We start from the raw sequence: 57298 nt of genomic DNA on the forward strand, positions 1-57298 counted from the left end.
CTGTGTGACATCGGCAGCCATCAGATTGAGCAGTTCCTTTTTTACACCGGCAACCGCGATGCAACCGTGATGGCAAGCCAGGTCCGGAACGTTAAACACCCGCAGTACCCCGCCTTTGAAGATTTTGGCGACGCAATGCTCAAAGGCGAAAACGGTGCCAGCGGCTACTTCCGCTGCGACTGGTTTACCCCGGACGGGCTGTCCACATGGGGTGACGGGCGACTGACGCTGCTCGGCACCGAGGGCTACATCGAAATCCGCAAATACGTCGATTTAACCCGCGGCGAGCAGGATGTGGTTTATCTCGTCAATAAAGAGGGGGAGTTCCGTTATCCGGTAGCAGGCCAGGTCGGATTCCCGTTCTTTGGCGAACTGATCCTCGACTGTCTCCATCGGACTGAAAATGCCATGACGCAGGCGCACGCTTTCAAGGCTGCGGAGCTGTGCGTGAAGGCTCAAATGCTCGCCAACGCGGCGGGTTAAGGGGAGCCGGAGATGACTATCCTGAATACCGCTATCATCGGCGGCGGGGCGATTCATGGCTGCCATGTCAATGCCCTGCGCCAGATATCCAACGTCGCGCTGCGTGCGCTGGTCGACATCGACAGCGTTAAAGGACTGGCGCTGGCGAAAGACTATCAATGCCGTTTTTATCAGGATTACCGGGAAATGCTGCTGGATGATGCCATCGACGTGGTACACATCTGTACGCCCCATTTCGAGCATAAAGAGATGATTCTGGCGGCACTTGCCGCCGGGAAGCATGTTTTCTGCGAAAAGCCGGTGGGCATGAACACCCGTGAACTCATTGATATCACCCGTGCAGCCGATCGGGCTCAGAGCCTGCTCGGCGTGTGCTATCAGAACCGGCTCAACCCCACCAGCCAGCGTATTCGGCAGGAGTTAGGCCATGGACAGCTGGGGAAAATGCTCAGCATCAGGGCAGTACTCACATGGTCACGCGCGGGCGCTTACTACACGCAAAGCCCCTGGCGCGGCCGGCTGGCAACAGAAGGCGGGAGTCTGCTGATCAACCAGGCAATCCATACGCTCGACCTGATGCAGTGGTTCGGTGAAGGCGTGACGCGAGTGAAAGGCGTGGTGGATAGCGGTGAGCTGGCAGACGTGACCGAAGGCGAAGACAGCGCAATGGCCACGCTACACTTCGCCAACGGCGCCCGCGGCCTGTTTTATGCCAGCAATTGCCACACCACGGACGCCCCTCTCCTGCTGGAGATCCACTGTGAACACGGCTCGCTGCTGCTGAATGACAACACTCTCTGGCGCGTCACACCGGGTGAGCGGTTAAAACTGGCAAGCGATGATTCCCCCGACGGCACGGTAAAAAGCTACTGGGGGCTGGGTCATCAGCAGGCGATCCACCGGTTTTATACTGCCGTTCATCATCCGGAAAACAGAGACTATATCGATATCCGTACCGCCGGAAAATCACTCACCCTTGTGGAGGCTATTTATCGGTCATCTCAAACAAAACAATGGATAAATATCAACAACCAGAACGTAATTTGAATTCCAGACGTTAATAAAAATACGCCCCGTAAAACGGGTTAATCATTACCCTACACTGGATATTATTATGGTCAAACCAACTGAACGTAGAGTTGGTTATGGCGTGGCGCTTGGCTACGGCATAACCGATCTGTTTGGCGGAGGCGCTTTCGCCATTATCGGCACCTGGCTGTTATTTTTTTACACGACCTATTGCGGGCTGTCTGTTATTGAAGCGGGCTCTATATTTGCTATCGCCCGCGTCATTGATGCGCTGTTAAGCCCGATCATGGGTTATATCACTGATAATTTTGCGGGTACCTGGCTCGGCCGTAAATTTGGCCGTCGCCGTTTCTTTTTATTACTGAGTTCCCCGTTAATGTTTTTGTATGCCCTGCTGTGGCTGACGGATATGGGGTACTGGTATTACCTGGGAACCTATCTCTCTATTGAACTGCTGTCGGCGATGGTGCTAGTGCCGTGGGAGACGCTGGCCGCAGAAATGACGAACCGCTATGAAGAGCGCAGCCGACTTTCAGGGGTGCGCATGATCTGCTCTCAGCTTGGGGGGTTTCTTGCCGTTTCCGTCCCCGGCGTCATTATGCAGTTCACCGGGAAAGACAATCCGTTTACCTATACGCTCACCGGCCTGATATTTTCCTGCGTTTTTTGCCTTGCGGTGTTTATTACGTGGTACACCACCTGGGAAGCGAAAGATGTGCATCAGGAGTCCGATTTTAAGATAGATAACCAGCGCAGCAGCGGGGTAGCCAATCATCTGAAATATCTGGTACTGGACCTCTTTTCGTCCTTTCGCATCCGCGCATTCCGCCTGCATATCATTATTTATATCTTCTCGTTTACTGCGATGGACGTCTTCGGCTCAGTCTTTACCTATTATGTCGTTTATTGTCTGAGCCAGGATGCGGCGGCCGTGTCGGGCTGGCTGAGCATTGCCGCCTTTGCCTCGGTACCAGGCACGTACGGATTTATGCTGCTTTTGAACCGGCTGAATATCACGCCGTCCGCCGCGCTACGCCTCTCCTATGGCTGTATCTTCGCCGTGCTGGTATTCCTGTTTACGGTCTACCTCACCAAAACGCAGGTGCCAACACTGCTGTTCTCGGGAGTCTTTATCCTGCTAGGTGCCGCCCGCTCTGGTCTTTATTACATCCCGTGGAATATCTACAGTTTCATCCCTGATATCGATGAGATTGTGACGCAGCAGCGCCGCGAAGGGATTTTTGCCGGGGTGATGGTATTGACCCGCAAAAGCACCGTGGCGATTGCCATTATGATCATCGGCCTGGTGCTGCAGGAGTCAGGGTTTGTGAAGGGCAGCGGCGCACAGCCTGAAAGCGCGCTGGGAGCCATTATCGGCCTGCTGATTTTCGCGACGGCGGCCCTTCTGGCCGTGAGCTTCTTCACGACCTACAAATTTAAACTGACCCGCGAGACGCACAAGCTGCTGCTGAAGGAGATTGCGCGCCGCAAGCTGGGCGGAGATTATCGCGACTGCGACGCCAACACCCGCGTGGTGATCAAACAGCTCACCGGCTATGAGTATGATCAGGTGTGGGGAGGGGATGCCACGCGCCGGGCGGCAGGAAACGCCAGTTTATCCGCAGTAAAATAGCCGTACGTACCGGACAGCGCTTCGCTGTCCGGCCGGTTTTATGCCAAAATGTGACCTCTGGCAGATTTACACGCCTTTACGCTATACTACCCGCTGAAATAATCAGCTCAACGCTACGAGCTGACGTTCTATGTGTCTTCACACAAATGTAATTAACTTCCCTTCCGAGGATCTGGCTGAAGCCGGATAAACTATGTTAAACAGTATTTTAGTGATACTTTGTCTCATTGCCGTCAGTGCATTTTTCTCGATATCCGAGATCTCGCTGGCCGCCTCCCGTAAAATCAAACTGAAACTGCTTGCTGACGAAGGCAACGTTAACGCATCACGCATACTCAAAATGCAGGAAAACCCGGGAATGTTTTTCACCGTGGTGCAGATTGGCCTGAACGCGGTCGCCATCCTGGGCGGTATCGTGGGGGATGCAGCATTTTCACCGGTGTTTCATGGCCTCTTCGCACGCTACTTTTCACCTGAACTCTCCGAGCAACTGAGTTTTATTCTCTCCTTCTCGCTGGTGACTGGCCTGTTCATCCTCTTCGCTGATCTGACCCCGAAACGCATCGGTATGATTGCGCCAGAAGCTGTGGCTTTGCGCATCATCAACCCGATGCGCTTCTGCCTGTTCCTGTTCCGTCCGCTGGTGTGGTTCTTCAACGGCCTGGCCAACAGCATTTTCCGCCTGTTTAAAATTCCGATGGTGCGAAAAGACGATATCACCTCTGATGATATCTATGCGGTCTTCGAAGCGGGTGCCCTGGCGGGCGTGCTGCGCAAGCAGGAGCACGAGTTGATTGAGAACGTGTTTGAGCTGGAATCCCGCACCGTACCGTCATCCATGACCGGACGTGAAAACGTGATTTGGTTCGACCTGCACGAAGACGAGCAGAGCCTGAAGCAAAAGGTGGCCGAGCACCCGCACTCCAAGTTCCTGGTCTGTAATGAAGATATCGACCACATCATCGGTTATGTGGACTCGAAAGACCTGCTGAACCGCGTGCTGGCTAACCAGAGCCTGGCGCTCAACAGCGGCGTTCAGATCCGCAATACCCTGATTGTTCCGGATACCCTCACCCTCTCTGAAGCGCTGGAAAGCTTCAAAACGGCCGGTGAAGATTTTGCCGTTATCATGAACGAATACGCGCTGGTGGTGGGCATCATCACCCTCAACGATGTGATGACCACGCTGATGGGCGACCTGGTTGGCCAGGGTCTGGAAGAGCAGATTGTTCAGCGTGATGAGAACTCATGGCTTATCGACGGCGGTACGCCGATTGACGATGTCATGCGCGTGCTGGATATCGACGAGTTCCCGCAGTCAGGTAATTACGAGACCATTGGCGGCTTTATGATGTTTATGCTGCGAAAAATCCCGAAACGTACCGACTCGGTGAAGTTCTCTGGCTACAAGTTTGAAGTGGTGGATATTGATAACTACCGCATCGACCAGTTGCTGGTGACGCGTATCGATAATAAACCGACCGTGCTGGTACCGCGGATGCCTGACGCAGAAGATAAAGTGTCGGCGTAAGGTCCATAAACATCAACGGCTCCCATCGGGAGCCGTTTTTTTATCAACTGCGTTTTTAACTACTGCATAGCACGTTGGTTAAGCCATCTCAGTTTGCAGACGCATAACCTGACGGTTGACTTCAGACATCACAGACAGGTGCTGCTTGTCCTTCACTTTTGGGATAAGGATCTTGCCCTTATCAAACTCAAAAGCGCCAACATCCTTGATATACAACCGTCCACGGAACAGGATCTTCACGTACTTCGCCACCTGAAGCGGGTTGTAGCGTTGGAAAATTTTCATTCTTGTATCTCCTGCGAATCATACGCTCTTGCGGTGCCACAATCGGCCCGACTGTCCTGAGCGCAAATTTTGTTGCCCAAAGACTATAGACCAGAACTACGGTGTTACCCAGTATGCATAAGTTTATTTACCGTTTGATTACAATTATTCAGAATAATCTTTGCAAAGCTTCACTCAAGGCAGTATAAGCCGTCGTTTTTTCATGGATATGTGCGTTCACCCGCAAACTGGCATCGGGATTGCGGGAAAACCACATTGATCGCACTTATGATTAAAAGCGTATGACCAAGTGGTCGGATCACCTGCAAACAATAAGGAAACACCATGACCCTACGTACTATCCTTGCAGCAGCCTGCCTGCTTCTGCCCCTGTGGGCTAGCGCTCACGCGATTGAAAAAGGACAACGAGTACCACCAGTCGGCATTGCTGACCGGGGAGAATTGATTCTCGACAATGATAAGTTTAGCTACAAAGCGTGGAATAGCGCGCAGCTCGCAGGCAAAGTGAGAGTTGTACAACATATTGCCGGTCGTACATCCGCAAAAGAGAAAAATGCCAACCTGGTGGAAGCGATCAAGGCCGCAAAATTCCCACACGACCGCTACCAGACCACCACGATTGTTAATACTGACGATGCCATTCCTGGCTCCGGAATGTTTGTGCGTTCAAGCCTTGAGAGCAATAAAAAACTCTATCCGTGGTCGCAGTTTATTGTCGACAGCAACGGCGTGACGCGTAAGGCGTGGCAGCTGGAGGAAGAGAGCTCTGCAATCATCGTGCTGGATAAAGACGGCCGCGTGCAGTGGGTGAAAGACGGGGCATTAACCCAGGAAGAGGTGCAGCAGGTTGTCGCCCTGCTGCACAAACTGCTGGCTCAATAAATAGAGACGCGGAAGCCGGGGTTAAGGAAGGATTCGCGCGGGGTGTAGTCCAGCGGCTTACCCTGCCAGTCATGAACATGTGCCCCGGCTGCCGTGGCGACCGCATGCCCTGCCGCGGTATCCCAGACGTTCGTTGGCCCAAAGCGAGGATAGAGCTGGGCATGGCCTTCCGCCACCAGACAGAATTTCAGTGATGAACCAATCGAGGTCGTCTGGTGTTCACCCAGCTGTTGCAGATATTCCTGCAGTTCGCTGTCGCTGTGCGACCGGCTGATCACCACCAGCGGTGGACGCGCATCGCGCACCTGAATCTGCTTACGCACGCCGCACTCTTCCTTCCACGCCTTACCGTCTGCAGCGCTGTACATGACCTTCATCACCGGCGCGTATACCACCCCAAGCACCGCTTTGCCTTTTTCAATCAGCGCGATGTTGACGGTGAACTCACCGTTACGCTTGATAAACTCTTTGGTGCCGTCGAGGGGGTCCACCAGCCAGTAACGCTGCCAGTGCTGACGCTCGTCCCAGCTCTGCGGCGCTTCTTCTGACAGGACCGGGATATCCGGCGTTAAGGCCTGCAGTCCTTGCAGGATCACCTTGTGAGCCGCGATATCCGCCGCGGTGACCGGAGAGTCATCTGCCTTGCTGACGACCTCCATCGGTTTTGCACCGTCATACACCTGCATGATGGCATCTCCCGCATCCCGTGCGAGCTGACAAATCTTATCTAACATTCTCCACCTCTTTGTTAACGCAGTGGGGTTAACTCTTTGTTTTAGTTATATCGTAATGGGAACAATTCCGCTATCTGTGAAGCAATTCTGGTTTCATGGCGCTTTTTTCTGTCAGGATTCACATTTATGTAAGCAACACGCTATAGATACATATTCTTTTGTGGCCTGGATCGAAAAAAGGACTCCTCTGATGATTAAGTTTAGCGCAACGCTCCTGGCGACGCTGATTGCAGTGAGCGTACAGGCGGCGACGGTAGACCTGCGAATTCTGGAAACTACCGACCTGCACAGCAACATGATGGACTTCGATTACTACAAAGATACCCCGACGGAAAAATTCGGACTGGTACGCACGGCAAGTTTGATCGCTGCCGCCCGCAATGAAGTTAAAAACAGCGTGCTGGTCGACAACGGCGATCTCATTCAGGGTAGCCCGCTCGGGGACTACATGGCGGCGAAGGGGCTGAAGAAAGGCGAGATCCATCCCGTTTATAAGGCGATGAATACGCTGGATTATGCCGTCGGCAACCTGGGCAACCACGAATTTAACTACGGCCTGAAGTACCTGCACGATGCGCTAGCTGGCGCGAAATTCCCGTACGTTAACGCCAATATCATCGACGTTAAGACGCAGAAGCCGCTCTTTACCCCCTATCTGATTAAAGAGACCGAGGTTGTCGATCAGGACGGTAAAAAACAGACGCTTAAAATCGGCTATATCGGCTTTGTGCCGCCGCAAATCATGACCTGGGATAAAGCCAACCTCGACGGTAAAGTGACCGTTAACGATATTACCGAAACTGCGCGCAAATACGTGCCGGAAATGCGCGAAAAAGGCGCAGATCTGGTGGTGGTGGTTGCGCACTCGGGACTCTCCGCCGATCCGTATCAGGCCATGGCGGAAAACTCCGTTTATTATCTGAGTGAAGTCCCGGGCGTCGATGCGATTCTGTTCGGCCACGCCCACGCGGTCTTCCCGGGTAAGGACTTTGCCAACATTAAGGGTGCAGACATCGAGAAAGGGACGCTCAATGGCGTGCCGTCGGTGATGCCGGGCATGTGGGGCGATCACCTTGGTGTGGTGGATCTGGTCCTCAATAACGACGGCGGCGACTGGAAGGTCACTCAGTCAAAAGCAGAGGCGCGCCCGATTTACGACGCTGCGGCTAAAAAATCACTCGCCGCCGAAGATAAAAAACTGGTCGACGTGCTGAAGCACGATCACGACGCCACCCGCGACTTCGTCAGCAAGCCCATCGGTAAATCCGCCGATAACATGTACAGCTACCTGGCGCTGGTGCAGGATGACCCGACTGTCCAGGTGGTTAACATGGCGCAAAAAGCCTATGTCGAACACGTTATTCAGGGCGACCCGGACCTGGCAAAACTGCCGGTGCTGTCGGCCGCAGCACCGTTCAAAGTGGGCGGGCGTAGGAATGACCCGGCAAGCTACGTTGAAGTCGAAAAGGGCCAGCTAACCTTCCGTAACGCCGCCGATCTCTACCTCTATCCGAACACCCTGGTGGTAGTGAAAGCGACGGGTAAAGAGGTGAAGGAATGGCTGGAGTGCTCCGCCGGGCAGTTTAACCAGATTGATCCGCACAGCAGCAAGCCGCAGTCGCTGATTAACTGGGATGGCTTCCGGACCTATAACTTTGACGTGATTGACGGCGTGGAGTATCAGATTGATGTTACCCAGCCTGCAAAATATGACGGCGAATGCCAGGTCATTAACCCGCAGGCCGAGCGCATCAAAAACCTGACCTTTAAGGGCAAAGCCATCGACCCGAATGCCACCTTCCTGGTGGTAACCAATAACTACCGCGCCTACGGCGGCAAGTTTGCCGGCACGGGAGATAGCCATATTGCCTTTGCCTCACCGGACGAGAACCGCTCGGTGCTGGCGGCGTGGATCAGCGCGGAGTCCAAAAAAGCGGGGGGCATTCATCCGGCAGTGGACAACAACTGGCGCCTGGCTCCCATTCACAGCGACACGCCGCTGGACATCCGTTTTGAAACTTCACCGTCCGATAAAGCGGCGGCATTTATTAACGATAAAGCCCACTATCCGATGAAGAAAGTTGCAACGGATGATATTGGCTTCGCCATTTATCAGGTGGATTTAAGCAAGTAACGCGGTGTGTGCCGGGTAGCGGCTTCGCCTTACCCGGCCTGCCTTTACGCCGCGCGTTCTTCCCGGTTCGCCATCACCTGCGGCGTATGCACTTCTATCCAGTCCGCCAGCGCGGCCACTTTCTCACTCACCTCTGTCCCTAACGGCGTCAGGCTATACTCAACGTGCGGTGGTACAACCGGATACGAGACGCGATTAACAAACCCGTCCTGTTCCAGCGCCTGTAGCGACTGAGCCAGCATCTTTTCGCTGACGCCCCCCATTTTTCGGCGCAGGTCGCTGAAACGGTGGGTTCCCTGCCGCAGGGCCACCAGAATCAGCACGCCCCAGCGGCTGGTGACATGTTTGAGAACCTCTCTGGAAGGACACTGTTCCGCGAAGAGGTTGCCATCGCGCATTTGTTCGCTGAGTGTCGGTATCGTTGTTTTCATACTTACCTTTATGTACGTACTTACTAAAAGTTAGCTATGGTGCTAGTGTGCCACAACACCAGACAAACACGAAGAGGATTCATCATGATCGCAATTACCGGCGCAACCGGCCAGCTTGGCCAGCTCGTTATCGAACAGCTGTTAAACACCGTACCGGCAAACCAGATTGTGGCGATTGTCCGCAATCCGGCAAAAGCTGAAGCCCTGAGCCAGCAGGGCATTACCGTTCGTCAGGGGGATTACGCTGACGAAAGCACAATGACCTCCGCGCTTAAGGGCGTAGAAAAGCTGCTGCTGATCTCCTCCAGCGAAGTGGGTCAGCGCGCCACCCAACATCAGAACGTCATTAATGCTGCCAAAGCCGCAGGCGTGAAATTCATCGCCTATACCAGCCTGCTGCATGCGGATAAATCGCCGCTGGGTCTGCACGTTGAACACGTCGCGACGGAGAAGGCGCTGGCGGAGTCCGGTATCCCTTACGCCCTGCTGCGTAACGGCTGGTACACCGAAAACTATCTGGCGAGCGCACCGCCCGCGCTGGAGCACGGCGTATTTATTGGCGCGGCCGGTGAAGGCAAAATCGCCTCTGCCACCCGTGCGGATTACGCGGCTGCCGCGGCAAAAGTCATCTCCGGAGACGGCCATGCAGGCAACGTATACGAGCTGGCCGGCGACCACGCCTGGACGCTGAGCGAACTGGCGGCCGAACTCAGCAAACAGAGCGGCAAAAACGTGGCGTATCAGAACATGAGCGAGGCGGATTTTGCCGCGGCGCTGAAGGGCGTTGGCCTGCCTGCCGGGCTGGCGGATATGCTGGCGGACTCCGATGTGGGCGCGTCTAAAGGCGGCCTGTTTGACGACAGCCATACGCTGAGCAAACTGATCGGGCGTCCAACCACACCGCTTTCAGAGAGCATTAAAGCCATCCTGTAAATGTTGCAAAATGGTTATTTTTTGTAGCATCCCCTCGGGTCATCTCTGATAATGGAGAGATGACTCATGAGGAGGTTCACCGTGCAGGGCGTACCGGAACAGTTCATTGATGAGAGAGACAGCGCGCGCTTTCGCCATCTGGCGCATTTGCCGGGCCTGGAGCTTTATCACGCGCATATTTCTGACTACGCCTTTGAGCCTCATACGCATGAAGCCTTCGGCATCGGCACCATTGAAACCGGTGCCGAACGCTTTCGCTATCGCGGTACCCAGCATCTCGCGGCGGAAAAATCCGTCGTGACCATGAACCCGGACGAGATCCACACCGGGGAGTCGGCGACGGATGGCGGCTGGCGCTACCGGATGGTTTACATTGAACCCGATCTGCTGGAAGAGGTAACCGGCCTTCGCCACTGGTGGTTTAGCGACGTAACCCGCCATGACCCGCTGCGCTCACAGCAAATCGGCAGGCTTATCTATGGCCTGTGGCATACGGACGACCCGCTGGCGCAAAAAGGCCTGCTGCTGGATCTGATCGAGACCTTCCAGCCGTTAGCCCGCCACGCGCCGGTTACCCGGGAAGGTGCACACCGGTTCGAACGGGTTCGTGAGTATATGCACGACAACTACATGCACGCCCTGACGCTGGACGAGCTGGCCGACGTGGTCTCACTGAGCCCCTACCATTTTCAGCGCCAGTTCAAGGCACATTTCCATGTCACTCCGCATCAGATGCTGATGGCTATCCGCCTGTGGCGCGCCAAAGCGTTTCTCACGCGCGGCATGCCCGCCGCCGAAGTCGCCGCCGCGACCGGGCTGACCGATCAGTCCCATTTGACTCGCGCCTTTACCCACCGCTATGGCATTACCCCCGTGCGCTACCAGAAGCAGGTCATTAAGCGCTGATGCGCAACCTCATACAATACGCGCGCCCTTCCCCCTCCTACACTGAACGCAGAATAAACCGATGTGGATGGAAAAATGATTAGTGGTGTGTTGTATGCCCTGCTTGCGGGTCTGATGTGGGGACTGATCTTTGTCGGCCCGCTGATCGTGCCGGAGTACCCGGCAATACTGCAGTCGACCGGACGTTATCTGGCACTGGGGCTGATTGCTCTCCCGCTGGCGTGGCTCGGTCGTGCACGTTTGCGTCAACTCGGCCGACAGGACTGGTTCACCGCGCTGGCGCTGACCATGATGGGCAACCTTATCTATTATGTTTGCCTGGCGAGCGCCATTCAGCGAACCGGTGCACCGGTATCTACCATGATTATCGGCACGCTGCCCGTGGTGATCCCGGTCTTCGCTAACCTGCTTTACAGCCACCGCGACGGGAAACTGGCGTGGTCAAAAATGGTACCAGCGTTGGGGTGTACCGCCGTGGGGCTGGTCTGCGTCAACATTGCCGAGCTGCAGCATGGGCTGGAGGACTTCTCGCTGTTGCGTTACGGTTCTGGCATCCTGCTGGCATTCGTTTCCGTGGTGTGCTGGGCGTGGTATGCCCTGCGCAACGCGCGCTGGCTGCGGGAAAACCCGGATAAACACCCGATGATGTGGGCGACGGCTCAGGCGTTGGTCACGCTCCCGGTTTCGCTTATAGGCTATGTGGGGGCCTGTCTCTGGTTAGGCCATCAGCAACCGGATTTCGCTCAACCGTTCGGGCCGAGACCGTGGGTCTTTGTCGGGCTGATGCTGGCGATTGCGGTGCTCTGCTCGTGGGTGGGCGCGCTGTGCTGGAATATCGCCAGCCAGAAGCTGCCGACGGTGATTTTAGGGCCGTTGATTGTATTCGAAACGCTGGCCGGGCTGCTTTACACCTTCCTGATGCGCCAGAGCGTACCGCCGCTGTTAACCGCCTGCGGGATTATATTGCTGGTCGTTGGGGTCGTGATGGCGGTGAGAGCAAAGCCGGAAAAACCGATGGTCGTTCCGGCTTCAGAGAGTTAAAACGTTTCCCAGTTCGCTTCAGACGTCGCCGCAACAGGTTTAGCCGCTGGAGTGTAGCTTTTCACCGGCGCGGCGTTGACCACCGGGTTGCGGGTAATTTTAAACACCGCCACCGCTTCGTTCAGGCGTGCCGCCTGATCTTCCAGCGCGGCCGCCGCTGCCGCAGACTCCTCTACCAGCGAGGCGTTCTGCTGGGTCACGCGATCCATCTCGGCCACCGCCTGACCTACCTGATCGATACCGCGGCTCTGCTCGTCAGAGGCAGAGGCAATCTCGCCCATGATGTCGGTCACGCGGGTGACCGCATTCACGATCTCCGCCATCGTCGCCCCGGCTTCGTTTACCAGCTGTGAGCCGGCATTCACGCGCTCGCCGGAATCGTCGATCAGCGCTTTAATCTCTTTTGCCGCCTGAGCGCTACGCTGGGCAAGGGTACGCACCTCACCTGCGACCACCGCAAAGCCACGGCCCTGCTCGCCTGCACGCGCGGCTTCCACCGCCGCGTTCAGCGCCAGGATGTTGGTCTGGAAGGCAATGCCGTCGATTACGTTGGTAATTTGCGCAATTTTGCTGGAACTGGTCGCAATGTCGTCCATGGTGCGCACCACACCCTCCACCACATTACCGCCCTTCTTCGCGGTTGAGGAGGCATCGAGCGCCAGACGGGAAGCCTGACGTGCGTTATCGGCGTTTTGTTTTACCGTGGCGGTCAGTTGTTCCATGCTGGCAGCCGTCTCTTCCAGAGAGGCAGCCTGCTGCTCGGTACGGGAAGAGAGGTCGTTGCTGCCCGCAGAGATTTCCCCTGCACCGGTGTAAATGGTGTCTGCGCCTTCACGCACCACGCCCACCGTGTTTGCCAGCGAGGTTTGCATCTCCTGAACGTTGCGCGCCAGGATTGCCATTTCATTCTTACCCTCTGCCTGAATCGGCTGGGTCAAATCCCCTGCGGCAATGGCGCGGATATGGCCAATCACATCCTGCAGCGGCAGCAGCAGAACGCGGCGCATCGCAATCCAGCTGGAAACGATCACGGCAATCACCAGCAGCATGACCGCGGAGAGGATCCACAGGATACGTTTATAATCGTTTTCGTTGTCTTTAATCCCTCTGTCCGTGAGGACGGCCTGAGCTTCACGCCATTCACGGTACACGTTCTGCATCGCGGTCTGTTTCTGCTCCGCATTCTGCTTGAACATATCTTCCAGATTGCCCTGGCCCAGCAGGACGTTCATTTGCGTCAGCGTGGCGGAGTAAATACGGTACTGCTCTTCCAGACGGTTAGCCAGATTCTCGTCCAGACCCGGAGTATTAGGCAACGCGTAGTATTTATCGTAATGGGACTGCGCATCCGCCAGCAGGTTCTTCGCCGTGTTCACCAGTTCATTCAACTGGCCGCCGTTAATCTGAGACGCCATGCTGCTTTGCAGACGCAGCATGCCGCGGTTCAGGGTCACGCGGGCCTGGTTGAGGCTGATCCATGCATCGGTAAACTCGGCGACATTCTGGCTTGAGAGCTGCGAGACGGTGAAGTTATCTTTGTCGTTATTCAGCGCGTTGATAAAAATGCCGGCGGAAATGACTTGCATGATGCCGAGCACAAGCAGCACCGAAATAAGAAGGGTAATGACTTTTATACGTTTAAACATGCGTTGCCTTTTTTATATGCAGGTTTGTCTGACGTGGATATATCGGCACGCACGGCGAGTTGTTTACTGTTTCCCCACGTTAAAAAACTTTCTAAAGTAATTTCCTGCATTCATTCAGCAAGTTAAAAGTCATTATTTTTTTGTGATCTGGTTCTCACTTTTCCCCTTCCCTCTAAAGGGTTATAGCATCGCCTTAAAGATGCATTTAAAATGCACCTTATATTATTGATGACGAGGTAACTGCTATGGCCTTCCGCGACCAACCCCTTGGCGAGCTGGCGCTCTCCATCCCGCGCGCGTCCGCGCTGTTTCGTAAATACGATATGGATTACTGCTGTGGCGGTAAGCAAACCCTGGCACGTGCCGCCTCGCGTAAAGAGCTGGATGTGGGGCTCATTGAAGCGGAGCTGGCGCAACTGGCTGAGCAGCCTATTGAGAAAGACTGGCGCACTGCAGCCCTTGCCGACATCATCGACCATATCATCGTGCGTTTTCACGACCGTCACCGTGAACAGCTGCCTGAACTGATCCTGCAGGCGACAAAAGTGGAGCGCGTTCACGCCGACAAACCTTCCGTACCACGCGGTCTGGCGAAATACCTGACCCTGCTTCACGAAGAGCTTTCCAGCCACATGATGAAAGAGGAGCAAATCCTCTTCCCGATGATCAAACAGGGTATGGGCAGCCAGGCGATGGGGCCCATCAGCGTTATGGAAAGCGAACATGATGATGCAGGCGAACTGCTGGAAGTGATTAAACACACTACCCATAACGTTACACCGCCACCAGAGGCGTGCACCACGTGGAAAGCGATGTACAACGGCATTAACGAGATGATCGACGACCTGATGGAACACATCAGTCTTGAGAATAACGTCCTGTTCCCGCGTGCCCTCGCAGGTGAATAAAAAAAGGCGCCCGAGAGCGCCTTCCTGAGGTTATCATTCGGCCACAGCATCTGTGGCCTTTTTTATTAACGCATGCCTGCCATACGTTTCTTACCGATAAATAGCCATCCCAGCCCCAGCGCGATGAACCACAGCGGCGTGACGATTAACGCCTGACGGGTATCGTCTTCCAGCGTCAGCAGAACCAGCACGAAGACGAAGAACGCCATGCACACCCAGCACATCAGCTTGCCCAGCGGCATTTTGTAGATCGATTTTTCATGCAGGTGCGGACGCTGTTTGCGGTACACCAGGTAAGAACACAGGATGATGGTCCAGACGAACATGAACAGGATCGCAGAGACCGTGGTGATCATGGTAAACGCACCGATCACACTCGGGTTCACGTAGAGCATCACCACACCGCCCAGCAGGCAGATACAGGAGAAGGTCAGCCCTTTCGCCGGCACCGCACGCTTAGACAGTTTGGCAAACGCGCGTGGCGCAACCCCTTCCTGTGCCAGACCAAACAGCATACGGCTGGTAGAGAACACCCCACTGTTGGCTGAAGAGGCCGCGGAGGTCAGCACCACGAAGTTAATCAGGCTTGCGGCCGCAGGCAATCCAACCAGTACAAACAGCTCAACGAACGGGCTCTTGGTCGGTACAACGGAGCTCCACGGCGTCACGGACATGATGATAATCAGCGCGAACACGTAGAACATAATGATACGAATCGGGATGGAGTTAATCGCGCGCGGCAGGGATTTCTCCGGATCTTTAGTTTCCGCCGCCGTGGTACCGACCAGCTCAATCCCCACAAAGGCAAACACCGCAATCTGGAAACCGGCAAAGAAGCCGCTGATGCCTTTCGGGAACCAGCCGCCGTCATTCCACAGATGCGCGAACGAAGCCTGAACGCCGGTTGGAGACTGGAAGTGCGTCAGTACCATCACCAGGCCGACAACAATCAGGGCGATAATCGCCACGATTTTGATCATCGCAAACCAGAACTCCATCTCACCGAACATTTTAACGGTGGCGAGGTTAAGGCTCAGCAGCAGAACAATCACCGCCAGCGAGGCCACCCAGTCCGATAATCCCGGGAACCAGAATTGCGCGTAGGCCGTGATGGCGACCACATCCGCCATGCCGGTCACCACCCAGCAGAACCAGTAGGTCCAGCCAGTGAAGTAGCCCGCCCAGGGGCCAAGCAGGTCGGAAGCGAAATCGCTAAAGGATTTGTATTCGAGGTTCGAGAGCAGCAATTCACCCATTGCACGCATCACGAAGAAGAGCATAAAACCGATGATCATATAAACGAAAATGATCGACGGCCCGGCAAGACTGATGGTTTTACCTGACCCCATAAACAGCCCGGTACCGATGGCACCCCCGATGGCAATGAGCTGAATATGACGGTTTGTGAGATTGCGCCGTAGCGACTGTTCAGACGACGCCTCTTCGTCGGCGACGACTTTAACCTGATCTACCATGTGATATTTTCCTGTTTATGCCTGTCTGTGTTGTTAAGGCTCTTCTGGCCTTTAAATACGTCAAAAAAATAACGGTCCCCATGAAAGGACTCATCGATATTAGGTAAGAATCGGCGGGATGAATACTATGATTTGGATATTATGTTAATAATATGTTTAAAGTGAGTGTCATATCACTCATACAACGCGAAACAGCTCACAAAAATACACGCAACAGTTTCGTTTGCAAGATAAAATGTTGATTCCGTCGTAACTGTAGGTTTTATCACTATATTCCTCTCCCCTGAAGGAGAGAGGAAATAAGAAAAGCTGATTACAGAATTTCCAGCAGCTCGACTTCAAACACCAGGGTGCTGAATGGCGGGATGGACGCACCAGCGCCACGCTCGCCGTACGCCAGGTTGTGCGGGATAGTCAGTTCCCATTTGGAACCCACTGGCATCAGGGTCAGCGCTTCGATCCAGCCCGCGATAACGCCGTTAACCGGGAATTCAGCCGGTTCGCCACGTGCTACAGAGCTGTCGAACACCGTACCGTCGATCAGTTTACCGGTGTAGTGCACGCGAACGTGGTCAGTACGCGCCGGGATTGCACCGTCGCCCTGGTTGATCACGCGGAACTGCAGGCCAGACTCGGTGCTGTTCACGCCTTCACGCTCACGGTTCTCTTCCAGATATTTCACGCCTTCTGCAGCCATCTCTTCGAAACGCGCGCGACGCACGGCGTCAGCACGTTCGTGGATTTCACGCAGCGCACGGTGCACGACATCAACCGGAACTGCCGGGTTGTTGCCTTCCAGCGCATCAGCGATACCCGCCACCAGCGCTTCGGGTAACAGACCTTCCAGGCCGGATTCGCTCAGCTGCTGTCCTACCTGCAAGCCGATACCGTAACTTGCCTGCGCTTCGATAGTGTCAAAAGTCGGGGTGGTCATGGGTTTTCCTTCCATCACATTTAAAGTAGCGGGCAGCATATCAGCCATGCCCTTATGGGTAAAACTTTGTCTGAAGTTAAGGTGACAAACCGCGACGAAACAGAAACAATAGAGAGAACCAGGATTAATCCCGAACGAATGTCACGGATGTCGGGTTTGCTACGCCGTTCAGGCAGTTAGCAAACTATACTTCGGAGCACAGGATAAAAAAGACGCGGAGCAGGAGGAGAGCCATGCCCGGGCGATTTGAACTGAAACCTACCCTGGCGAAAATCTGGCAGGCGCCGGACAATTTTCGCATCATGGACCCGCTGCCGCCTCTGCATCGCAGAGGGATCATCATTGGCGCGCTGATGGTGATCGTGGGCTTCCTGCTTCCTTCCGGTGGCGATGACGCCGACACCGCGACGGTGACCCGCAATGCCCAGCTGGATATTCAGTCGCAAACGCGACCGCAGCCGGACACACAGCCTGTGCAGACGCAACTGGTCACCCCGTCGAACGATCCGGGACAGGTTGCGCCTGTTGAACCGGAACCCATTCAGGATGAACAGCCACAGGAACAGGCAGCGGCCCCGGCAGAGCCACAGGCTCAGCAGCCAACCGGCATTGAGCAGCAGTGGCGTTCCTATCGCGTAGAGCCGGGTAAAACCCTTGCGCAGCTGTTCCGCGACCACAATCTGCCGCCAACCGATGTGTATGCCATGGCGCAGGTGGAAGGCGCGGGCAAGCCGCTCAGTAATTTGCAGAACGGCCAGCTGGTGCAGATACGTCAGAATGCCAGCGGTGTCGTCACCGGGCTCACGATTGATACGGGAAATGGCCAGCAGGTGCTGTTTACCCGCCAGCCTGACGGTAGTTTTATCAGAGCACGTTAATGTTCAGGCCGGGTAAGGCGAGCCAGCCCCCCGGCAATGCCCTTCTTAGTGACTCCGCTTATTGACCCACCAGATCCCCGAGCAGACCAGCACCAGCGCAATCGCATATTTGATGTCCAGAATGTTTTCACCGAGGAAAATGGCAGACAGCACCGTCCCGGCAACGGGGATCACAAAGTTGAACGGGGCAATCATACTTACGCGGTTCACTTTCAGCAGCGCGCTCCAGAGGGCGAACGCTACCGAAGAGAGTAACGTCAGATACCCCAGCACCGCGACGGCCGTCATGCTATGCACTTCCAGCGTCCCTCCCGTGAGATAGCCACCCGCCACCAGCGCCGCGCCGCCGATAGCCAGCTGCCAGCCGGTCATTACTGTCGGGTCGACGGTCTGGGAGATGCGTTTTCCGTAAAGCGTGGCGGCAGAAAGGATAAAGGCTGCCAGCACCACAAACCCGTCTCCCTTCCAGACGAAGCTGAATTCGCTTAACCCGCCGTGGAAGTTAACCAGCATCACTCCGGCAAAGCCCAGAATACAGCCAAGCGTTTTGTTATAGCTGAGCTTGTCGTTGTGGTAGATGAAGTGCGCCAGCAGCACGCTGAAGAAAGTGCCGGTGGCGTTCATGATCGAGCCGTTCACACCTGTCGTGTAGGCCAGTCCGATATAAAAGAAGGTGTACTGAATGCTCGTCTGCGTCAGTCCCAGGACGGTCAATTGCCCAAACTGCCCGGGCGTGAACCTGCCGATGGGCTTGCGCTGTGCTAACGCAAAGAGAAGCAGCAGCACACCCGCAAACAGAAAACGGTAACCGGCGAACACGACCTTTGAGGGAATATCATCGGTGGCAATCTGGAAGAGTTCATAACCGCTTTTTATGGCCGGGTAAGAGCTACCCCAAAGCAGACAGCAGAGCGTGGCGCAGGCATAGGCCACCTTTCGACGGGCAAATACGGGCGTGGGCAGAGCGGTTTCCATGTCGAATCTCATAAATAAAATTACGTTTCATTTTATTATCAGAGAATGCGCCAGGAATAGCGACCCTACAAGCACTAAAGCGCGAGTCTGGTCCCTTAAAAAGCAAAACGCCGGCACAAGGCCGGCGCTTCGACGTGAGCAGAGTAAAATTACTCAGCTACAACGTTAACAACCAGTTTAGCGAACACTTCGCTGTGAACCTGGAAGTCCACTTCGTGCTCACCAGTGGTACGCAGAACACCGTTCGGCAGACGAACTTCGCTCTTAGCCACTTTAACGCCAGCTGCAGTTACTGCATCAGCGATATCGCGGGTACCGATGGAACCGAACAGTTTACCTTCGTCGCCAGCTTTGGAAACGATGGTAACAGTGCCCAGTGCGTTGATTGACTCAGCGCGAGCATTAGCAGCCGCCAGAACGTCAGCCAGTTTGGCTTCCAGTTCAGCGCGACGTGCTTCGAAAAACTCTACGTTTTTCTTGGTAGCTGGAACAGCTTTACCCTGTGGAACCAGGAAGTTACGAGCGTAGCCCGCTTTAACGTTTACCTGATCACCCAGGCTGCCCAGGTTTGCTACTTTATCAAGCAGAATAACTTGCATTACCTTATCCTCTTAAAGTCGTATTAATGGACCGTGCCCGATTACTGATGACGATCAGTGTACGGCAGCAGGGACAGGTAGCGAGCGCGTTTGATAGCGCGAGCCAGCTGACGCTGGTATTTTGCACGAGTACCGGTGATACGGCTTGGGACAATCTTACCGCTTTCGGTGATGTAGTTTTTCAGCGTTGCGATATCTTTATAGTCGATCTCTTGAACGCCTTCCGCGGTGAAACGGCAGAACTTGCGACGACGGAAATAACGTGCCATATGGCTAGTCTCCAGAATCTATCAAATCAATCTGCTCGGCATGCAGAACCATTTTGCTCAGGCCGTTCTTTGCCTTGTGGCAAGAAATGAACCCCTGAACGATTACTGCGCTACCGACCGTTAAACTGTGAGTAATGGCCTGGTTTTCGTGTCCGCTAATAATAACGGGCATTTGGCACCACGCCTGCCGGTGAAAGCCGGCTTCCTCTTGCACAGAACGATGCTCAAGCACGAACTGGCAATGCGGAATTCCTGATGGACTGACCTTACGAAGGGGGGTCCTGCACACGGTACCGGACAACACCAGACGGTTGGTCATCAGAAATTACTCTTCAGAATCCCCAGCATCAGAATCATCTGCGGTTTCGTTTGCGAAATCATCGCGACGCTCACGGCGCTCGTCTTTCGCTTTAACCATCGGAGATGCTTCGGTCACTGCGTTTTTGGTACGCATAACCATGCTGCGGATAACGGCATCGTTGAAGCGGAAGGTAGTTTCCAGCTCATCGATCACTTCCTGCGGCGCTTCAACGTTCATCAGAACGTAGTGTGCTTTGTGCAGTTTGTTAATCGGGTAAGCCAGCTGACGGCGGCCCCAGTCTTCCAGACGGTGGATCGTACCTTCTGCACCAGTGATGGCAGCAGAGTAGCGCTCGATCATGCCCGGAACCTGTTCGCTCTGGTCAGGATGGACCATAAAAACGATTTCGTAATGACGCATCGAATTGCTCCTTACGGATTATTCAGCCTCCTGTCTGGGTCAGCCGAGGCCCGGGGAGGCAAGGAACGTGTTAAAGGTCGGCTGAAAAATTGACGCGTCATAATACTTGCGCGCCCCTGGAAACTCAAGCTGATTGCACAAATAATTCGCACAAAGCGTAAAGCTGGTCTAAGTGGGTGATTTAAAATTAATCACATCAGGAAGCGTTGTTTTTTTGAACAACAGCATCAGAAATGGTCACGCATCCCCGCCGGATAAGTGATTACACTTTAATCAGAGACCTTATTTATAAAAGGAGAGCAACACCCCCTTTCACAGCACGCAGTCGTGGAGCGCATATCATGAAAAAAATCGCATTTGCCGTAATGGCTGCACTTTTGCTCAGTGCAAACGCGATGGCAGCCATCAAGATAGACGGCCGGCAGGCCCAAAACATGGATGATGTGCAGAGCTTAGGCGTAATCTACATCAATCATAATCTCGCCACTGAAAGTGAAGCAGATCAGGCACTCAATCAAGAGACCGATGCTCAGGGTGCACAATATTATCACGTCATACTGATGCGTGAGCCCGGCAGCAACGGCAATATGCACGCCAGTGCAGATATCTACCGATAACGCTTTAACGCTAGCACCAGGAAAGCCAACAAAGAGAACATAGCCATAGTTTAACTTGCCCCCCTGCCCGGGGGCTTTTTTTTTGCTAATGGCTCTGAAATACCACCGGTTACAACTGTTTTTCGGTATTCCAGAGCACTTATTCACTTCTGCCCGTAATAGGCGTTGGGCCCATGTTTACGCATGAAATGTTTATTCATAAGGTAATCATCAATGCCCTGAAGCTGCGGATTGATGCCGCGGGCGATCCACGCCATTCGCGCCACTTCCTCCATCACCACCGCGTTATGCACGGCATCGTGAGCGTCTATTCCCCACGAGAATGGACCGTGCTGATACACCACAATACCCGGCGTATGCAGCGGCTCACGCTCAGCCAGCGTGTCGATAATGACGCGACCGGTGTTGAGTTCATACTCCCCTTCCACTTCGGCCTGCGTTAATGCCCGCGTGCAGGGAATATCGCCAAAGAAGTAGTCTGCATGCGTGGTGCCAAGAGCCGGAATGGGCAGCCCTGCCTGCGCCCAGGCCGTGGCATGGGTCGAGTGTGTATGTACAACGCCGCCCAGGGAGGGATAACGCTGATACAGTGCCAGATGGGTGGCGGTATCAGAAGAAGGCCGCCACTTTCCGTCAACCACGTCGCCATGAAGATCCACAACCACCATGTCGTCGGCGGTCATGGATTCATAGGGCACACCGCTGGGCTTAATCACGACCCGCCCCTGCTCACGGTCGATGGCGCTGACGTTACCCCAGGTAAACGTCACCAGACCGTAGCGAGGTAGATCCATATTGGCCTCAAAGACCTGCTGCTTAAGCTTATGCATGCTCAGCCTCCAGCAACCCAGCCCGCGCCATACGTTCACGGACCCAGTCCCGCGCCTTCGCCACTTCGGCTGCCGGGTCGTCCGACGTTTCACTCCACATCTCAATCAGGTAAGGCCCGCAATACCCTGTCTGTTTGAGCGTCTGGAAGCACCGTTCGAAATCCACCACCCCGGTGCCGAACGGAACATTTTTGAATACACCAGGCCGGGTATCTTTGACATGAACCGCCACGATATGACCAATACCCGCCTGCAGTTCCATCTGCACGTCGTTATCCCAGGCTGACAGATTGCCGATATCAGGGTAGAGCTGGAACCACGGATTATTCAGGTAGTGCGCGTAACCCAGCGCCTTGCTGATGGAGTTCATTAACGGATAATCCATGATCTCCATCGCCAGCGTCACCTGAGCACGGCTGGCCATGTCGACGCTCTCTTTCAGGCCGTCACGAAAACGACGGCGCGTTTCATTGTTGGCGTCCTGATAGTAAACGTCATACCCCGCCAGCTGGATCACACGGATGCCGACATCCTGGGCAAAGCGAATGGCTTTACGCATGATCTCCAGCCCCTGAGCACGCACAGCATCATCTTCACTGCCAAGCGGAAAACGACGGTGGGCGCTGAGGCACAGGGAAGGCACACGTACCCCCGTTTCAGCGATGGCGCTTACCAGTGCCAGACGCTGTTCGCGGCTCCAGTCCAGGCGAGACAGGCGTTCGTCTGTCTCATCCACTGACATTTCGACAAAATCGAAACCGAGTTGTTTCGCCAGTTGCAGCCGCTCCAGCCAGCACTCCCCCGCAGGGAGTGCCTTTTCATAGATGCCGAGCGGGACTTGTTTAGACAACATACCCGCTCCTTAGCCCCAAAGCTGAGCGATTGAGCGTTTGAACTGACGCGCGGCTTCTACCGGAGAGGCGGCATCACGGATGCTACGGCCTGCGATAAAGACATGAATTGGGATACCTTTGAACAGCGGCAGATCTTCCAGCGCCAGGCCTCCGGTCACGGTCACTTTGAAGCCCATATCGGCCAGACGCTTAATCGCGCTGATATCCGCTTCCCCCCACGCTACCCCAGCGGCCTGCGCATCACGGCTACGGTGATAAACCACCTGTTGAATGCCCGCGTCACGCCACTCCTGCGCCTGCTCCCAGGTCCAGAACCCGGTCAGCTCAATCTGCACATCACCGTTGAACTCTTTTGCCACATCCAGCGCACCTTTAGCCGTGTTGATATCCGCACAGCAAATAACGGTGACCCAGTCAGCATTGGCTTCAAAACACATACGGGAAAGAATTTTGCCCGCATCGGCAATCTTGGCATCCGCCAGCACGATTTTATGCGGATACAGCGCCTTCAGGTCGCGGACGGCGCGAACGCCTTCGCCCACGCACAGAATGGTACCGACTTCGATGATGTCCACTTCTTCCGCAATCAGGCGGGTGGTTTCGTAAGCGTGAGACAGAGTCTGGTTATCCAGCGCGACCTGCAACATTGGTAATGACATTTTCAATTCCCTCTTAAACTGCCGCCGCAGTGGCGTTATCAATTAAATCCAGCACATCCTGCTCGGTGCGGCAGGCGCGTAAACGGTCGAAGTTGGCCTCATCATCAAACAGATTAACGATCTGCATAATGCCCACCTCCTGGTGGGTGTTGGCATCAACAGCCGCCATGGTGATGAGGATGTCGACCGGGTCGTTATCTTCGTGGTTGAAAGCCAGTGGTGTTTTCAGCGTAACCAGCGCAAAGCCGGTTTTTTTAACGCCCTCTTCCGGGCGGCCGTGCGGCATCGCCAGCCCTGGTGCAATCACGAAGTAAGGGCCGTGCTCTGCAACACCATCCAGAATGGCCTGGTAATAACGCGGCTCGACAACATCGGCTTTTACCAGCAGATCTACGCTAAGTTTCACCGCTTCCTGCCAGGTGCTGGCGTCGGCCTGTAAAAGGATGGAGCTATTCTCTGCCAGCGAATCACGTAGTTTCATGTTGCGTCCTTACTTCACATCTTGTGGGAAATGCGCGTTGATCACTTCCAGCAGCTTTGGCCCAAAGTCGGCTGGCGACAGCATGTTGCGCACGCCTACCACATATTTGTTGCCTGTCACGGTGATCTCACCGGCGATGTGGGTAGAGGCGATGATGATGTCCGCGCCGTTCAGTTCACTTTTGTATTCGCCCACTGCGCAGCTGTTCACCGTGTGGTCGATGTTTGACTGGGTTAAAAACTGGTCCACTTTCATCTTCATGATCATGGAACTCCCTTGCCCATTGCCACACACAGCCAGGATACGTACGGTCATAATCGAAACTCCTTAATGAGCAGAAACTTCTGCTGTTTGTTTTTCTGCATCTTCTTCAGCCCGCAGAGAGCGACCAGCGAAGAACATATAAGCCAGAGCAATGAGGATGATGACAGCCATAAAGATCAGGCCAACAGAGGCGAAGCCCTGCATCATCGGTGGTGCCAGAATTGACCAGTCGGCCATGCCCATCCAGGCGCTCATACCGGTGAGCTTGACCGCCCACACACACCCGAAGATTTCCACCATCCCCATCACCAGGCAGATCTTGAGCGCCGCGCGCCAGCCACCAAAGTGGTTCGCAAAGACGCCGATGGTGGCGTTGGAGAAGAACATCGGGATAAAGCCAGGAATGATCAGAATGGAAGAGCCGCAACCCACCAGGATACCCACCGCAATCAGCTGGCCGATGGTGCCCCACATGAAGCCCCAGACCACCGCGTTTGGCGCGAAGCTGTAGATAGCCGCGCAGTCAATCGCCAGTACCGCACCTGGAATCAGACGCTGAGAGATACCGTTGAAGGCTTCGGACAGCTCGGCAACGAACATACGCACGCCCTGGGTGATAATGAAAATCGCCACCGCGAAGGAGAAACCGGTCTGCAGGATATAGACAGTCCAGTGGGTTTTACCCGCCATCGCCTGTACGACGTCAATGCCAAAGGAGAGCAGAATGGCACCGAAGAAGAGGGTCATCACAATCGCCGTAGAAACGATATTGTCGTGGAAAATATTCAGCCAGCCCGGCAGTTTAAGATCTTCGACGCTCTCTTCTTTTTTACCCAGATACGGCGCGACTTTATAGGCAATCCAGGAGGCAAACTGCTGCTGGTGGCCGATGGAGAAGCCGCAACCGTCGGTGACGTCCTGCGTGGGCTTGTACATCATGTTGGAGGTGATACCCCAGTAGAGCGAGACCAGCACCGCGGTGCAGATAATGGTCGTCCACATTGGGTAGCCGAAGATAAAGAAGGAAACCGCAATCAGCCCTGCCTGCTGGAACATGATATGGCCAGTCAGCATGATGGTGCGAATACCGGTAATGCGGCGCAACAGAACGTAAATGATGTTCAGCGCCAGCGCGAGCAGAACCGCATACCCTACCCAACTGTAGGCATCGCCCATGCGATCGATGGTGGCCATCATCGAGGCGTAGGTGTCAGAGATAGCGCCGTTGATGCCATAGACTTCCGACATTTTGGCCACCACCGGCTTGAAGGTGCCGGTCAAAATGCCTGAACCCGCCTGCAACAGCATGAAACCGATGATGGTTTTAATGGTGCCTTTAATAATAACGCTGACGCTTTTGCGCAGCAGGATATAGCCAAGGCACGTCACGATGCCCAACAACAGCGGGGCATTAGTCATTACCTGATTAAAGAACACGGTAAAGACGTTGTAGAGGATCTCCATAACTCTCTCCAGAAATGAGAACACGAGGGGCAATCCCTGTGCGGTTGGTGACAACACTCTATTAATCACAAATAATCATCACAAGATTAAATCTGATTATTTGTGACGCATCACGCAAATTATTTCCCTGGTGTTAGTAATGATTTTCACTCCGGCATGCCACATAGAATTATTTCAATATAATTCATGCAATTAATGATTAATACGGTAAAAGATAACAAGAAGCGAGAAGAGCATCCGTGACGTCAGGCAGATAAAATTACACATTTTGATCGTTGCAATGCGCGTAAAATGGTGACAGCATTAATCACAACAAATCACCAATTGATTACTTTTGATTAAACCAGGAGTCAAAACGATGAGTAAAGTGAACACCATTACCCGTGAATCATGGATTCTGAGCACTTTCCCGGAATGGGGTAGCTGGCTGAATGAAGAGATTGAGCAGGAACAGGTTGCTCCTGGTACCTTTGCAATGTGGTGGCTGGGGTGCACGGGGATCTGGCTGAAATCAGAAGGTGGCGCGAATATTTGCGTCGATTTCTGGTGCGGCACCGGCAAACAGAGTCACGGTAACCCGCTGATGAAAAAAGGCCATCAGATGCAACGCATGGCGGGCGTGGAAAAACTTCAGCCAAACCTGCGTACCACACCGTTTGTTCTTGATCCGTTCGCCATTCGCCAGATCGATGCCGTTCTCTCTACGCACGATCATAACGATCATATTGATGTCAACGTGGCGGCAGCGGTCATGCAAAACTGTGCCGATGACGTACCGTTCATCGGGCCGCAAACCTGCGTGGATTTATGGATCGGCTGGGGCGTACCGAAAGAGCGCTGCATCGTCATGAAACCGGGCGATGTGGTCAAAATTAAAGACGTTGAGATCCACGCGCTGGATGCCTTTGACCGCACTGCACTGATTACCCTTCCGGCCGATCAGAAAGCCGCAGGCGTACTGCCAGACGGTATGGACGAACGTGCGGTGAACTACCTGTTTAAAACGCCCGGCGGTTCCCTGTACCACAGCGGTGACTCTCACTACTCAAACTACTATGCAAAGCACGGCAATGAGCATCAGATTGATGTGGCGCTCGGCTCATACGGTGAGAACCCACGCGGCATTACAGACAAAATGACCAGCGCCGATATGCTGCGCATGGCGGAAGCGCTGAACACCAAAGTAGTGATCCCTTTCCACCACGATATCTGGTCAAACTTCCAGGCCGACCCACAGGAGATACGCGTACTGTGGGAAATGAAAAAAGACCGCCTGAAGTATGGCTTTAAGCCGTTCATCTGGCAGGTAGGAGGCAAGTTCACCTGGCCGCTGGACAAAGACAATCTCGAGTATCACTACCCACGTGGCTTTGATGATTGCTTTACTCTTGAGCCAGACCTGCCGTTCAAGTCATTCCTCTGATTATTAAGGCCCATCGCCAGACCCGAGTGTCTGGCGGTTTCATATTTCTTTTAGTAATTTCACGCTATTTCAAATATCATCTTTTAAAATCAATTCTTATCGGAATAGCTCATGACGGAAGCGCAACGGCATCAAATATTACTGGAACTCCTGGCGCAAACAGGGTTTGTCACCGTTGAGAAAGTGATCGAACGTTTAGGGATTTCCCCGGCAACAGCGCGGCGGGATATTAATAAGCTGGATGAAAGCGGTAAGCTGAAAAAAGTCCGCAACGGTGCGGAAGCGATTAGCCAGCAGCGTCCACGCTGGACGCCGATGAACATTCATCAGGCGCAAAATCATGATGAAAAAGTCCGTATTGCCAGAGCGGCATCGCAGCTGGTGAACCCCGGCGAGAGCGTGGTGATCAACTGCGGCTCCACGGCGTTTCTGTTAGGTCGGGAGATGTGCGGAAAGCCGGTACAAATCATCACGAACTATTTGCCGCTCGCCAACTATCTTATCGATCAGGAGCATGAGAGCGTGGTGATCATGGGCGGCCAGTATAACAAGAGCCAGTCCATCACACTCAGCCCGCAGGACAGCGAAAACAGTCTTTATGCCGGACACTGGATGTTTACCAGTGGCAAAGGCCTGACCGCGGATGGCCTCTACAAAACCGATATGTTGACCGCCATGGCAGAACAAAACATGCTTAACGTGGTGGGCAAGCTCGTTGTGCTGGTCGACAGCAGTAAAGTGGGCGAACGCGCAGGAATGCTGTTCAGCCGTGCTGAACAGATAGACATGGTGATCACCGGCAAAGGTGCCAACCCTGAGATCCTCCAGAAACTGAAAGATCAGGGTGTCAACGTCCTGTGCGTTTAAAGGTGCTGGCGGAAGAAGTCCACCGTGGCGTCCAGCGCCGTTGGCGTAATGCGGTGGCGAACGCCCGCTTCCCACAGGCAGGTCAGGTTGCCATCCAGCCCCTCGTGCTGTAGCGCCTGCTGAAGCCGGAACGTTTCTCCGGGTGGAACCACATCGTCCGCATCACCATGCCACAACAGCAAAGGACGATCGGCCAGACGCGGTAACGCCCGGGTAACCTCCCACTCTGCAAGCGCCGCCTCAACCTCTGTGAGTGCCTGAGGTGGAAAAAGCGTCTTCGCCAGTGAGGTAAAGTAGCCCGAGCCCATCAGACAAGCCACTGACTTCACTTCTGGATGGTGCGTCATGATCCCCAGCGCCGCCATCCCGCCCATCGATGCCCCAGCCACGGCCAGCCGATTATCAGCCACCAGCCCTGCCTGGTAAAGCGCATCGCGCAGCCCGGCAAACTCGGTCAGGCTACCATGCAAAATGTGCCAGAACTGCCCAAGTCGCGCCTGTTCGTTGCCGGTAAAACGTGCGCCGTGGTCAGGTGCATCCGGCATGACCACACGAAAACCGGCCTGGGCGAGTGCCACCGCAAAATAGCTGTAGACCAGCTTCGATGAGGTAAATCCATGATAAAACACTATAACAGGCAGTGGTTCCTCACGTTTTCCGGCGGGTGTTGCGTGTAATATTTCACGATCACCCAGATGGCGTATTTCAATTTCAATCATTGTCGACCCTGTAATGATGAATGATTCATAATGTTGAGAACTGGGTTACGATTTCACGCTATTTTCATTCGAAAATTACGCCCCAGCTAACACTTCGGGAACATTCCCCCAAAACTAAATTCACAGACAACTACACTATGGCTATCAGGAAACGAGATATGGTTATGCGCAGGTTTGCTGCTTTATTGCTGATGTTACTGCTCAGTGGCTGTAGCGCGCTGCAGGGAACGCCACAACCCGCTCCCCCGGTGGCCGATCACCCGCAGGAAATCCGTCGTAATCAGACGGAAGGATTACAGCGTATGGGTACCGTCTCTGCGCTGGTTCGCGGCTCCCCGGATGACGCGGAAGAAGCAATAAAGGCACAAGCCGTCGCCGCCAAAGCAGATTATTACGTCATCATTATGATCGACGAAACCATCATTACGGGACAGTGGTACTCACAGGCCATTCTGTATCGTCAATGATCGTCTTCATTTGAACGACATTTACACTGCTTTGCGTCCATAGACACTTTCCTGTCCACAATAAACTCCATGCCCGCAACAATGGAAGTGAGTTTATTCGCGAAGGATTGCCCGGCGGATACCGGAGACATGTGAAATGGAGCTGACGATGAAACGAACTCTTGCTTTGACCACACTGTTGCTCTCAGCAGGTCTTGTGAGCACAACCGCGCAGTCAGCTGAATTTGCCAGTGCTGATTGTGTGACTGGCCTGAATGAAATTGGCCAGATCTCCGTGAATAATATCTCGGGGAGCCCGCAGGACGTTGAACGTGTCGTTGCATTAAAGGCCGATGAGCAGGGTGCTTCATGGTATCGCATTATCCAGATGCAGGAAGATCAGTACATCGATCACTGGCGGGTACAGGCCATTCTCTACGCGTAATCTCCCCTCCGATAAAAGCCACTTACTCTTAGTGGCTTTTCGTTTTTGCAAATTTTTTATCTTTTAGCAAACCAATTAAAAACAATTAAATAACATTTTGTTACACTAAAACAGTAAACGTTATCTCTGCTGTGCCGTTGAAAAGCCATACCTTTTCAATGATGAGCAATTTATGATCAACTTTTTCCGTCGTGCAGGTCTGGGTGCAAAGCTGTCGCTGCTTACCGGTGCCAGTGTCGCCATCCTGTTTCTGTTTTTCACTTTTCTGCTCAGCCAAAAAGCCAGCCAGCAGCTTGAAGCCCTCGCGATAGAAGACCTGCATAATCAGTCCACCGGCATGGTCGATATGGTGCAGATGTTTAACACCAGCCTGAGTGAAGAGGTCGAGAGTTATACCCGGCTGTTTACCACCTTTTTGCCCCAGCCACTGAGCGTTGATAACACTCAACCCCAGACGATTAACGGGATTAACGTTCCGCTCCTGAAAGGAGGGGAAACCGGACTGCATGAAAACAATACCCTTTCAGACGATTTTCTGAGCCGGACAGGGGCAATTTCTACCCTGTTTGTGCGTAGCGGTAACGACTTTGTGCGCGTCGCCACATCGCTGCGCAAAGAGAACGGCGAGCGGGCAATGGGCACCGTTCTGGATACCACCAGCCCGGCTTTTGCTGCCGTCACCCGGGGCGAGGTTTATCGCGGTCTGGCGCTGCTGTTCGGCAAGCGCTACATCACCCAATACCAGCCGGTTAAAAACGCGGACGGCCAGGTCATTGCAATCATCTTTGTTGGTGTGGACATCACTCACTCCTGGAACGTCATGCGCGAGAAAATCCTCAACCGTCGACTGGGCGAGAGCGGTCACTTCTTTGTTCTGGATCGCAGCCACGGCAAAACGCGCGGGCAGTATCTGTTCCACACCAGCGCGGAGGGAAAAGTACCGGAGTGGGATAGCGCTATCCAGCAACAGCTGTTGAGTGATAAATCCGGCACGCTGGAGCGCGTCAGTGCCGATGGTCGCACGCTGACCATGGCGTATACGCCGCTGCCAGGCTGGAACTGGGCCATTGTCGGCGAAGTGGATAAATCGGTACTGCTCTCAAGCGTGACCGCCATGCGCGACCGCTTCCTGCTGGCAGGGGTGGTGCTGTCAGTGCTCTTCGCGGGACTGTTTGTGGTCATTATACGACGCATACTGACACGCCCATTGCGCAATGTGATCCACCTGGCCCGACAGTATGCCGCAGGCGATCTGCGCTCCAGCCTGCCCGTGACCCGCCAGGATGAGGTCGGTCAGCTCATCGATGCCATTAACGGTATTGGAGGGGGACTGCAGAAAATTGTTCTTCAGGTGCGCGAGGCCGCAGCGGAGATCCATATGGGCACCAACGCGCTGGCATCCGATAGCGAAGAAATCTCCGGGCAGATTAACAAGCAGGCCAGCAGTGTAGAAGAGACGTCTGCCAGCATGGAGCAACTGGCCGCGACCGTGCAGCAAAATGCCGCCAACATGGAGCAAACGCAGCAGCTGGTAGGCGAAACGTCGCGCGCGGTACACCAGGGTGGCGAGACGGTCACCCACGCTGTCGCTACCATGGATGATATTCGCGAAGCATCAAAGCGAATCGAAGACATCACGCGCGTGATTGAATCTATCGCTTTTCAGACCAACATTCTGGCGCTTAACGCAGCGGTTGAAGCAGCCCGCGCAGGCGAGCACGGAAAAGGTTTTGCGGTGGTGGCGCAGGAGGTGCGCGCGCTGGCAGGACGCAGCGCCAACGCGGTGAAGGAAATTGAACAGCTCATCGGTGATACGCTCAGAAAAGTCAGCGAAGGCCATGCGCTGTCTGAACAAACGCGTCTGGCGATGGATTCCATCATCGTGCACATCGATAATATCAACAAGTTGGTCACGGAGATTAACCATGCGTCCCGCGAGCAATCCGCGGGAATAGGCCAGGTTAATCTGGCCATGACCCACATTGGCGAAGCGTCGCACATCAACGCCGACCGCGTCTTACGCAGCGAACAAACCGCACACACGCTGCGTGAGAAAGGCTCACACCTCACCCAACTGGTGAGCCTGTTCCAGCTAAAGAGTTAGCCAACCCTGCCCGTGGCACGCAACAGCAGGTCATTTTGCACCTGCTCGCTCATCAGCGTACCGCCACGGGTATCAAGCATCATGCGGCACCACGCCTGCGCCACGGGTGGCGATGCGTGACGCAGCATCTGACTTCCGGCCCCCAGCAGGAAAAGCTGTTGCGTGATCTCCCGTCCCTGCGCCTCCTGCGGTTTTCGCAGTTTTTGCTGAAGCTGACGCCAGCTGCGATCGAAGTGCCTGTCCTGCCCTTTTACCTGGGCAAAATCATCCACAAGCAGGTCGAGAATGCCGGATTGCTTCGTCAGTACACGCAGAACGTCCAGGCACATAATATTGCCGGATCCTTCCCAGATGCTGTTCACGGGCATCTCACGGTACAAACGGGGAAGCTCACTCTCCTCGCAGTAGCCTGTGCCGCCGAGCACTTCCATGGCTTCCGCCACAAACGGGATACCCGCTTTGCAGACGCTGTATTTCGCCGCGGGGGTGAAAAGGCGCGCCCAGGCGGCCTCCTGAGGATCGGCACGCCTGTCCCACGCCCGGGCCAGACGAAACAACAGTGCCGTCTGGCCCTCCAGCATCAGCGCCATGCGGCTCAGCACATCGCGCATGAGCGGCTGGTCGATAAGGTTTTTACCAAACGTCTGGCGTTGATGCGCATGGTAAAGCGCCACGGATAAAGCCCGACGCATCAGCCCATGGCTGCCCAGCGCGCAGTCAAACCGCGTCAGGCCGCCCATTCGGAGGATCTGGCGTACCCCTTCTCCCTCCTCCCCCAGCAGCCAGCCGGACGCATCCAGGAATTCCGCTTCGCTGCTGGCGTTAGAGCGGTTGCCGAGCTTCTCTTTCAGCCGCTCCAGACGTACGGCATTGCGTTGCCCGTCAGGCAAAAAGCGTGGAACAAAAAAGCAGGACAGCCCCCCTTTCGCCTGGGCCAGCACCAGATGCGCATCGCTTTGCGGCACAGAGAAAAACCATTTATGCCCGATAAGCCGGTAGCTGCCGTCACTGCACTTTTCCGCTTTGGTGGTATTGCTGAGTACGTCCGAGCCGCCCTGTTTTTCTGTCATCCCCATGCCAATCAGCAGGCCACGCTTTTGCGCCCCTGGGGCAAGATGAGGATCGTAACGATCGCTCATTAACGGCGTGATCCAGTCACGGAATGGCTCGGGCAGCGCCTGTTGCAGCAGCGGTGTAGCAGCAAAGGTCATGGTAACAGGGCAAAGCGTGCCCGCTTCTACCTGAGCGTGCAGGACAAAACGTGCAGCTCTGGCGACAAACGCGCCTTTGCGCGCCTCCTCTTCCCACGCCAGGTTATGGACACGGTTGGCGCAAAGTCCTTGCATTAAGAGGTGCCATGCGGGATGAAAGCGAACGTCATCCAGTCGCTCCCCTGTGGCGTCATAGCGTAATAACTCCGGCGGATTAACGTTCGCCAGCCTGCCCAGCTCCAGCGATTCCGCGGTTCCTAACTGCTGGCCGATGCTGGCAAGAAGCTCGATATCCCACTCGGCGCCTTCGCGAACAACCGCGTCACGCAGAGCGCAATCAGAGAGGAAAAGGTTGCTGTTTGAGAGCGGTGCAGGTTGATTAAAAACGGTATGGGTCTGCCAGTGCATGCTGTCTCCCTCCTTCAGTGGCAATGAAGATAAGTATGGACAGGCCACGTGCACGCTGCATGGGAGTGAGGTCACACGATGACGATCCCGCTGATATCATTCGTGAAATAGCTCACAGAACATAAGAATAAACTATTTCGCGCATTCGCTTTTGTTGAATAATTTATTCTTACCCCCTTTCAGTGAGGAACGTTATGCAACCGGACGCGCACAAGCGTGCATTAATTGCAGGCTCCATTGGTAACTTTATCGAGTGGTATGAGTTTGCGGTCTATGGTTTTCTGGCGACCGTAATTGCGAAGAACTTCTTCCAGCTTGAGGGGGACGCGGGGCTGACCAGCCTGATCCTTACCTACGCTTCCTTTGCCATCGCCTTCTTCTTCCGCCCGCTGGGCGCGGTGGTGTTTGGCAGAATAGGTGACCGGATAGGCCGAAAACCGACGCTGATTATTGTACTGGTGCTGATGACGCTGGCCACCGCCGCAATCGGTATTGTGCCGGTCTATGCCAGCATCGGTATTGCCGCCCCGCTGATTATCACGCTGCTGCGCATCCTGCAGGGATTGTTCGCCGGTGGTGAGTATGGCGGCGCCGTCTCGCTGATGACGGAGTTTGCCCCACGCGGCAAGCGGGGCCTCTACGGTGCATGGCAGTCATTTACCGTCGCGCTGGGCCTGTTAGCAGGCGCTGGCATTGTCGCACTGCTCTCCGCCCTTTTGACACCGGAAGCCCTGCATGACTGGGGCTGGCGCATCCCGTTCTTCCTGGCATTACCGATGGGCGTGGTGGCGCTGTGGCTGCGGGTGAGTATGGAAGAGACGCCAAGCTTTGTGCAGCAGCAGGAAAAGCCGGTTGCCGCTCAGGCTGATACCGTCGCCACGCTCAACGCCATTGCGATGGGCATTGGCCGGGTGATGGTCTGGTCAGCCGCGGGTTATACCTATCTGGTGATTATGCCCACCTATCTGCAGTCGGCGCTGCATACCGGGTTTAATCAGGCGCTGTTGATTGCGGTGATTTCGAATATCGGTTTTGCGCTGACGATTATTCCGTCCGGGATCCTGAGCGACAAAATCGGACGCCGCACGGTGATGATCGTCGCCACCACGTTGCTGCTGCTCCTTGCCCTGCCGCTGCTGAAGGTTTTACAGGCGGAGTCCAGCACGCTGGCAATCAAAGCGCTGGTGGTGCTGATTGCGGGTGGTCTGGTGGGGATGCTGGCAGGCCCCGGGCCGGCGATGCTCTCAGAGATGTTCCCGACGCGCGTACGGTATACCGGGCTTGGGCTGGCTTATTCCCTGTCGAACGCCCTTTTCTCGGGCTGCGCGGGGCTGATTATTACCGGGCTGATTAAAGAGACGGGCAACCTGGATATTCCGGCTTATTACGTCATGGCAACGGCGGTAGTGAGTATCTTCGCGCTGATGACGCTCAGGAAGGATGACCATTTGCGGTCACTGGAGGAGTGAGTTTTTCACCGTCTGGTGACTCTCCCACAGAAAATACGAAAGGCCGTCCTCAGGACGGCCTTGCTGTTTATTCCCCGCGCTGACGTACCGCTTCAAACAGGCAGATACCTGTTGCCACGGAGACGTTCAGAGACGACACGCTGCCCGCCATTGGAATGCTGATCAGCTCATCGCAATGCTCACGGGTCAGACGGCGCATACCTTCGCCCTCAGCACCCATCACCAGGGCCAGACGGCCGGTCATCTTGCTCTGATACAGAGTATGATCCGCTTCACCCGCGGTACCGACGATCCAGATATTCTCTTCCTGCAGCATACGCATGGTGCGCGCCAGGTTGGTGACGCGGATCAGCGGTACGTTTTCCGCTGCGCCACAGGCCACTTTCTTCGCCGTCGCGTTAAGCTGTGCAGAGCGATCCCTCGGCACGATAACCGCATGAACACCTGCCGCATCTGCGCTTCGCAGACATGCGCCAAGGTTGTGCGGGTCGGTCACGCCGTCAAGGATCAGGAAGAATGGATTTTCCAGCCCGGCGATAAGATCCGGCAGATCGTTTTCCTGATACTGACGACCTGGCTTAACGCGGGCAATAATGCCCTGGTGAACGGCACCTTCACTTTTCTCATCCAGGAACTGGCGGTTCGCCAGCTGGATCACGACACCTTGTGCTTCCAGGGCGTGGATCAGCGGCATCAGACGTTTGTCTTCACGCCCTTTCAGAATAAACACTTCCTGAAAACGCTCCGGTGCGCGCTCCAGCAGGGCCTGCACCGCGTGGATGCCGTAAATCATTTCACTCATTGATGGTTCTCGTTCTGTCTTTTCTTTTCCCTCTCTCCGCAGGAGAGAGGGTCAGGTTGAGGGGGAGAATTACTCCGCCTGCTGTTTCTTCGCTGCGCGCTTTGCCCTGGTGGCAGCCGCAATTTTCTGCGTTTTGGTGGACGGCTTTTTCGCCTTCCGGGCCTCTTTCTTTGCGGCCTTCGGCTTCTGTTTCTTCTCACCGCGGAACGCGCTGTCTGGCTCGAAGTTTACCTTCTTACCCGCCTGACGACGTTTGCCACCGCTGTTGCCGTTGCCCCCTTTTTTCGTCTTTTCACGCGCCGTTTTACCCACATTACGCGGGGCACGCTCGCTGGAGATCAGGCTAAAGTCAATTTTACGGTCGTCCATATTAACGGCTTCGACCTTCACTTCCACGCGATCGCCAAGACGATAGGTCTGGCCGCCAGATTCGCCAATCAGGCGCTGCCCGACCTGGTCGAAACGGTAATAGTCGTTATCCAGGCTGGAGACATGCACCAGACCGTCGATAAACAGTTCATCCAGACGGACGAAGAAACCAAAACCGGTGACGCTGGCAATCACGCCTTTAAAGACGTTACCTACCTGGTCCAGCATAAAGTCACACTTCAGCCAGTCTGCCACGTCGCGCGTCGCTTCATCTGCACGACGTTCGGCCATGGAACAGTGCTGACCGAGTTGCAGCATCTCTTCCATTGAATAATGGTAGCCACCGGTTTCGGTCGTATTACCTTTATGACCCTGCTCCTGCGCCAGCAGATACTTGATCGCGCGGTGCAGGGAAAGGTCCGGATAACGACGGATCGGCGAGGTAAAGTGGGCGTAAGACTGCAGCGCCAGACCGAAGTGACCGCGGTTTTCCGGATCGTAAATCGCCTGCTTCATGGAACGCAGCAACATGGTCTGCAGCATTTCCGCATCCGGGCGATCGCCAATCGACTCCAGCAATTCAGCGTAATCACGCGGCTCTGGCTTGTTACCGCCAGGCAGTTCCAGACCCAGTTCAGCCAGCACGGAGCGGAACGCAGTGATGGCTTCGGTCGACGGTTTATCGTGAATACGGAACAGCGCAGGTTCTTTGGCTTTCTCAACGAAACGTGCCGCCGAGATGTTTGCCAGAATCATACACTCTTCAATCAGCTTATGGGCATCGTTACGCTGGGTCTGCTCAATACGTTCAATGCGGCGTTCAGCGTTAAAGATGAACTTCGCCTCTTCGCTCTCAAACGAGATCCCGCCGCGCTCTTCACGCGCCTGATCCAGCGTTTTGTAGAGGTTATGCAGCTCTTCGATGTGTTTCACCAGCGGCGCATACTGCTCACGCAGATCCTGATCGCCCTGCAGCATATGCCAGACCTTGGTGTAGGTCAGGCGTGCATGGGAGCTCATTACCGCTTCGTAGAATTTATAACCCGTTAAGCGCCCTTTGGTGGAGATGGTCATCTCGCAGACCATACACAGGCGGTCAACCTGCGGGTTCAGGGAGCACAGGCCGTTAGACAAGACTTCCGGCAGCATCGGAATTACCTGCGACGGGAAGTAGACCGACGTTCCACGGCTGCGCGCTTCGTTATCCAGCGGAGTATGCGGGCGCACGTAATAGCTTACGTCAGCAATGGCAACCCACAGACGCCAGCCGCCGCCGCGTTTTTTCTCGCAATAAACGGCATCATCGAAGTCGCGGGCATCTTCACCATCAATAGTCACCAGCGGCAGATCGCGCAGATCCACGCGGCCCACCTTGGACTCTTCCGGCACGTCTTCTTTCAGGCCGACAACCTGCTCTTCAACCGCTTTCGGCCAGACGTAAGGAATTTCATGAGTACGCAGCGCCATATCAACGGCCATGCCGGTGCCCATGTTATCGCCCAACACTTCGACGATTTTCCCGACCGCCTTGGTGCGGCGGGTAGGACGCTGGGTGAGTTCAACCACCACCACAAAGCCCATACGGGCGCCCATCACCTCTTCAGGCGGGATCAGGATATCGAAGCTCAGGCGGCTGTCGTCCGGCACCACAAAGCCCACGCCTGCGTCGGTAAAGTAGCGGCCAACAATCTGGCTGGTTTTAGGGACCAGGACACGCACCACGCGCGCTTCGCGGCGACCTTTACGGTCCGCGCCCAGCGGTTGCGCCAGGATCTGGTCACCGTGAATGCACATCTTCATCTGCTCAGAGGAAAGATAAAGATCGTCTTTACGGCCTTCTACGCGCAGGAAGCCATAGCCATCACGGTGGCCGATGACGGTGCCTTTCAGCAGGTCAAGACGTTCGGGAAGCGCGTAGCACTGACGGCGGGTAAAGACCAGTTGCCCGTCGCGCTCCATCGCGCGCAGGCGGCGGCGAAGGGCTTCAATTTGCTCTTCACCTTCAATGTTTAATTCAACGGCAAGTTCTTCACGATTGGCGGGTTTTTCGCGTTTTGTTAAGTGTTCAATGATGAACTCGCGGCTGGGGATAGGATTCGCGTATTTTTCGGCTTCGCGTTCCTGGAAAGGATCATGTGACATATCGGTTCCTCCGTTGTCAGCTCCGGTGGAAATTTTCTTCATTCCACCAGCAATAATTTATAAAGTGGTTGATTCTCTTCAACCAAATCGGCCAGCGTGTAGTTATCCAGTTCCTTGAGAAAACTTTGCACGGCCAGAGAAAGTGCCTGTTTAAGGCGACAAGCGGGCGTAATGTGGCAGAACGCGCTGCTGCAGTTCACCAGAGACAATGGCTCCAGTTCACGTACCACATCCCCAACACGAATACTCTGCGCCGGTTTACCGAGACGGATCCCACCATTCTTCCCGCGGACGGCAGCAACGTATCCGGCACGACTAAGTTGATTGATTATTTTGACCATATGATTACGGGACACACCGTATACCTCTGTAACCTCAGAGATACTGGTCATTTTCCCATCGGGTAACGACGCCATGTAAATCAGCGCGCGTAAGCCGTAATCGGTGAAACTTGTTAACTGCACATCAACCTCAGGAAAAAGGGAAAACGCGGATAAACCGCACAGATATTCATTAATGATGATAAACCAGCCAGATAGTAAGCGGCTAATTTATTTGACAGACGGGGCGAAAAAGCGGAGATCGAGGAGCGTTCGCCGGATGGCGCGACGCGTATCCAGCCTGCGGGTTGTCCCGCAGGCCAGCAGTCACGAAGATTATGCGTCGAACGGGTCGCGCAGGATCATCGTTTCAGTACGATCAGGGCCGGTAGAGATAATGTCGATCGGCACTTCGGTCAGTTCTTCAATACGCTTGATGTAATTCAGCGCTGCCTGCGGCAGACCGCTACGCTCTTTCACACCGAACGTCGTTTCAGACCAGCCTGGCATGGTTTCGTAGATTGGCTCGATGCCTTTCCAGTCATCCGCAGCCAGCGGAGTGGTGGTCACTTCGCGACCATCAGGCATACGGTAGCCTACGCAGAGTTTCACCTCTTTCAGACCGTCCAGCACGTCCAGTTTGGTCAGGCAGAAACCAGACAGGGAGTTAATCTGTACTGCGCGACGCACGGCTACCACGTCCAGCCAGCCGGTACGACGACGACGACCGGTGGTCGCGCCAAACTCGTTACCCTGCTTGCACAGGAACTCGCCGGTTTCATCAAACAGCTCAGTCGGGAATGGACCCGCACCCACGCGAGTGGAGTAAGCTTTGATGATGCCCAGAACGTAATCCACATAACGTGGACCCAGACCAGAACCGGTCGCAACGCCACCCGCGGTGGTGTTAGAGGAGGTGACGTACGGATAGGTACCGTGGTCGATGTCCAGCAGCGTACCCTGCGCACCTTCGAACATGACGAAATCGCCACGCTTGCGCGCCTGGTCCAGCAGATCGGACACATCAACAACCATACCGGTCAGAATGTCAGCAATCGCCATGACGTCATCCAGCACTTTCTGGTAGTCAACAGCGTCAGCTTTATAGAAGTTCACCAGCTGGAAGTTGTGATATTCCATCACTTCTTTCAGTTTTTCAGCGAACGTCTCTTTATCAAACAGATCGCCCACGCGCAGACCGCGACGAGCAACTTTGTCTTCATAAGCCGGGCCGATACCACGACCGGTCGTGCCGATCGCTTTCGCGCCACGCGCTTTTTCACGCGCTACGTCCAGCGCCACGTGATAATCAAGGATCAGCGGGCAGGCTTCGGAGAGCAGCAGACGCTCGCGAACGGGGATACCACGGTCTTCCAGACCTTTCATCTCTTTCATCAGAGCAGCCGGAGACAGCACAACGCCGTTACCGATGATGCTGGTGACGTTTTCGCGAAGAATGCCTGATGGAATAAGATGGAGGACGGTTTTTTCACCGTTGATTACGAGAGTATGGCCTGCGTTGTGACCGCCCTGGTAGCGTACAACATATTTAGCCCGTTCAGTCAGAAGATCAACAATCTTCCCTTTACCTTCGTCACCCCATTGGGTGCCCAGTACGACGACGTTGTTACCCATTTTTTTCAAAATCACCGTTTGCTTAAAAATGGATTCTACCATCGCTTTTTCAGATATACAGCACTTTTTGACCTCAAAATACGCCAAACCAGATTACTTTTTGATCAGCCAATCGTTTTCCTCAACATGTAGTAGATAACGATGCCGGCAACCACAAGTCCGCCCCCAAATCGGCGCAAAATATTATCCGGCAACTGGCTCAGAGAGGCTATCATCCGACGCCATGCACGCGGATAAAGCATCGGTCCAAGGCCTTCCAGCACCAGAACCAGAGCCAGCGCAAGCCAAATCGTTGAATTCATTTTTCATCCTTATAAAAGAAAACCACCGCTCCGTTGAGAGCGGTGGTTTGAATACTCAAACTGGCCTGAGTTTATCGCGTTGCGTTAGCCGGCGTCTTCATGTAACGGAAGAAATCGCTGTCCGGGCTGAGCACCATCACATCCTGGTTGCTCTGGAAGCTGTTCTCGTAAGCACGCAGGCTACGGATAAAGGCGTAGAAGTCGGGATCCTGGCTGAAGGCATCGGCAAACAGTTTTGCCGCTTCGGCATCCCCTTCACCGCGCAGAATACGGCCCTGACGCTCAGATTCTGCCAGCGTCTTGGTCACTTCGTAATCCGCTGCCGCACGCAGTTTCTCCGCCTCTTCCTGACCTTGTGAACGATGACGACGGGCTACCGCTTCACGCTCGGCGCGCATACGGTTGTAAATCGCCTCGGACACTTCCGCTGGCAGGTTGATCTGCTTGATACGGACATCGACCACTTCGATACCCAGAGCAGCCATACTGTTCGGGTTGATCACCGGCACTTTGCCGTTGGTTTCAGCCTGAACGCGTTCTGCCGCTTTGGCAATGGCATCATCCGCTGCCGGGGTGGTGACTTCGTCTTCGGTTCCTGCAGAACCGGAGTTCAGCGCATCACGCACTTCCAGCGTCAGACGACCACGGGAGTCGGTAACAATGTCTTTCACATCCAGACGACCAATCTCAGAGCGCAGACGGTCAGAGAACTTACGTTTCAACAGCACTTCCGCCTGAGAAACGTCGCCACCGCCCGTTGCCAGGTAGTAGCGGCTGAAATCACTGATACGCCATTTGATGTAGGAATCAACGATCAGGTCTTTCTTCTCTTTGGTCACGAAACGGTCGGCCTGGTTATCCATGGTCTGGATACGGGCGTCGAGCGTTTTCACCGATTCAATCAGTGGCATTTTAAAGTGCAGGCCCGGCTCAAACACCAGCGGCTTGTTCTCGCTGTCGCGCAGAACTTTACCAAAACGCAGGGTAATTCCACGCTCGCCCTCTTTCACCACAAAGATAGAGGTATAAAGCACGACCAATACGATGATGATGATCGCAATAACTGACTTACGCATCCTTATTCCCCCTGACGCTGGTAGTCGTTACGCTGCGCGTTAGCACGGCGTTGGTCCATAATGTCACCATCGTTCGAAGAAGGCGTGGTTGTGGCGCTTGAGCTACCGGATGCCGCAGGTGGCAGACGCAGCAGGTTGTTGGCACCGCTGGTATCCGCCTTTGCCGCCGGCGCCGAACCGCCTTTCAGCATCTGATCCAACGGCAGTACCATCAGGTTTCCACCTTTGCTGTCGTTAACCAGTACCTTACGCGTATGGCTCAGCACTTTTTCCATGGTCTCAATATAAAGACGTTCACGGGTAATCTCCGGAGCCGCTTTATATTCTGGCAAAATCTTCGCGAAACGCGCCACTTCACCCTGAGCTTCCAGGACGGTCTGGGTTTTATACGCACGCGCTTCTTCAAGAATACGCTGCGCCTGACCGTTAGCACGTGGCTGAACTTCGTTGGTGTACGCTTCCGCTTCACGGATGTACTGTTGTTCGTTTTCACGGGCGGCAATCGCGTCATCAAACGCGGCCTTCACCTCTTCCGGCGGACGAGCAGCCTGGAAGTTGACGTCCAGCAGGGTGATACCCATGTTGTACGGGCGAATGGTCTCTTCCAGCTCACGCTGGGTATCGCTACGAATAACGGTACGACCTTCGGTCAGAATGCGGTCCATGGTGTATTTACCGATCACACCGCGCAGCGCACTGTCTGTGGCCTGGCGCAGACTGTCATCTGCACTGGTCACGCTAAACAGGTAGTGCTGCGGATCGGTGACGCGGTACTGGACGTTCATCTCAACGCGCACAACGTTCTCGTCGGAGGTCAGCATCACGCCGGACGCCGCCAGTTCACGGACAGACTCCACGTTCACCGCGGTCACGTCGTCAATGAAAGTCGGTTTCCAGTTCAGACCTGGCTCAACCAGATGGCTGAACTTCCCGAAACGGGTGACCACACCGCGTTCCGCTTCTTTAATGGTGTAGAACCCACTGGCAGCCCAGATGATCACCACGGCAGCGGCAACAATGCCCACCACGCGGCCCCCTAACTGCGGGCGCGGCCCCTGAGTGGAACCTCCACCAGAGCCAGAACCTTTACCTCCGCCAAGGCCACCAAGCTTCTTGCTTAGCTTGCGGAAGATATCATCCAGATCCGGTGGCCCCTGCTCGCGACCACCTTTGTTGCCATTTCCCCCAGAGTTGCCGCCTTGATTATTGCTGCTTCCCCACGGGTCGCGGTCTTGTCCGTTATTACCGGGCTGATTCCACGCCATGTATATGCTCCATATTTGTTATGCAAGGGCGAATTATTCAGGCATCCCCTTTCTGATCAGACGATATAGTCGACCAGCGCAGGTTCTTGTTTACAGAGGCGACGCCAGTCAACGATCGGCAAACGCACCTGCATCCCCACGCTGCCGTCATCCTCCATCCACTCTTTTTCTATCGCCTGAAGCTGATAAAACCGGCTGCGCAGCCTGCCTTCCTGTGGCGGCAATCGCAGCGTGTGCTGGGCTACCTCACCGGAAAGACGTTCTGTCAAAGCCTGGAAAAGCAGTGGCACACCAATACCGGTCTGAGCGGAAAGCCAGACCCGAATCGGTTTGTTCTCTTCATCTCGGTCGATACGCGGCTCAAAATCCTCCAGCATATCGATCTTGTTCATCACCAACAGCGTTGGGATGTCGTCGGCGTCGATCTCGTCGAGCACCACGTTTACCGCGTCGATGTTCTCCTGCAAGCGAACGTCTGCAGCATCAATGACGTGCAGCAGCAGGGTCGCCTGACGCGTCTCCTGCAGGGTGGCTTTAAACGCAGCCACCAGGTCATGCGGCAGGTGACGGATAAACCCTACGGTATCCGCCAGCACCGTTTCACCGACGTCGGCGACGTCAATACGACGCAATGTGGGGTCCAGGGTCGCAAACAGCTGGTCTGCGGCATAAACCTGGGCCTCAGTAATCTGGTTAAACAGGGTGGATTTACCGGCGTTGGTATACCCCACCAGCGACACCGTCGGGATGTCAGCTTTCGATCGCGCCCGACGTCCTTGCTCACGCTGTTTTTCAACGCGTTCCAGACGTGAAAGGATCTGGGTAATACGGCCACGCAACAGACGGCGGTCGGTTTCAAGCTGGGTCTCACCCGGACCGCGCAAACCAATCCCGCCCTTTTGTCTTTCAAGGTGGGTCCAGCCACGCACAAGCCGCGTTGCCAGATGGCGCAACTGCGCCAGCTCAACCTGCAGCTTACCTTCGTGAGTACGCGCACGTTGAGCGAAAATATCTAAAATCAAACCCGTGCGATCGATAACACGGCATTCGCAAAGACGTTCCAGGTTACGTTCCTGAGCCGGAGACAGCGCATGATCAAACAACACGACTGACGCGCCGGTTGCTTTTACGGCATCCGCAATTTCAACTGCTTTACCTTCACCAACAAAATACTTTGGGTGCGGCGCTTTACGGCTACCGGTAATCACCTGCATTGCTTCGACACCGGCGGAAGAGACCAGAGATTCAAACTCCTGGAGGTCTTCCATATCTTTGTCTTGCGTAAAATAGATGTGTACCAGCACCGCCTGCTCACCGGCATCATAACGGTCAAACAAGCGTAAATTCCTCAAAAAAGATCAGCGGGGAACGCAGGATCCCTGGCTCCCCGTGTGGATAACAGCCCGAAACCTTATTCGGTATCTTCGCTGTCCTGCGCAGGAGAAGAAGAACCCTGCGCGCTGCTGCCATGATGGTAGTTACTACCCGTGCCGCCGCCAGTGTTATTGCTGTGATGGGATACCGGACGAGACGGAACAACTGTAGAAATAGCGTGCTTATAGACCATCTGACTGACCGTGTTTTTCAACAGGATCACGAACTGATCGAAAGATTCAATCTGACCTTGCAGCTTAATACCATTCACCAAATAAATAGAAACTGGAACACGTTCCCGACGCAATGCGTTCAGGAACGGATCTTGTAAAGATTGCCCCTTAGCCATTCTATCTTTTCCTTATATGCTTGTTTTGTACTTAGAACCTTGCGATTCTGAAAAAATTGCGCACGATACGACTCAATTGTACACATTCAGTGAGCGATATCACCAACAACCTCAATCACTTCGTTTAACGCCTGTTGCGGTTTTTCACTGTCTAACCAGTGAACACCGTCCCAACCGCGCAACCAGGTGATCTGGCGCTTCGCTAACTGTCTCGTGGCGCAAACACCTCGATAAACCATTTCATCATATGAAATCTCGCCTTCAAGATATGACCACATCTGGCGGTATCCCACACAACGAACGGAAGGCATATCCGTATGCAAATCTCCACGGGCAAATAGCGCCCGCACTTCTGCTTCAAAATCTGAAGCTAACATCTGATGAAAACGCTGCTCAATTCGTTGATGGAGCAGTTCACGGCTCGCCGGGGCGATGGCGAACTGATGCACCTGATACGGCAGAGCGTCTCCTGACGTTTGCGTCAGTTCCGTTAAAGTTTTACCCGAAATGAAAAAAACTTCCAGTGCCCGGGAAAGCCTTTGCGGATCATTTGGATGGATCCGTGCTGCGGCAACCGGGTCAATCTCGGCCAGTTGCTTATGCAAAACGTCCCATCCCTGCTCTGCCGCCTGCTGCTCAATTTTTGCTCTTACTTCCGGATCCGCTGATGGCAGAGGTGAAAGCCCCTCCAGCAACGCCTTGAAATAAAGCATGGTTCCGCCAACCAACAGCGGTATACGTCCCGCCGCCGTTATCTCGGCCATCTCGGCTAACGCATCGCGGCGGAAATCCGCTGCGGAGTATGCCTGAGCCGGGTCGAGAATATCCAGCAAACGATGCGGTGTCGCACGCAGTTCGTCTGCGTCAGGCTTCGCCGTGCCGATGTCCATCCCTCGGTAGATAAGGGCAGAATCGACACTAATCAACTCTACAGGCAAAACTTTACGCAACTCAATGGCCAGTGCCGTTTTGCCGGAGGCCGTAGGGCCCATTAAAAAAATCGCCTTTGGCAGGCTCGCCTTGCTTACGTCAATCATGTTTCAGGGCATTCATCGCCGTTTGTAAATCAACAGGTTGTAATAACCCACCTGGCGGTGTCTTCACCAGATGCGGACAAAGGCGTTCAACCTCCGCCAGCACGCTAATGGCCTGCGCCATACTCCACGGCGTATGTTCGCTTGCCAGATGGCGGGCGATCCACTGCGCGGTGTTGGCGGCATCAAACGACGTTTGCTGCGCCAGGTAGCCTATCAGTTCAGGAATCAAGTTTTGTAAATTTTGTTGGCGTAAGGGTAAAGGCACTGCGCGAATGGTCACATGTTGTGGTTCGAGCACCATTTCAATGCCCATCTGCGCCAACAGGGCCTCTGCGCGACGCAGTACCCCTGTTTCTTCAGGGGATATTTTTAGCCGAACGGGGATCAGCAACGGTTGTGCACAGGCCGCGTTTTCACCCGGAGTAAGCTGCACTTGTTTAAGCCAGCGTTCCGCCACCGGCAATGCCAGAAGCATCACGTGGCCTTCGCGCTCCAGCAACGCCATATCCGGTGCGATAATCGTCAGAACCCGGCCAAAACTCTGGCTGTGGCCGTCCAGCGAAGGCGCTGGCACCGCGACAGGCGCTTTGCGCTCCACCGCGGGGGTTTCCAGCAATTTGCGGTACAACGCTCCCTGCTGTTTTTGATAGCCAGGCTGGGCGTTTGGATAGTTCGCTCCCGTTGGGCGCGGTGTGCTACCCGCAGCAGAGAAACGCGGGGCATCCGGCTCACGCGCCACGGCAGGTTCAGCAAAATGGTTCCGGCCCGCTGCAACACGGTTTTCCGGAAACGCGCGCGGGGCGGGTTCTTCTTTTTCCAGCGGCAGCGTCGGTTCAGCCTGCTGTTGCAATACGCTCAGCACGCCCTGATAGATAAAATCATGCACCAGACGTGACTGGTGGAACCGCACTTCATGCTTGGCAGGATGGACGTTAACGTCCACCTGGTGAGGATCGATTTCTAGATAGAGCACAAACGCGGGTTGCTGATCTGCGCCCAGTTTATCTTCACAGGCCTGACGAATGGCGTGGTTAATGAGGCGGTCACGCATCATGCGGCCGTTCACGTAGCAATACTGGATCTCAGCGAAGGCCGCGCTGCTCGCGTTGGGGTCAGCCACCCAGCCGCGCATGGCCAGATCGCCATGCTGCCACTCAATGGCCAGCGCGTGCTCGAGGAACGGTACGCCGCAGATAGCGCCCAAGCGGCGCTCTTTCTGCCCACCTTCCACCACGGCGCGGTACTGGCGCATGACTTTGCCGTTATGGCTAAGGTTAATGGTCACGTCAAACCGCGCCAGGGCAATGCGACGAATGATCTCATCGATATGCCCAAACTCGGTTTTTTCGGTACGCATAAACTTGCGTCGGGCGGGGGTGTTATAAAACAGATCCAGCACTTCCAGCGTCGTACCGACCGGGTGCGCCGCTGGTTTAATCGTCACGTCCATATCACGCCCTTCGGCGTACGCCTGCCAGGCTTCCTGCTGTTCAGCGGTACGGGAGGTGAGCGTGAGGCGGGAAACGGAGCTGATACTGGCCAGCGCTTCCCCGCGAAAACCGAGGCTAATGATCGCTTCCAGGTCATCAAGAGAGGCAATTTTACTGGTGGCATGACGCGCCAGCGCTAACGCCAGCTCGTCTTTTTTAATTCCACAGCCGTTGTCACGAATGCGAATCAGCTTTGCGCCGCCGCGTTCGATATCAATATCAATGCGGGTGGCCCCCGCATCAAGGCTGTTTTCTACCAGCTCCTTCACCACCGATGCAGGGCGCTCCACCACCTCACCGGCGGCGATTTGGTTCGCGAGCTGCGGCGGTAGAACCTGAATCGGCATGAATTCTCCTTAGTTGGTCGCGGTCATCTCACCTGGCTGCGCTGCGCTGGCCGTCTGGGCGGCACCGCCCTGTGGCGCGGACTGCAGCGGATGCGCATCAAAGTATTTACGCAGACCGTTATAGATCGCTTCGGCAATTTGCTGCTGATAGCTGTCGCTGCCCAGCAGGCGTTCTTCAGCGTTATTACTGATAAAGCCCGTTTCCACCAGAATCGATGGAATATCCGGCGATCGCAGAACGCCAAGGCTCGCATGCTCCGGACGGCGCTTGTGCAATGACCCGATGCCCTGCAGCTGGTTCAATACATTTGTGGCGACATCATACCCGACGCGCTGGGAATGACCGAATTGTAAATCCAGCACCGCCTGGCTGAGATACGGATCGGCCTGGCTGTTTGCCAGCACATCACCCGCGCCACCTAACAGTTCGGACTGTTTCTCGTGCTCTTCAAGCCAGTTTGCCATTTCACTGTTCGCCCGACGGTTTGACAGCACCCACACTGAGGCTCCCGTGGCGTTACGGTTTGGCGCGGCATCCGCATGAATGGACACCAGGAAATTGGCATTTTGCTTACGTGCCACATCCGAGCGGCCCATCACCGAGATAAAGTAATCGCCGTCGCGCGTCAGCACGCCTTTAAACATAGGATCGTCGTTTAGCAGCGTCCGCAGCTTACGGGCAACCGCGATGGTGACATTTTTCTCCCGCGTACCGCCCGGGCCAATTGCGCCGGGATCCTGACCGCCGTGCCCCGCATCAATGGCGATAATCACTTTATCACCGCTGACCGCGCGACGTGCGCTGGCCGCCGGCCGCGTCACGGTATTGCTGCTGGTAACGCTGGTAATGCGGTCGCTGTCCGTTTTAAACGGATTACGTGCCGGTTCAGATGGGCGCGGGGTATATACCGGCTCTTCCACGCGTTTCGCCACCACAGGTGGAGGCGGAGGCGGCGGAGGGGCGTCAGCGTTGATGGTAAAGACCACCGTATAATTCGCACCGTTTTGCTGTTTAACCGCTCTGGTTTTACCCTTTTCGGTTAGGTCGACCACCAGACGCAATGACTGGCTATCTTTTGGCGAGCCGGAACGAATGCTTTTAACCAGATTATTGCCGCTGAACTGGAGCGGTAACCCCTGGATAACCCCGGTTTGTTTGATATCCAGCGCCACGCTGTGGCTGTCTGGCTGTGAAAAAGCATATTCCGGATCGCCCATAAAGCTGAATGTGATCCTGGCCTGGCTTTCGCCGTTCGACACCTGAATATCCGAGAGGCTTGCCGCCCCGGCCTGCGCGCACAGCAGCACCGTGGCAGCCAATAACCAACCTTTAACGCGACTAATCATCCCGTCATCCCTACGCTTAACCGGCCAGACGCGCCAGTAAGGAACTACCTGATGAGGAAACAGCACTGATGCGTGCCTCACGCCCTTGTGCCTGGTAATCTAAGTGAATTTCGACATCCGGGTCAGGCAACACACCCGCACCTTGTTGCGGCCACTCCACCAGGCAGATGGCATCATTGGCAAAATAATCACGGATCCCCATAAATTCCAGCTCCTCGGGATCCGCAAGGCGGTATAAATCAAAGTGGTACACCATGAGATTTTCAAGGGTGTACGGTTCTACCAGCGTGTAGGTTGGGCTTTTCACATTGCCTTTATGGCCTAACGCCTGCAGAAAACCCCGGCTGAAGGTGGTTTTACCCGCACCTAAATCACCATACAGATAAATGACGGTTGCCCCCTGACAGGCCTGTGCCACGCGTTTGCCAAGATCTAAAGTGGCTTGTTCATCAGGTAAAGAAATCGCTCGATTAGTCATTTTCTACGTCAATCACATCCGGGTTAACAACACGCCGTAGCGTGCAAAAAAGATCGGTGGCCAGCATTCCGCGTGTACCGTAACGTGCCGCCAGCTTATCCGCCGCGACACCATGGGCCACGCAGCCAGCGCAGGCTGCATCATAAAGGGGAAGTTTCTGTCCAAGCAATGCGCCAATGATGCCGGAAAGCACATCGCCCATTCCGCCGCTCGCCATGCCCGCATTTCCGGCATCGACAATGCCCAGTGCCTCGTCGCTGGCGACAACGGTTCCTGCCCCTTTCAGAACGGCAACACCTCCGTAACGTTTTACCAGACGCCGGGCAGAAAGTAAGCGATCGCTTTCAATTTCTGCCACGCTGCAGTTAAGCAGGCGCGCGGCTTCGCCGGGGTGCGGCGTCAGAATGCGATTGTGACGCTTATCAGGATTGATTGCCAGAAGGTTCAGCGCGTCGGCATCCCACAGCATCGGTTTACGAAAATTCTCGACCTTCTGCAGGGCCTGTTTCCCCCAGGCCTGCTGCCCAAGCCCCGGGCCAATGACCACGACATCTGCCCATTCGAGACTCTCTTCAAGCGACTGCGGCGTCAATTCATGCACCATCAGCTCCGGGCGAGCCGTAATAATTGGCGCACTATTTTCGATGCGCGTCAGTACCCGCACTAAGCCAGCACCGCAACGCAATGCCGCTTCCCCCGTCATGCGGATAGCCCCCGCCGTACCGTGGTCACCTCCAATGATCACCAGCCTGCCGTGATCGCCTTTATGGGACGTCGGGCGGCGCGGCGGTAGCCACTGTGCCAGCAGCGAAGCATCAACGCGCGAAACGTGGGTTTCCTGCCCGGCAAGCCAGCTCTCCAGCCCCAGTGCGTTATGGTGCAACGTTCCCGTGACATCCCGCGCTTTACCGGTAAGCAGCCCCGGTTTCAGGGCGATAAAGGCAACGGTGTGCGCGGCCTGAATCACCGCGCCCGGCGTCGTGCCGGTTTGCGCCATCAGGCCAGAAGGTATATCCAGGGCCACCACCGGCGCGCTGTGGGCATTGGCACGTGCAATCAGGGTGGCAACCGGGTCGCGCGGCGCACTGCGAAGCCCGGTGCCCAGCAGGCCATCAATAATCACATCAATCTCTTCCGGCCAGACGATATCGGTGGCATGTATAACACCGCCCGCGTTCAGCCAGGCTTCCCGCGCCGCACTGGCCTCTTCTGGCAGCGGTTTATCGCTCTCCAGCGCCAGCAACGTCACGTGGATCCCGGCGGCAACCGCCAGCCGGGCAACGACATAACCGTCACCGCCGTTATTGCCGTGTCCGCATAAAATCAGCCAGTGCGACGATTCAGGGTAAGCCGTGCGGGCAACGTTAAACGCCGCTTCACCCGCGCGTTGCATCAGTTCATACAGGGTAATGCCGAGGCTGTCTGCGGCCTCTTTTTCGGCGTGCCGGAGGTCATCCGCATGCCAGATGGAATGTGGTATACTTTCGGGGTTTTTCTTCACAGTATGGTCCGTCATGTCACAGCCCCTCGATCTCAATGAATTAGCGCAAAAAATTAAACAGTGGGGTGCTGAGCTTGGCTTCCAGAAGGTGGGTATCACCGATACCGACCTCTCCGCCAGCGAGCCGAAACTGCAGGCATGGCTGGATAAACAATACCATGGCGAAATGGAGTGGATGGCGCGTCATGGCATGATGCGTGCCCGCCCACACGAGCTGTTGCCCGGTACATTACGCGTCATCAGCGTACGCATGAACTACCTGCCCGCCAACGCGGCGTTTGCTCGCACGTTAAAAAATCCCGCACTTGGTTACGTCAGCCGGTACGCCCTGGGTCGTGATTACCATAAGCTTCTGCGTAACCGTTTAAAAAAACTCGGGGAAACTATTCAGCAGCACTGTGTGTCGCTGAATTTTAGACCGTTTGTAGACTCTGCGCCTGTTCTTGAGCGCCCGATAGCAGAAAAAGCCGGGCTTGGCTGGACAGGTAAGCACTCACTTATCCTTAGCCGCGACGCCGGATCGTTCTTTTTCCTCGGTGAACTGCTCATAGATTTGCCGCTGCCGGTAGATGGTCCGGTAGAGGAAGGTTGCGGGCGCTGCGTGGCCTGCATGACCATTTGCCCGACGGGTGCCATCGTTGAGCCTTATACGGTGGATGCGCGCCGCTGCATCTCCTATCTCACCATTGAACTCGAAGGGGCGATACCGGAAGAATTCCGTCCGCTTATCGGGAACCGTATCTACGGCTGCGATGACTGCCAGCTGATCTGCCCCTGGAATCGTTACTCGCAGCTTACGGATGAAGACGATTTCAGTCCTCGTAAAGCGCTTCATGCGCCTCAGCTTATCGAGCTCTTCGCCTGGAGTGAGGACTGGTTCCTGAAAGTCACCGAAGGATCCGCCATTCGGCGTATTGGGCATCTGCGCTGGTTACGAAATGTCGCCGTTGCGCTGGGCAATGCGCCCTGGGATGAAGCCAATATTCAGGCGCTCGAAAGTCGCAGAGGTGAGCACCCACTTCTTGATGAACACATAGAATGGGCGATTGCGCAGCAAATCGAGAAGCGTAATGCCTGCGTTGTCGAGGTGCAGCTGCCGAAGAAACAACGGCTGGTGAGAGTGATTGAAAAAGGGCTTGTACGGGATGCTTGATATATTCACAGCCTGTGAATAAAAATAAAAACTCAAGCGCCATCGGGGCTGGCAATGAGGTCAAGTGATCTAAATAACATTTTGAAATGAAATTTACTTCATTAAATTCAGTATGTTAAGAAGATATTATTCACCCTGCTAATTTTCTTCTGGTCTGTAACTGAGTAGGGCTTCTGTGGATAACTCTGTTCACAAGAGTATTTCAGATGCAATAGAAAATGTCCCCAACGAAGCATTCCGCTGTGGATAATCTGGAGATGATAAGAATTTGGAGCGGGAAACGAGACTCGAACTCGCGACCCCGACCTTGGCAAGGTCGTGCTCTACCAACTGAGCTATTCCCGCTTGGGTGGTCCGTGCTGTGGAAGCACTTTCAAATTTTGGAGCGGGAAACGAGACTCGAACTCGCGACCCCGACCTTGGCAAGGTCGTGCTCTACCAACTGAGCTATTCCCGCTTGGGTGGTCTGTGCTTTAGAAGCACCTTCAAATTTTGGAGCGGGAAACGAGACTCGAACTCGCGACCCCGACCTTGGCAAGGTCGTGCTCTACCAACTGAGCTATTCCCGCAAATTTGCACTGCTTTTGTTGCTATCGTAACGCGTATTTCTCTGTCGTTACGGGAGGCGCATTATACGAGAAATCCGTTTAGCTGCAACCCCCCTAAAAGCGTTTTTTGTGAAATTCAGTTCAAGTGATGGAATATTCATCGCTTTGCACGTTTTTACACCATTCATGCGTTCTTTAGGCCGGGTAACGCGCAACGCCCCCGGCAACCGCCTGAATTACAGCTTAATAAAGTTCTCGCGATAATACGCCAGTTCGGCCACGGACTCACGGATATCGTCCATGGCCTGATGCGTTCCTTGCTTTTTAAAGCCATCCAGGATTTCCGGTTTCCAGCGACGCGCCAGCTCTTTCAGGGTGCTCACATCCAGATAGCGGTAATGGAAGTAAGACTCCAGCTCCGGCATGTACTTAAACAGAAAACGGCGATCCTGACCGATGCTGTTACCGCAGATAGGTGATTTGCCCGCCGGAACCCACTGTTTCAGAAACGCAAGCGTTGCCAGCTCCGCCTCGCGATCGCCCATGGTGCTGGCCTTAACGCGCTCCACCAGCCCGCTCCCCGTATGGGTGCGCACGTTCCACTCATCCATTAACGCAAGCTGGTCGTCGGACTGATGAACCGCGATAGTCGGCCCTTCCGCCAGAATATTCAGGTTGGCATCGGTCACCAGGGTTGCAATCTCAATAATGCGATCGCGCTCGGGATCCAGCCCGGTCATTTCAAGATCGATCCAAATCAGGTTGTTTTCATCCGCGCTCATGTTATTTTCCACCCTTCTCGCATAACCGGCTGTAGCAGGTTAACTAGTATTAATTAGAGTGTATCATAGAGGTTTTGCCCCTTACGGGCGACCAGGAGCCAGCGCGATTGAGTAAAAATAAACTCTCCAAAGGGCAGCAGCGCCGTGTGAATGCCAATCACCAGCGCCGTCTTAAAACCACTTCGGAGAAGGTCGATTACGACGACAACCTGTTTGGCGAACCGATGGAAGGCATCGTCATCAGCCGTTTCGGTATGCACGCCGACGTGGAATCCGCCAACGGTGAGATTCACCGCTGCAACATCCGCCGGACGATTCGTTCTCTGGTAACCGGCGATCGCGTGGTCTGGCGCCCGGGTAAAGAAGCGGCGGAAGGCGTCACGGTAAAAGGCATCGTTGAGGCGGTCCACGCGCGTACGTCGGTACTGACCCGTCCCGATTTCTACGACGGGGTTAAACCTATCGCAGCCAACATTAACCAGATCGTTATCGTCTCGGCGATTTTGCCCGAACTTTCGCTCAATATTATCGACCGATACCTTGTCGCCTGTGAAACGCTGCAGGTTGAACCGATCATCGTACTCAACAAAATCGATCTGCTCGATGAAGACGGTATGAACTTCGTCAACGAGCAGATGGATATCTACCGTAACATTGGGTATCGCGTTCTGATGGTTTCCAGCTATACCAAAGATGGTCTGAAACCGCTTGAAGAGGCGCTTACCGATCGCATCAGCATCTTTGCGGGACAGTCCGGTGTGGGCAAATCGAGCCTGCTGAACAACCTTCTCGGCCTCCAGCAAGAGATCGTGACCAACGATGTGTCTGATGTTTCTGGCCTGGGCCAGCACACCACAACCGCGTCACGCCTGTATCACTTCCCGCACGGCGGCGATGTCATTGACTCCCCGGGCGTGCGTGAATTCGGTTTGTGGCACCTTGAGCCGGAACAAATCTTCAACGGATTTGTCGAATTCCATGATTATTTAGGCGCTTGCAAATACCGCGACTGTAAACATGACAATGACCCGGGCTGCGCTATCCGTGAAGCAGTCGAGAAAGGCGAAATAGCGGAGACCCGCTTTGAAAACTACCACCGCATTCTCGAGAGCATGGATCAGGTAAAAACGCGTAAAAACTTTTCTGATTCTGATAACTGACAACTAAGCTAAGCATCGCTAAAATCGTCCCCTTTTTTCAGGTTCCGGCGCTTTGCGGCCGGATCAGGAACGACAAAACAATGGCCTGGAGGCTACCTTGTTAAACTCATTTAAACTTTCGCTTCAATACATTCTGCCGAAACTGTGGCTCACTCGCCTGGCGGGCTGGGGCGCGAGCAAACGAGCGGGCTGGCTGACCAAACTGGTCATCGACCTTTTCGTAAAATATTACAAGGTCGACATGAAAGAGGCGCAGAAGCCGGATACCGCCAGCTACCGCACCTTCAACGAGTTTTTCGTCCGCCCACTGCGCGACGACGTGCGCCCGCTGAATACGGACCCTAACGTGCTGGTGATGCCTGCAGATGGCGTGATTAGCCAACTGGGTAACATCGAAGACGACAAAATCCTGCAGGCGAAAGGCCATAACTACAGCCTGGAAGCGTTGCTGGCAGGTAACTACCTGATGGCGGATCTGTTCCGTAACGGGACCTTCGCGACCACCTATCTCTCACCGCGCGACTATCACCGCGTGCACATGCCGTGCAACGGCATCCTGCGTGAAATGATCTACGTTCCGGGCGATCTGTTCTCCGTGAACCACCTCACGGCGCAGAACGTACCTAACCTGTTCGCCCGTAACGAACGCGTCATCTGCCTGTTTGATACTGAATTCGGCCCTATGGCGCAGATTCTGGTGGGCGCGACCATTGTCGGCAGCATTGAAACCGTCTGGGCTGGCACCATCACCCCACCACGTGAAGGCGTGATCAAGCGCTGGACCTGGCCTGCCGGTGAAGAAGAAGGCTCTGTCGCCCTGCTGAAAGGTCAGGAGATGGGTCGCTTCAAGCTGGGCTCAACCGTTATCAACCTGTTTGCACCGGGTAAAGTTAAGCTGGCCGAACAGCTTGAAAGCCTGTCGGTCACCAAACTGGGTCAGCCGCTGGCCGTCTCTACCGAAACCTTCGTAACACCGGTGGCAGAACCTGCACCGTTGTCCCAAGAAGAGATCGACGCCGAGCACGACGCCAGCCCGCTGGTTGACGACAAAAAAGACGAAGGCTAATAACAGAAGGATCGCTGACGTGCGCCCGATTATCGTTCTACTGATGGCCTGGTGCCTCAGCATGGGGGCGTACGCAGCGACAGCCCCCGACGCAAAACAGATAACCCAGGAACTGGAGCAGGCAAAAGCGGCAAAACCCGCTCAGCCAGAGACCGTTGAGTCGCTCCAGTCCGCCCTGAACGCGCTCGCGGAGCGAAAAGGCTCCCTTGAGCGTGCGCAGCAATATCAGCAGGTTATCGACAACTTCCCCAAACTCTCGCAAACGCTGCGCTCGCAGCTCAGTAATCTGCGTGATGAACCGCGCGATATACCGGCGGACATGTCTTCTGATGCGCTGAATCAGGAGATCCTCCAGGTCAGCAGCCAGCTTCTGGAAAAGAGCCGTCTGGCTCAGCAGGAGCAGGAGCGGGCGCGTGAAATTGCCGACTCGCTCAGCCAGCTTCCCCAGCAGCAAACCGATGCCCGCCGCCAGCTTAATGAAGTTGAGCGTCGCGTTGGCACGCAAAGCGGCAACACGCCGCAAGCGCAGGCGCAGAATCTGGGGCTGCAGGCCGAATCTGCTCGCCTCAAAGCCCTTGTCGATGAACTGGAGCTGGCGCAGCTCTCCGCCAATAACCGCCAGGAGCTGTCGCGGATGCGCTCTGAGCTGGCGCAGAAGCAGAGCGAACAGCTGGATGCATATCTGCAGGCCCTGCGTAATCAGCTTAACAGCCAGCGACAGCGCGAAGCCGAGCGTGCGCTTGAAAGCACCGAACTGCTGGCGGAAAACAGCGCGAACCTGCCCAGCGGCATCGTTGAGCAGTTTAAGGTCAACCGCGAGCTCTCTGCGGCGCTGAACCAACAGGCGCAGCGTATGGACCTGGTGGCCTCGCAACAGCGTCAGGCTACCAATCAAACCCTGCAGGTCCGCCAGGCGCTTAACACGTTGCGTGAGCAGTCCCAGTGGCTAGGGTCATCAAACCTGCTGGGTGAGGCGTTACGCGCGCAGGTCTCACGCCTGCCGGAAATGCCCAAACCGCAACAGCTGGATACCGAAATGGCTCAGCTGCGCGTGCAGCGACTGCACTTTGAGGATCTGCTCAACAAACAGCCGCAAATCCGCCAGATCCGTCAGGCTGACGGACAGCCGCTGACCAGCGAGCAGAACCGCATTCTGGAAGCCCAGTTGCGTACCCAGCGTGAACTGCTGAACTCCCTGCTCCAGGGCGGGGATACGCTGATTCTGGAACTGACCAAACTGAAGGTCTCTAATAGCCAACTGGAAGATGCGCTGAAAGAGGTGAATGAGGCAACGCACCGTTATCTCTTCTGGACCTCCGACGTGCGGCCGATGACCTTCTCGTGGCCGATTGAGATTGTTCAGGATCTGCGCCGCCTTATTTCGCTGGATACCTTCAGCCAACTGGGCCAGGCCAGCGTGATGATGCTCACCAGTAAAGAGACCATTTTCCCGCTGCTGGCCGCGCTGATTCTGGTGGGCTTCAGCATTTACTCGCGCCGGTATTTCACCCGATTCCTGGAACGCTCCAGCGCCCGGGTGGGGAAAGTTACGCAGGATCACTTCTGGCTGACGTTACGTACCGTCTTCTGGTCGATTCTCGTCGCCTCACCGCTACCGGTCCTGTGGATGACGCTTGGATATGGCCTGCGGGAAGCCTGGCCCTACCCGCTCGCGGTGGCCATTGGCGATGGCGTCACTGCCACGGTGCCACTGCTGTGGGTGGTAATGATTTGCGCCACGTTCGCGCGGCCCAACGGTTTGTTCATCGCTCACTTCGGCTGGCCGCGTAATCGCGTTGCACGCGCCATGCGTTACTACCTGATGAGCATCGGACTGATTGTGCCGCTGATTATGGCGCTGATCATGTTCGATAAACTCAACGACCGGGAATTCTCAGGGTCGCTGGGCCGCCTCTGCTTTATGCTGATATGCGGGGCGCTGGCAATTGTCACGCTCAGCCTGAAACGCGCCGGTATCCCGCTCTATCTGGATAAATCCGGTAACGGCGACAACATGTTCAACCGGCTGCTCTGGAATCTGCTGCTGAGCGCACCGCTGATTGCCAT

The 57298-nt window shown here is 55.0% G+C and carries 56 protein-coding genes and 3 tRNA genes (2 of these 59 cut by a window edge); 22 read left to right on the plus strand and 37 right to left on the minus strand.

Features of this window, described 5'->3' with window-relative positions:
• From QRN24_RS13775 to paeA, 4 genes are all read left to right on the plus strand, one after another.
• A protein-coding gene (locus QRN24_RS13775) for a Gfo/Idh/MocA family protein (protein WP_284942815.1) crosses the window boundary here: on the plus strand, positions 1–483 show its 3' portion. Its footprint begins 585 nt before the window's first position; the window shows 483 of its 1068 coding nt (coding positions 586–1068); the start codon falls outside the window, past its left edge; the stop codon is at positions 481–483.
• Between the two features lie 12 nt (positions 484–495).
• A complete protein-coding gene (locus QRN24_RS13780) occupies positions 496–1530 on the plus strand; it encodes a Gfo/Idh/MocA family protein (RefSeq protein ID WP_284942816.1) in 1035 nt (344 codons plus the stop codon).
• 67 nt (positions 1531–1597) lie between these two features.
• Positions 1598–3145: an MFS transporter gene (locus tag QRN24_RS13785; protein ID WP_014168350.1), complete on the plus strand. Its 1548-nt coding sequence runs from the start codon at positions 1598–1600 to the stop codon at positions 3143–3145.
• A 193-nt stretch (positions 3146–3338) separates the two neighbouring features.
• Positions 3339–4676, plus strand: a complete 1338-nt coding sequence (gene paeA / locus QRN24_RS13790; RefSeq protein WP_047743184.1) for a polyamine export protein PaeA — start codon at positions 3339–3341, stop codon at positions 4674–4676.
• A gap of 78 nt (positions 4677–4754) precedes the next feature.
• On the opposite strand, the gene QRN24_RS13795 is transcribed toward paeA, so the two are convergent.
• Positions 4755–4961: a DUF1107 domain-containing protein gene (locus QRN24_RS13795; RefSeq protein WP_003856054.1), complete on the minus strand. Its 207-nt coding sequence runs from the start codon at positions 4959–4961 to the stop codon at positions 4755–4757.
• Positions 4962–5285: 324 nt separating this feature from the next.
• Between QRN24_RS13795 and QRN24_RS13800 the strand changes: the two genes are divergently transcribed.
• The gene (locus QRN24_RS13800; protein WP_014168347.1) at positions 5286–5843 is read left to right on the plus strand and encodes a YtfJ family protein; all 558 of its coding nucleotides are present in this window, start codon (positions 5286–5288) and stop codon (positions 5841–5843) included.
• Here the strand turns inward: QRN24_RS13800 and cysQ are convergent.
• On the minus strand, positions 5837–6577 hold the full coding sequence (gene cysQ / locus QRN24_RS13805; RefSeq protein WP_014168346.1) for a 3'(2'),5'-bisphosphate nucleotidase CysQ: 741 nt from the start codon (positions 6575–6577) through the stop codon (positions 5837–5839). The two genes, QRN24_RS13800 and cysQ, sit on opposite strands and share 7 nt — an antisense overlap.
• Before the next feature lie 190 nt (positions 6578–6767).
• Between cysQ and QRN24_RS13810 the strand changes: the two genes are divergently transcribed.
• Positions 6768–8711, plus strand: a complete 1944-nt coding sequence (locus QRN24_RS13810; RefSeq protein ID WP_138013442.1) for a bifunctional 2',3'-cyclic-nucleotide 2'-phosphodiesterase/3'-nucleotidase — start codon at positions 6768–6770, stop codon at positions 8709–8711.
• A 44-nt stretch (positions 8712–8755) separates the two neighbouring features.
• On the opposite strand, the gene QRN24_RS13815 is transcribed toward QRN24_RS13810, so the two are convergent.
• Positions 8756–9142: a winged helix-turn-helix transcriptional regulator gene (locus QRN24_RS13815; RefSeq protein ID WP_014168344.1), complete on the minus strand. Its 387-nt coding sequence runs from the start codon at positions 9140–9142 to the stop codon at positions 8756–8758.
• 84 nt (positions 9143–9226) lie between these two features.
• On the opposite strand from QRN24_RS13815, the gene QRN24_RS13820 reads away from it, so the two are divergent.
• From QRN24_RS13820 to QRN24_RS13830, 3 genes are all read left to right on the plus strand, one after another.
• Positions 9227–10075 (plus strand): SDR family oxidoreductase, encoded by an 849-nt coding sequence (locus tag QRN24_RS13820; RefSeq protein WP_138013441.1) that lies wholly within the window; start codon positions 9227–9229, stop codon positions 10073–10075.
• Between the two features lie 81 nt (positions 10076–10156).
• Complete coding sequence (locus QRN24_RS13825; RefSeq protein ID WP_284942826.1) at positions 10157–10981, plus strand: AraC family transcriptional regulator; 825 nt, start codon at positions 10157–10159, stop codon at positions 10979–10981.
• 75 nt (positions 10982–11056) lie between these two features.
• The gene (locus tag QRN24_RS13830; protein ID WP_047355596.1) at positions 11057–12022 is read left to right on the plus strand and encodes a DMT family transporter; all 966 of its coding nucleotides are present in this window, start codon (positions 11057–11059) and stop codon (positions 12020–12022) included.
• Here QRN24_RS13830 and QRN24_RS13835 read toward each other — a convergent pair.
• Entirely contained in the window at positions 12019–13668 is a 1650-nt protein-coding gene (locus QRN24_RS13835) for a methyl-accepting chemotaxis protein (protein WP_014168340.1), read from the minus strand. The genes QRN24_RS13830 and QRN24_RS13835 overlap by 4 nt on opposite strands.
• A 245-nt stretch (positions 13669–13913) precedes the next feature.
• Between QRN24_RS13835 and ytfE the strand changes: the two genes are divergently transcribed.
• On the plus strand, positions 13914–14576 hold the full coding sequence (ytfE, locus tag QRN24_RS13840) for an iron-sulfur cluster repair protein YtfE (protein ID WP_014168339.1): 663 nt from the start codon (positions 13914–13916) through the stop codon (positions 14574–14576).
• A gap of 65 nt (positions 14577–14641) precedes the next feature.
• Here the strand turns inward: ytfE and cycA are convergent, their stop codons facing one another.
• Positions 14642–16051, minus strand: a complete 1410-nt coding sequence (gene cycA, locus QRN24_RS13845; RefSeq protein ID WP_014168338.1) for a D-serine/D-alanine/glycine transporter — start codon at positions 16049–16051, stop codon at positions 14642–14644.
• A 313-nt stretch (positions 16052–16364) separates the two neighbouring features.
• Positions 16365–16985, minus strand: coding sequence for a BamJ family beta-barrel-assembly machinery protein (gene bamJ, locus QRN24_RS13850; RefSeq protein WP_025205816.1), 621 nt, complete (start codon positions 16983–16985; stop codon positions 16365–16367).
• Positions 16986–17218: 233 nt separating this feature from the next.
• Here bamJ and QRN24_RS13855 point away from each other — a divergent pair, with 233 nt between their 5' ends.
• Positions 17219–17863 (plus strand): OapA family protein, encoded by a 645-nt coding sequence (locus tag QRN24_RS13855; protein WP_020882930.1) that lies wholly within the window; start codon positions 17219–17221, stop codon positions 17861–17863.
• A 45-nt stretch (positions 17864–17908) separates the two neighbouring features.
• On the opposite strand, the gene QRN24_RS13860 is transcribed toward QRN24_RS13855, so the two are convergent.
• The 5 genes from QRN24_RS13860 to rpsF all read right to left on the minus strand — a co-directional run bounded on the left by QRN24_RS13860 (position 17909) and on the right by rpsF (position 20427).
• The gene (locus QRN24_RS13860) at positions 17909–18838 is read right to left on the minus strand and encodes a DMT family transporter (protein ID WP_025205818.1); all 930 of its coding nucleotides are present in this window, start codon (positions 18836–18838) and stop codon (positions 17909–17911) included.
• A 149-nt stretch (positions 18839–18987) separates the two neighbouring features.
• Positions 18988–19437: a 50S ribosomal protein L9 gene (rplI, locus tag QRN24_RS13865; RefSeq protein ID WP_014168334.1), complete on the minus strand. Its 450-nt coding sequence runs from the start codon at positions 19435–19437 to the stop codon at positions 18988–18990.
• 41 nt (positions 19438–19478) lie between these two features.
• Positions 19479–19706, minus strand: coding sequence for a 30S ribosomal protein S18 (rpsR, locus tag QRN24_RS13870; RefSeq protein WP_000135199.1), 228 nt, complete (start codon positions 19704–19706; stop codon positions 19479–19481).
• A gap of 4 nt (positions 19707–19710) precedes the next feature.
• Positions 19711–20025, minus strand: coding sequence for a primosomal replication protein N (priB, locus tag QRN24_RS13875; RefSeq protein WP_003856035.1), 315 nt, complete (start codon positions 20023–20025; stop codon positions 19711–19713).
• A 6-nt stretch (positions 20026–20031) separates the two neighbouring features.
• Positions 20032–20427 carry a 30S ribosomal protein S6 gene (gene rpsF / locus QRN24_RS13880; RefSeq protein ID WP_014068637.1) on the minus strand — a complete coding sequence of 132 codons (396 nt, stop codon included), beginning with the start codon at positions 20425–20427 and terminating at the stop codon, positions 20032–20034.
• 341 nt (positions 20428–20768) lie between these two features.
• Here rpsF and yjfY point away from each other — a divergent pair, with 341 nt between their 5' ends.
• Complete coding sequence (yjfY, locus tag QRN24_RS13885; RefSeq protein WP_284942817.1) at positions 20769–21044, plus strand: DUF1471 family protein YjfY; 276 nt, start codon at positions 20769–20771, stop codon at positions 21042–21044.
• A 143-nt stretch (positions 21045–21187) separates the two neighbouring features.
• Here the strand turns inward: yjfY and QRN24_RS13890 are convergent, their stop codons facing one another.
• The 6 genes from QRN24_RS13890 to ulaA are packed head-to-tail and all read right to left on the minus strand — an operon-like array spanning position 21188 to position 25596.
• A complete protein-coding gene (locus QRN24_RS13890) occupies positions 21188–21874 on the minus strand; it encodes an L-ribulose-5-phosphate 4-epimerase (RefSeq protein WP_284942818.1) in 687 nt (228 codons plus the stop codon).
• Positions 21867–22727 carry an L-ribulose-5-phosphate 3-epimerase gene (locus tag QRN24_RS13895; RefSeq protein ID WP_025206246.1) on the minus strand — a complete coding sequence of 287 codons (861 nt, stop codon included), beginning with the start codon at positions 22725–22727 and terminating at the stop codon, positions 21867–21869. The genes QRN24_RS13890 and QRN24_RS13895 overlap by 8 nt, the downstream gene beginning before the upstream one ends.
• Positions 22728–22736: 9 nt before the next feature.
• On the minus strand, positions 22737–23387 hold the full coding sequence (ulaD, locus tag QRN24_RS13900) for a 3-keto-L-gulonate-6-phosphate decarboxylase UlaD (protein WP_008502901.1): 651 nt from the start codon (positions 23385–23387) through the stop codon (positions 22737–22739).
• A gap of 13 nt (positions 23388–23400) precedes the next feature.
• Complete coding sequence (ulaC, locus tag QRN24_RS13905; protein ID WP_014168330.1) at positions 23401–23868, minus strand: PTS ascorbate transporter subunit IIA; 468 nt, start codon at positions 23866–23868, stop codon at positions 23401–23403.
• 9 nt (positions 23869–23877) lie between these two features.
• Entirely contained in the window at positions 23878–24183 is a 306-nt protein-coding gene (ulaB, locus tag QRN24_RS13910; protein WP_014168329.1) for a PTS ascorbate transporter subunit IIB, read from the minus strand.
• Positions 24184–24195: 12 nt separating this feature from the next.
• On the minus strand, positions 24196–25596 hold the full coding sequence (ulaA, locus tag QRN24_RS13915; protein WP_025206247.1) for a PTS ascorbate transporter subunit IIC: 1401 nt from the start codon (positions 25594–25596) through the stop codon (positions 24196–24198).
• 358 nt (positions 25597–25954) lie between these two features.
• On the opposite strand from ulaA, the gene ulaG reads away from it, so the two are divergent.
• Both ulaG and ulaR read left to right on the plus strand, forming a co-directional pair.
• On the plus strand, positions 25955–27019 hold the full coding sequence (gene ulaG / locus QRN24_RS13920) for an L-ascorbate 6-phosphate lactonase (protein ID WP_020882936.1): 1065 nt from the start codon (positions 25955–25957) through the stop codon (positions 27017–27019).
• 111 nt (positions 27020–27130) lie between these two features.
• Positions 27131–27886: an HTH-type transcriptional regulator UlaR gene (ulaR, locus tag QRN24_RS13925; protein WP_014168326.1), complete on the plus strand. Its 756-nt coding sequence runs from the start codon at positions 27131–27133 to the stop codon at positions 27884–27886.
• Here the strand turns inward: ulaR and yjfP are convergent.
• Complete coding sequence (gene yjfP, locus QRN24_RS13930; RefSeq protein WP_025206248.1) at positions 27883–28605, minus strand: esterase; 723 nt, start codon at positions 28603–28605, stop codon at positions 27883–27885. The two genes, ulaR and yjfP, sit on opposite strands and share 4 nt — an antisense overlap.
• Before the next feature lie 137 nt (positions 28606–28742).
• Here yjfP and bsmA point away from each other — a divergent pair, with 137 nt between their 5' ends.
• The 3 genes from bsmA (at position 28743) to QRN24_RS13945 (ending at position 31600) form a co-directional block, all read left to right on the plus strand.
• Positions 28743–29072: a biofilm peroxide resistance protein BsmA gene (gene bsmA / locus QRN24_RS13935; protein WP_025206249.1), complete on the plus strand. Its 330-nt coding sequence runs from the start codon at positions 28743–28745 to the stop codon at positions 29070–29072.
• A 148-nt stretch (positions 29073–29220) separates the two neighbouring features.
• Positions 29221–29496, plus strand: coding sequence for a DUF1471 family protease activator YjfN (gene yjfN, locus QRN24_RS13940; protein WP_025206250.1), 276 nt, complete (start codon positions 29221–29223; stop codon positions 29494–29496).
• 172 nt (positions 29497–29668) lie between these two features.
• A complete protein-coding gene (locus QRN24_RS13945) occupies positions 29669–31600 on the plus strand; it encodes a methyl-accepting chemotaxis protein (protein WP_219372619.1) in 1932 nt (643 codons plus the stop codon).
• Here QRN24_RS13945 and QRN24_RS13950 read toward each other — a convergent pair.
• Positions 31597–33219 carry an isovaleryl-CoA dehydrogenase gene (locus QRN24_RS13950; protein ID WP_047355590.1) on the minus strand — a complete coding sequence of 541 codons (1623 nt, stop codon included), beginning with the start codon at positions 33217–33219 and terminating at the stop codon, positions 31597–31599. The two genes, QRN24_RS13945 and QRN24_RS13950, sit on opposite strands and share 4 nt — an antisense overlap.
• A gap of 194 nt (positions 33220–33413) precedes the next feature.
• On the opposite strand from QRN24_RS13950, the gene QRN24_RS13955 reads away from it, so the two are divergent.
• Complete coding sequence (locus QRN24_RS13955) at positions 33414–34688, plus strand: MFS transporter (RefSeq protein ID WP_040018462.1); 1275 nt, start codon at positions 33414–33416, stop codon at positions 34686–34688.
• 67 nt (positions 34689–34755) lie between these two features.
• Here QRN24_RS13955 and rlmB read toward each other — a convergent pair whose 3' ends face one another.
• The 14 genes from rlmB to nnr all read right to left on the minus strand — a co-directional run bounded on the left by rlmB (position 34756) and on the right by nnr (position 50537).
• A complete protein-coding gene (gene rlmB, locus QRN24_RS13960) occupies positions 34756–35490 on the minus strand; it encodes a 23S rRNA (guanosine(2251)-2'-O)-methyltransferase RlmB (protein ID WP_014168319.1) in 735 nt (244 codons plus the stop codon).
• 69 nt (positions 35491–35559) lie between these two features.
• A complete protein-coding gene (gene rnr, locus QRN24_RS13965; RefSeq protein WP_041162388.1) occupies positions 35560–38001 on the minus strand; it encodes a ribonuclease R in 2442 nt (813 codons plus the stop codon).
• Positions 38002–38039: 38 nt separating this feature from the next.
• Positions 38040–38465, minus strand: coding sequence for a nitric oxide-sensing transcriptional repressor NsrR (gene nsrR / locus QRN24_RS13970; RefSeq protein WP_014168317.1), 426 nt, complete (start codon positions 38463–38465; stop codon positions 38040–38042).
• A gap of 192 nt (positions 38466–38657) precedes the next feature.
• Positions 38658–39956 (minus strand): adenylosuccinate synthase, encoded by a 1299-nt coding sequence (locus QRN24_RS13975; RefSeq protein WP_025206256.1) that lies wholly within the window; start codon positions 39954–39956, stop codon positions 38658–38660.
• Between the two features lie 104 nt (positions 39957–40060).
• Entirely contained in the window at positions 40061–40258 is a 198-nt protein-coding gene (locus QRN24_RS13980; RefSeq protein ID WP_014168315.1) for a DUF2065 domain-containing protein, read from the minus strand.
• A 71-nt stretch (positions 40259–40329) separates the two neighbouring features.
• Positions 40330–41334, minus strand: coding sequence for a protease modulator HflC (gene hflC / locus QRN24_RS13985; RefSeq protein WP_014168314.1), 1005 nt, complete (start codon positions 41332–41334; stop codon positions 40330–40332).
• Between the two features lie 2 nt (positions 41335–41336).
• A complete protein-coding gene (gene hflK / locus QRN24_RS13990; protein ID WP_014168313.1) occupies positions 41337–42599 on the minus strand; it encodes an FtsH protease activity modulator HflK in 1263 nt (420 codons plus the stop codon).
• A gap of 56 nt (positions 42600–42655) precedes the next feature.
• Positions 42656–43936, minus strand: a complete 1281-nt coding sequence (gene hflX, locus QRN24_RS13995) for a ribosome rescue GTPase HflX (RefSeq protein ID WP_020882944.1) — start codon at positions 43934–43936, stop codon at positions 42656–42658.
• Positions 43937–44010: 74 nt separating this feature from the next.
• Positions 44011–44322, minus strand: a complete 312-nt coding sequence (hfq, locus tag QRN24_RS14000) for an RNA chaperone Hfq (RefSeq protein ID WP_014168311.1) — start codon at positions 44320–44322, stop codon at positions 44011–44013.
• An 86-nt stretch (positions 44323–44408) separates the two neighbouring features.
• Positions 44409–45359, minus strand: coding sequence for a tRNA (adenosine(37)-N6)-dimethylallyltransferase MiaA (gene miaA, locus QRN24_RS14005; RefSeq protein ID WP_284942819.1), 951 nt, complete (start codon positions 45357–45359; stop codon positions 44409–44411).
• Positions 45352–47196 (minus strand): DNA mismatch repair endonuclease MutL, encoded by a 1845-nt coding sequence (gene mutL / locus QRN24_RS14010; RefSeq protein WP_284942820.1) that lies wholly within the window; start codon positions 47194–47196, stop codon positions 45352–45354. Before mutL ends, miaA begins: the two co-directional genes overlap by 8 nt.
• Before the next feature lie 9 nt (positions 47197–47205).
• Entirely contained in the window at positions 47206–48543 is a 1338-nt protein-coding gene (gene amiB, locus QRN24_RS14015) for an N-acetylmuramoyl-L-alanine amidase AmiB (protein ID WP_014168308.1), read from the minus strand.
• Between the two features lie 16 nt (positions 48544–48559).
• Positions 48560–49021, minus strand: a complete 462-nt coding sequence (gene tsaE / locus QRN24_RS14020) for a tRNA (adenosine(37)-N6)-threonylcarbamoyltransferase complex ATPase subunit type 1 TsaE (protein ID WP_020882947.1) — start codon at positions 49019–49021, stop codon at positions 48560–48562.
• On the minus strand, positions 49014–50537 hold the full coding sequence (gene nnr, locus QRN24_RS14025) for a bifunctional ADP-dependent NAD(P)H-hydrate dehydratase/NAD(P)H-hydrate epimerase (RefSeq protein WP_025206258.1): 1524 nt from the start codon (positions 50535–50537) through the stop codon (positions 49014–49016). Before nnr ends, tsaE begins: the two co-directional genes overlap by 8 nt.
• Between nnr and queG the strand changes: the two genes are divergently transcribed.
• Positions 50536–51675: a tRNA epoxyqueuosine(34) reductase QueG gene (queG, locus tag QRN24_RS14030; RefSeq protein ID WP_284942821.1), complete on the plus strand. Its 1140-nt coding sequence runs from the start codon at positions 50536–50538 to the stop codon at positions 51673–51675. The genes nnr and queG overlap by 2 nt on opposite strands.
• A gap of 269 nt (positions 51676–51944) precedes the next feature.
• Here the strand turns inward: queG and QRN24_RS14035 are convergent.
• From QRN24_RS14035 to orn, 4 genes are all read right to left on the minus strand, one after another.
• Positions 51945–52020 (minus strand) — tRNA-Gly (locus QRN24_RS14035).
• 36 nt (positions 52021–52056) lie between these two features.
• Positions 52057–52132 (minus strand) — tRNA-Gly (locus tag QRN24_RS14040).
• Between the two features lie 36 nt (positions 52133–52168).
• Positions 52169–52244: transfer RNA gene (locus tag QRN24_RS14045), tRNA-Gly, on the minus strand.
• 215 nt (positions 52245–52459) lie between these two features.
• Positions 52460–53005: an oligoribonuclease gene (orn, locus tag QRN24_RS14050; protein WP_025206260.1), complete on the minus strand. Its 546-nt coding sequence runs from the start codon at positions 53003–53005 to the stop codon at positions 52460–52462.
• A 107-nt stretch (positions 53006–53112) separates the two neighbouring features.
• Here orn and rsgA point away from each other — a divergent pair, with 107 nt between their 5' ends.
• The 3 genes from rsgA to mscM form a co-directional block, all read left to right on the plus strand.
• Positions 53113–54165 carry a small ribosomal subunit biogenesis GTPase RsgA gene (rsgA, locus tag QRN24_RS14055; RefSeq protein WP_020882951.1) on the plus strand — a complete coding sequence of 351 codons (1053 nt, stop codon included), beginning with the start codon at positions 53113–53115 and terminating at the stop codon, positions 54163–54165.
• Positions 54166–54262: 97 nt separating this feature from the next.
• The gene (gene asd, locus QRN24_RS14060; RefSeq protein WP_047355587.1) at positions 54263–55231 is read left to right on the plus strand and encodes an archaetidylserine decarboxylase; all 969 of its coding nucleotides are present in this window, start codon (positions 54263–54265) and stop codon (positions 55229–55231) included.
• A gap of 19 nt (positions 55232–55250) precedes the next feature.
• Positions 55251–57298, plus strand: partial view of a miniconductance mechanosensitive channel MscM gene (gene mscM, locus QRN24_RS14065; protein WP_284942822.1) — the 5' portion only. The gene runs 1276 nt beyond the window's last position; only the first 2048 of its 3324 coding nucleotides appear in the window; the start codon lies at positions 55251–55253; the stop codon falls past the right edge of the window.

Origin of the sequence: Enterobacter sp. MEB024 (assembly GCF_030209635.1) — a bacterium.
Classification (GTDB): domain Bacteria; phylum Pseudomonadota; class Gammaproteobacteria; order Enterobacterales; family Enterobacteriaceae; genus Enterobacter; species Enterobacter ludwigii.

Coding starts and splice junctions, on each gene's coding strand:
- QRN24_RS13780 (WP_284942816.1), top strand. CDS start 496: ATGACTATCCTGAATACCGCTATCATCGGCGGCGGGGCGATTCATGGC.
- QRN24_RS13785 (WP_014168350.1), top strand. CDS start 1,598: ATGGTCAAACCAACTGAACGTAGAGTTGGTTATGGCGTGGCGCTTGGC.
- paeA (WP_047743184.1), top strand. CDS start 3,339: ATGTTAAACAGTATTTTAGTGATACTTTGTCTCATTGCCGTCAGTGCA.
- QRN24_RS13795 (WP_003856054.1), bottom strand. CDS start 4,961: ATGAAAATTTTCCAACGCTACAACCCGCTTCAGGTGGCGAAGTACGTG.
- QRN24_RS13800 (WP_014168347.1), top strand. CDS start 5,286: ATGACCCTACGTACTATCCTTGCAGCAGCCTGCCTGCTTCTGCCCCTG.
- cysQ (WP_014168346.1), bottom strand. CDS start 6,577: ATGTTAGATAAGATTTGTCAGCTCGCACGGGATGCGGGAGATGCCATC.
- QRN24_RS13810 (WP_138013442.1), top strand. CDS start 6,768: ATGATTAAGTTTAGCGCAACGCTCCTGGCGACGCTGATTGCAGTGAGC.
- QRN24_RS13815 (WP_014168344.1), bottom strand. CDS start 9,142: ATGAAAACAACGATACCGACACTCAGCGAACAAATGCGCGATGGCAAC.
- QRN24_RS13820 (WP_138013441.1), top strand. CDS start 9,227: ATGATCGCAATTACCGGCGCAACCGGCCAGCTTGGCCAGCTCGTTATC.
- QRN24_RS13830 (WP_047355596.1), top strand. CDS start 11,057: ATGATTAGTGGTGTGTTGTATGCCCTGCTTGCGGGTCTGATGTGGGGA.
- QRN24_RS13835 (WP_014168340.1), bottom strand. CDS start 13,668: ATGTTTAAACGTATAAAAGTCATTACCCTTCTTATTTCGGTGCTGCTT.
- ytfE (WP_014168339.1), top strand. CDS start 13,914: ATGGCCTTCCGCGACCAACCCCTTGGCGAGCTGGCGCTCTCCATCCCG.
- cycA (WP_014168338.1), bottom strand. CDS start 16,051: ATGGTAGATCAGGTTAAAGTCGTCGCCGACGAAGAGGCGTCGTCTGAA.
- bamJ (WP_025205816.1), bottom strand. CDS start 16,985: ATGACCACCCCGACTTTTGACACTATCGAAGCGCAGGCAAGTTACGGT.
- QRN24_RS13855 (WP_020882930.1), top strand. CDS start 17,219: ATGCCCGGGCGATTTGAACTGAAACCTACCCTGGCGAAAATCTGGCAG.
- QRN24_RS13860 (WP_025205818.1), bottom strand. CDS start 18,838: ATGGAAACCGCTCTGCCCACGCCCGTATTTGCCCGTCGAAAGGTGGCC.
- rplI (WP_014168334.1), bottom strand. CDS start 19,437: ATGCAAGTTATTCTGCTTGATAAAGTAGCAAACCTGGGCAGCCTGGGT.
- rpsR (WP_000135199.1), bottom strand. CDS start 19,706: ATGGCACGTTATTTCCGTCGTCGCAAGTTCTGCCGTTTCACCGCGGAA.
- priB (WP_003856035.1), bottom strand. CDS start 20,025: ATGACCAACCGTCTGGTGTTGTCCGGTACCGTGTGCAGGACCCCCCTT.
- rpsF (WP_014068637.1), bottom strand. CDS start 20,427: ATGCGTCATTACGAAATCGTTTTTATGGTCCATCCTGACCAGAGCGAA.
- yjfY (WP_284942817.1), top strand. CDS start 20,769: ATGAAAAAAATCGCATTTGCCGTAATGGCTGCACTTTTGCTCAGTGCA.
- QRN24_RS13890 (WP_284942818.1), bottom strand. CDS start 21,874: ATGCATAAGCTTAAGCAGCAGGTCTTTGAGGCCAATATGGATCTACCT.
- QRN24_RS13895 (WP_025206246.1), bottom strand. CDS start 22,727: ATGTTGTCTAAACAAGTCCCGCTCGGCATCTATGAAAAGGCACTCCCT.
- ulaD (WP_008502901.1), bottom strand. CDS start 23,387: ATGTCATTACCAATGTTGCAGGTCGCGCTGGATAACCAGACTCTGTCT.
- ulaC (WP_014168330.1), bottom strand. CDS start 23,868: ATGAAACTACGTGATTCGCTGGCAGAGAATAGCTCCATCCTTTTACAG.
- ulaB (WP_014168329.1), bottom strand. CDS start 24,183: ATGACCGTACGTATCCTGGCTGTGTGTGGCAATGGGCAAGGGAGTTCC.
- ulaA (WP_025206247.1), bottom strand. CDS start 25,596: ATGGAGATCCTCTACAACGTCTTTACCGTGTTCTTTAATCAGGTAATG.
- ulaG (WP_020882936.1), top strand. CDS start 25,955: ATGAGTAAAGTGAACACCATTACCCGTGAATCATGGATTCTGAGCACT.
- ulaR (WP_014168326.1), top strand. CDS start 27,131: ATGACGGAAGCGCAACGGCATCAAATATTACTGGAACTCCTGGCGCAA.
- yjfP (WP_025206248.1), bottom strand. CDS start 28,605: ATGATTGAAATTGAAATACGCCATCTGGGTGATCGTGAAATATTACAC.
- bsmA (WP_025206249.1), top strand. CDS start 28,743: ATGGCTATCAGGAAACGAGATATGGTTATGCGCAGGTTTGCTGCTTTA.
- yjfN (WP_025206250.1), top strand. CDS start 29,221: ATGAAACGAACTCTTGCTTTGACCACACTGTTGCTCTCAGCAGGTCTT.
- QRN24_RS13945 (WP_219372619.1), top strand. CDS start 29,669: ATGATCAACTTTTTCCGTCGTGCAGGTCTGGGTGCAAAGCTGTCGCTG.
- QRN24_RS13950 (WP_047355590.1), bottom strand. CDS start 33,219: ATGCACTGGCAGACCCATACCGTTTTTAATCAACCTGCACCGCTCTCA.
- QRN24_RS13955 (WP_040018462.1), top strand. CDS start 33,414: ATGCAACCGGACGCGCACAAGCGTGCATTAATTGCAGGCTCCATTGGT.
- rlmB (WP_014168319.1), bottom strand. CDS start 35,490: ATGAGTGAAATGATTTACGGCATCCACGCGGTGCAGGCCCTGCTGGAG.
- rnr (WP_041162388.1), bottom strand. CDS start 38,001: ATGTCACATGATCCTTTCCAGGAACGCGAAGCCGAAAAATACGCGAAT.
- QRN24_RS13975 (WP_025206256.1), bottom strand. CDS start 39,956: ATGGGTAACAACGTCGTCGTACTGGGCACCCAATGGGGTGACGAAGGT.
- QRN24_RS13980 (WP_014168315.1), bottom strand. CDS start 40,258: ATGAATTCAACGATTTGGCTTGCGCTGGCTCTGGTTCTGGTGCTGGAA.
- hflC (WP_014168314.1), bottom strand. CDS start 41,334: ATGCGTAAGTCAGTTATTGCGATCATCATCATCGTATTGGTCGTGCTT.
- hflK (WP_014168313.1), bottom strand. CDS start 42,599: ATGGCGTGGAATCAGCCCGGTAATAACGGACAAGACCGCGACCCGTGG.
- hfq (WP_014168311.1), bottom strand. CDS start 44,322: ATGGCTAAGGGGCAATCTTTACAAGATCCGTTCCTGAACGCATTGCGT.
- miaA (WP_284942819.1), bottom strand. CDS start 45,359: ATGATTGACGTAAGCAAGGCGAGCCTGCCAAAGGCGATTTTTTTAATG.
- mutL (WP_284942820.1), bottom strand. CDS start 47,196: ATGCCGATTCAGGTTCTACCGCCGCAGCTCGCGAACCAAATCGCCGCC.
- amiB (WP_014168308.1), bottom strand. CDS start 48,543: ATGATTAGTCGCGTTAAAGGTTGGTTATTGGCTGCCACGGTGCTGCTG.
- tsaE (WP_020882947.1), bottom strand. CDS start 49,021: ATGACTAATCGAGCGATTTCTTTACCTGATGAACAAGCCACTTTAGAT.
- queG (WP_284942821.1), top strand. CDS start 50,536: ATGTCACAGCCCCTCGATCTCAATGAATTAGCGCAAAAAATTAAACAG.
- nnr (WP_025206258.1), bottom strand. CDS start 50,537: ATGACGGACCATACTGTGAAGAAAAACCCCGAAAGTATACCACATTCC.
- orn (WP_025206260.1), bottom strand. CDS start 53,005: ATGAGCGCGGATGAAAACAACCTGATTTGGATCGATCTTGAAATGACC.